Below are 56,642 nucleotides of genomic sequence, written 5' to 3' on the forward strand. Positions count from 1 at the left end.
TCAGCACCGGCATCCGGTAGAACGGGTCGTCCGCGTTGGCCTTGGACGGGAACTGCCCGGCCAGCAACGGCCCGACCGGCAGCACGCGATGAGCCGGTACGGCGATGTCCCGGGCGACGACACTGTTGCTGCCGCTCCCCGCCAGCCCCGTCACATGCCAGTCGTCGAGGACCTCCAGCTCGGCCATGGGAACGGCGGCCCACAGGATCTCGGGAGGCCCGTCGCCGGACTCGACCCGTGCGGTGAGCAGATGCCAGTCGGCGTCCTGACAGCCGGTCGCGAAGGGCGAGGTGCCGTTGACGACGTACCCGTCCTCGGTGGGGACGGCCGTGGCGTCCGGGATGAGAGTGCCGCTGACCCGTACGTCCGGGCCGGTGAAGATCTCGTCCTGCGCCTCGTCGGGGAACAGCGCCGCGATGTACGCGCACCCCGCCTGGATCAACGCCATGAACCCGGCGGAACCGCACGCGGCGGAGACCTCGGCCAGCGCGTCGACCTGGGTGCGCAGGCTGCTCTGACAACCGCCGTACCGCCGGGGCACGTTCATCCGGAAGACCCCGGCCTCGGTGAGCGCGGCGACGACTTCGGGCGTGACGCGCCGTTCCTGCTCGGTGCGGACGGCGTGTTCGCGGATGAGGGGACGTAACGCCCGTACGCGGTCGACGAGTTCGGCGTCGGCACCGGGCGGCGCGGGTAACGGAGTCATGCACGCACCGTCACCCGGACGACCGGACGTGTCAACAACGCCCGCAACGCCGGGAATTGAACGGCTATCCGTCGGCCGTCGTGGTGCCGTCCCCCAGTTCGTCGGCCAGACAGGCGAGGTACAGGGCCATGGTCGTGCGGTGCTCACGGAGCGGACGGCCGGTGATCTGCTCGATCTTGTTCATGCGGTAGACGACGGTGTTGCGGTGGATGTGCAGGGCAGCGGACGTGCGGACGAGATTGAATCCGCTCTCGCACCAGGCGGTGATCGTGTCGCGCAGTACCGGCCAGTCCGGCTGGGCCCGCAGTCTTGCCGCGGCCCGTTCGATCAGACGGTTGCGTGTGGGCTGGCTCACCGTCGCCAGGACCTGGTGGACGCGTAGATCGGCGATCAGGTGGACCGATGTGTCGACCGCGACGCGGCCGCCGAGGCGGAGCGCGTCGCGGGCGTCCTGGTACGAGTCGTGCAGCCCGGCCACGGAGACGGCCGGTTCGCCGATCCCCGCGCGGGCGTCGAGGCCGTCCTGCGCGGCGATGATGTCGGTGATTCTCCGGCAGTCGTCGATCAGGGAAGCGACCTCGGTCCGGGCCGGGAGCCGGCGCAGTACGCCGATCCAGCCGGGAGCCGTGGAGGCGACGATGTCCTGGGGATCGGCGAAGACCTCCCGAACCGTGCGGAGCAGTTCCGAGCGGACCAGCGCCATGTCCCGGGTCGGGGCGCCCTGACGTCGGGCAGCCGTGGCGGGCACGCTCACCTCGAACGCCACCGCGACCCGCTCGAGCCGTAGGTCGTAGCCGAGCTCGGCGGCCCGGAACACGAGGAAGTCGCCTTCGACGACGTGAGGGTCGTAGGAGGCGATGTCGGCGAGCAGCGTCTCCGTTGCCCGTTCCGCGAGCAGGCGGGAGCGCAGCATCACGGATTCCCTGAGCAGGATCTCCGTCTGGCGCTTCACCAGCAGCCCGAAGCGGCGTACTTGAGCAGGGGTTCCGGTGATGCCGACCGTTCCCACCGCCTGCCCGTCCGAGACCAGCGGCAGGGTCACACCCGGGCGCACCCCACGCAGCTGCTGGGCCTGCAACGCGTTGTGCGTGGCGGCCTCCTGAGTGCGGATCACATCGACCGACGCCTCATGGAAGGACCCGACCCGGCTGGTGTCGCCGCTGCCGATGACCATGCCGTCCGCATCGGTGATCAGCACATTGAAGCCGATGACGGCGGAGGTGTCCCCGGCGATCTCCTGTGCGAGTGACGGGCTCAGCACCAGGCTTCCTCCCGTCGCGGGAATGGACCGGGAATGGACCGGGAACGGGTCGCGGGTCGGCCGGCGGCTGGACGCACCGTACAGCATGCCGAGGAATATCCGCCGCAAGTTCGTACGAAGTGACCGGTGACGTGGTGAGGTCCTGTCCATAGCGTATGGGCCCAATCACCTCCCCGCCGGAGGCACAGCGCGGTGAAACGGCGGGCTCCTTCAGCTCCCTCAGCACTGATTCGGAAGGCCCACGCCCATGATCCGTACACGATCGCTCGCCGGCGGTTTGTCGGTAATGCTCCTGATGCTGACGGTCACCGCCTGTGGCTCGGGCGAGGATGACGCCCCCAAGAACGTGTCCGCCGAGACCGCCGCCCTGGGCACGCTCACGCCCGGCGTCATCAAGGTCGCCGTACAGCCGTACGCTCCGTACACCAGTGTCGAGGGCGACAAGATCGTCGGCCTGGACGGCGACATCCTCACCTACGTGTCCGAGAAACTGGGCCTGGAGATAGAGCCCCAGGTGACGGACTTCGCCGGCATGCTCGCGGGCGTGCAGTCCCGCCGCGTGGACATCACCATCGGCGGTGTCGCCTGGTCCGCCGACCGGCAGAAGCAGGGGCTGTTCACCGATCCGCCGTACTACTCGCCCCCGGCCATGGCCGTCCGCAGCGGGAAGACCTACAAGACCGTCGACGACCTGAAGGGCCTGGAACTCGGCACGGTCGAGGGCTATGTGTGGGTCAAGTCCATCCAGGCCGTCCCCGACGCCAAGCTGCACGCCTACCCCGACGCCAACGGAGTCTTCGACGACCTCGGCGCGGGCCGCGTCGACGTCGGGTTCCTCGACCCGCTGATCATCATCGCGGCACAGAAGGAACGGCCCGACCTGAAGATCGACACCCAGTACCTGACACCCCCGACCGCGGCCGAGGTCGAGGCCAAGCCCGACTACCAGTACTTCCAGCCCTACCAGACCGGCTTCTACCTGCCCCAGAAGGCCACCAAGCTGGAGAAGGCGATCTCCGCCGAGATCGACGCCATGTACCAGAACGGCGAGATGGAGAAGCTCGTCAAGAAGTACGGCGGCGATCCCGAGCAGTTCCTGAAGCCCGCCGCCGATGTCGCCACCGCGCGCCGCGGAGTGGACCGGCCCCAGGACTGGACCCCGCCGTCCATCGGTGAGTGAGGGGCTGACATGTCCGATCTCTTTCAAGTCCCCTGGTCCGACTACCGGCCCGACCTGCTGGACGCGCTGTGGCGCACCCTCTCCTACACGGTGGTGAGCTTCGTCGGCGCCGTGCTCCTGGGCCTCGCCGTGGCGCTGCTCAGGCTGAGCAGGGCATGGCCGCTGCGCGCGGTCGCCGCCGTCTACACCGAGCTGTTCAAGAACATCCCCCTGCTCGCCATCATCTTCCTGGCCTACTTCGGCCTGGCCTCGGCGGGGATCCGGCTGGACGTCTTCACCGCCGGATGCCTGAGCCTGGTCGTCTTCTACGCCGCCTACCTGTCCGAGATCTTCCGCTCCGCGATCAGCGGCGTGCACAACGGGCAGACTGAGGCAGGGCAGGCACTGGGACTCGGCAGGGCGGGAATCTTCAGTCACATCGTCCTGCCGCAGGCCGTACGCCAGGCGCTGCCCGGGACCAACACGATGCTCGTCGACCTGCTGAAGTCCACTTCGCTGCTGGTCACCGTCTCCGCCGCCGAGCTGATGTCCGAAGGGCGGCTCATCACCTCGGCCACGTTCCGGGCCCTGGAGGTGTATCTCGTCATCTCCGCCATCTACTTCGCCCTGTGCTACCCGCTCTCCCAACTGCTGCTTCTGCTGGAGCGGAAGGTACGGGCAGGCGTCCCCCTGTCCCCGTGGCGACGACGGCGCCTGCGGGCGGCGCGCGCCCTGCTCGCCCAGGATCTGAGCGCCGACGTGAAGGCAGGTGCCGTATGACCGAGCCAGTCACCGCCGCGCAGACCACATCGGCGGCGCCGCCCGAGGCCGTCGTGCGGATCGGCGGGCTGAGCAAGTCCTTCGACGGCAGGCTGGTGCTCGACGACGTCCACCTGACCATCGACCGGGGCCGCATCGTCAGCGTCATCGGACAGAGCGGCGGCGGGAAGACGACCTTGATGCGCTGCGTCAACCTGCTGGAACGGCCCGACCGGGGCACGGTCGAGGTCGCCGGAGAGGTGGTGCACCAGGACGGCCGCACGGTCTGTCGCGACCTGGCCCGGCTGCGCCGCACCGTGGGCATGGTCTTCCAGCGGTTCAACCTGTTCCCGCACCTCACCGCCGTGGAGAACGTCGTCCTGGCCCAGCGCAAGGCGGGCACCCCGGAGTCGGAGGCGCTGGAGCGTGCCGTCGCGCTGCTGCGCCGGGTCGGCGTCGCCCACCGTGCCCTCGCCCTGCCCGACCAGCTCTCCGGCGGCGAGCAGCAACGCGTCGCCATCGCGCGGGCGCTCGCCCTCAAGCCCGAGTTGCTGCTCTTCGACGAGCCCACGTCCTCCCTCGACCCCGAGGCCACCCGGGAGGTGCTGAGCGTCATGCGCGAACTCGCCGCGGACGGAATGACGATGATGCTGGTCACCCACGAACTCCCCTTCGCCCGCGAGGTGGCCGACCATGTCGTCTTCGTCGACGGCGGCCGGATCGTGGAGGAGGGCAGGCCCGAGGACGTTCTCGGAGCACCCGCCGAGGCCCGCACCCGGGAGTTCCTCGCCTCGTACGGATCCGCGTCATGACCGGCGTGCCCGGCAGGCCGGGACCGGTCGGCGACCACCCTGTCGTGGTCGTGGGAGGCGGTGTCGTGGGGCTGTGCACCGCCTACTACCTGGCCGCGGCCGGGCTGCCGGTGGCGGTCGTCGAGCGGCGCGGCCTGGGCTCCGGGGCGTCCCGGGGCAACGCGGGCTGGGTCTGCCTGAGCCACTCGACGCCCGTCCCGGCCCCGGGTGTGGTGCGCTACGCCCTGCGCTCGCTGGGGCGGCCGGACTCACCGCTGTATCTACGGCCGCTCCCGGATCCGGCGTTCCTGCGGTGGCTGTGGCGGTTCTGGCGCAGCAGTACCCCGGCCGCGTTCCGGCGCGGTTACGCCGCGATCGCCGAGCTGAACGACGGCACGTTCGACCTCTTCGACGGCCTGCGCGAGGCGGGGGTGGACACGACGCTGACCCGGCCCGGGATGGTGCACGCGTTCCTGTCGCCGGTGGAGGCTCGTCATCACCTCGCGATCCAGCGGGAGATGGCGGACGGCCGCTATCCGATGCCCGACAACGTCACCACGGGTGCCGAAGCGCATCTGCTGGACGCCGCGCTGTCGCCCCAGGTGCGCGCGGCCTACCTCGTGGAGGGGGAGGGCGTGGTCGATCCGGAGGCCTTCGCCCGCGGGCTCGGTGCGGCGCTGGCCGCCGCGGGGGTGAAGGTCCATGAGAACGCGGAGGTCACGGGATTCCGGTCCGAAGGGGGGCGGGTCACCGCGTTGAGCACCGACCAGGGCGAGATTCCCTGCTCGGCCGTCGTCGTCGCCGCCGGTATGCGCTCCCCCCGTCTGCTGCGTGCTCTGGGACACCGACTGCCTCTCCAGGCGGGCAAGGGCTACAGCTTCTCGGTGGAGCTGGACCCGGCGCCCCGGCACACCTTGTACTTCGGCGAGCGTCGGGCCGTCGCCTCACCGATCGGCGGCACCACGCGGATCGGCGGCACGATGGAGCTGAGCGGCAACAACAGCCGTCTCGACTGGCGCCGTGTCGTCGCCGTGGCGCTGGCGAGCCGGCACTATCTGGGCCGCTGGTTCGACGACCCGGACGACTTGGTGAGCGTGATCCGCGACCCCTGGGTCGGTGGGCGGCCTTTCCTGCCCGACGGACTGCCGGTGATCGACCGCGTCCCGGGCCACGCCAACGCCTTCGCGGCCACCGGCCACGGCATGCTCGGCGTCACCCTGGGCCCCGCCACGGGGCACCGGCTCGCCGAGTACATCCGCACCGGCCGACGCCCCGAGGCCCTCGCACCGTTCTGCTTCGACCGGCTCCGCCGCTGAACCGGACGCTCAGGTGTAGCGGCGCAGGACGAGGCGGCGTCGGCCGTCCTTGTCGAGTACGTCGGTGTCCACCTCGTAGCCGTGGTCCTCCGCGTAGCGCAGGGCGGCGGCGTGGCCGTAGGCGCGGGCGACCTTGGTCAGCCAGGGCTGGTCGTAGCGGGACCGGTCGAACTCGCTGATGACGGCTTCGAAGGTGCCGTCGTCGCCGCGGCGGAAGCCGATGTCGTTGCTGTAGCGGCCGATGTGGGCGCGGCGGATGATCACTTCGGCGCGGTCACGGCGGGCATCGCCCCGGTAGCCGTAGAGGCGCTGGGGCGTGTCGTGGGTCTCGACGGTGGCGAAGCCGACCGCGGCGAGGGCCTGGACGAGCAGGTCGGGGTCGCGCAGGGCGGTGCGGACGCGGGTGAAGTGCGACATGACGAATCCTCGGGGTTGGAGACGGGGGGCGGAGACGGGAGGGGCGGCGCCGCCGGGCTCACGCCAGGCGGACGACCGGCTGTCTGTCCAGGACCAGGGTCTGGCGGCGCAGGTCGTAGGCGGAGACGGTGAGGCGCTTGTGGGCGTCGATGCGGAACTCGAGGCGGAAGCGGTCCTCTCCGGCCGTGGCCGGCGGGTCGGCTTCCAGGAAGGTGGGGCTGTCCTCGTTGAGCCAGAGCATGGACCGCTGCTGGCGCTGCTGCGGGGTGACGGTGACGGTGCGGGCGCCGCCGCCGGCGTCGAAGGAGATCTCCAGCTCGGCACTGGCGTCGCGGTAGGTGGCGTGGGCGAGTTCGTAGACGGCCAGGCCGAGTCTGCGCTGCCGGTCGTGCACCGCCCTGACGGTGAGCGTCTTGACCGGTTCCTCGGTGGGATAGGCGGTGCCGGCTTCCACCAGGGTCTCGAACTCGTAGGAGCCTGTGTCGTGGTCGACATGCCGGATGGCGTAGTCGTGCTGGATGTGGTCGAACAGCTCGCTGCCGCCCGCGATGCCGGCCGCCCCGGCGGCAACCGCCTCCAAGGGCCGGTCCAGGCGCACCACTTCGGGGTCGAAGTGCAGGTGGACGACGTCCTGCACGGCGGGGATGAGGCAGCTGCCGCCGACAAGAAAGACGCCCCGGATGTCGTCGGTGCCGAAGCCGCGGGTGGCGGCCAGATCGAGGCAGGAGCGCAGGGCCTGGTTGATCCGGCGCAGCACGCCCTTGTCGCGCAGGAGGGCGTCGAACTCGCCGCGGGTGACCGTGACCTGGTGCACACGGTCGGTGCGGGCGTCGGCGGCGCGGATGACGGCCTGCTCGGCGGTGGCCAGTTCCCGTTTGGCCCGCTCGGCGGAGGTCAGGAGGCGGCGGAAGACCTGGTTGCGGCCGATCTGGTCACCGTGCGGCAGGGCGAGCTGGCTGAGGGCGTGTTCGGCGAGGAACGCGTCGATGGTGTTGCCGCCCAGGTCCAGGCCCCGCTTCGCGATCGTGCGCACCCCCGCGCCGGAGCCCGCCTCGTCGGGTTCCTGCACCCGGACGACGGAGACGTCGAGGGTGCCGGCCCCGAAGTCGATCACGGCGAACGCGTCGCCGGGGTTGAGCCGGGCGCTGTAGCCGACGGCGGCCGCCGTGGCCTCGTCGACGATGCGGAGGCGGGCGGTGGGTAGGCCCTCGCGGACCTCGCGCACCAGCCAGTCGCGGTAGCCGTCGAAGGACTCCACCGGCGCGGTGGCGACGATCTCCAGGTCGTCGTCCTCGATGGTGAGCAGGGCCAGCGCCATGATGTCGCTGAGGAACTGGGTGGCCGCCTCCCGGCCGGTGACCTTGCGGTCGCCGATCGGTCGGGCCGCGTCGTAGGCGTGTCCGGAGACGTTGCTCTTGGTGGACGCGAAGACGGTGAAGCCCGGGTCGTCGTCCATCTCGGGGGTGACCTGGATGCCGAGGCGGCGGGTGGTTCCGTCGTGGGCGTAGGCGATCAGGGAGGGCACCACCCGCTGGGTGGGCCCGGGACCGGCCTCGCGCAGCATGTCGACGCCGGGCAGCGGGATGGGGACGCCGCGGCCCGCCTCGGGATCCCAGCCCGCGACGACGGTGTTGGCGGTGCCGAAGTCGATGCCGATACGGGTGGTCATGCGTCTCCCTTACGTTCGTGAAGCTCGCCCAGTCCGATCTCGTGGTCGCCCGGCCTCACCGACCCTGCCGCCTCGCCGAGCCCGACGTCGTGCCGGAAGCGGTGTTCTAGGCACATCCGCAGCAGCCCCAGGGCTTGCCGGGACGATTCGTCCAGGACCGGGTGCTCCATCACCGCGACCACTTCCGTCAGCTCTCCGGGGCCCATCACGCCCATGGGCTTGGCGATCAATGGACGAAGGGCGAGGGCGGTCAGGACGTAGATGTCGACGGCGCCCTCTTCCAGGCCCCCGACCGCCAGCAGGTCTCCCCGCGGTGACACCCGTGCGCAACGCGCTCTGGGACGGGACTGGTAGTCGGAGAGCAGGGGGATCTGCTCGGACACGGAGTCTTCGGGCGGGGGCGCGTCACGCGTGGGAGGCACGTCGAGGAGCTGGAGACAGGTTTCCGTGACGGCGAGGAACCGGTCCAGCGCGGGTGACCAGGCGAGGTGGATCGGGGATGTCCCGTACGTCCAGGGACGGGTCGTGACCGGCGTCTGTGAGGTCGTGAGAGGTTCGTGCCACACATGCAGCCCGCCGGAGTCGGTGCCGCAGACGAGAGCGGAAGGCGAGAGGGCGGCCGAGTTCGCGCTGTATCTGAGGTTTTCGGGGCCAATGAGCTTGTTCACCGCAGAGTCGGCGAGGTCGGCGACCACGATGTTGCTGGGGTCGTCGACCAGGGCGATCAGCCGCCCCTCCGCATCCACTACGGTCGTCCTCGGCGTGATACGTCCCTGCCAGCGCAGCACGCCGCTGTCGGTGAGGTTCCCGCCGGAGCGGCCGGTGAACACCGTCCACGCAGCCGGCATGTGGGGGCTTCTTGCGATCACGATGAAGGCACGGTCGCCGGCGACCCGCTCCACGTCGCGTACATCGCCGGGCTGGTTGTAGAGCGCCGGCGTGCCGTTCTCGTCGGCGTAGTGGATCTGCTTGCCCGCTACGACGATCATGGCGTCGGAGCCCAGATGTGCGATCCGCTGCGCCGGATGCGGGAGGTGGTCGTCCAGCCACACCAGCGTCAGATCGGCGAGATCCACGATCCCGGCACAATGCCTCGGCCCTCGCCCCGCGAAGGCGAGTTGCATGCCGTCCGGGGCGAAGTCGAGAGCGTGGACCGCGATCGGCTGCTCGCCGGTGTCGGTCGGCCAGATGCGGGTGCGGGGGAGGGATCTGATCGGACCTACGCCGGCCAGGCCTTCCACGAACCGGGCCACGGCGATCGAGTCCGCGGCACGCAGCGCTTCGAAGACACGGCGGTCGTCCTCGTCCTTCGGACGCCAGTCACCGAACTCGTCGGCCGTCTGCACCGCTTCGGGCAGCGACATCAGCAACGTGAGGGACCACAAGCGGTCCCAGTCACGTCGCTCCGTCAACTGCTCTGCCACATACGCACGTTCGTGCTCGGAGAGGTACGCGAAGTCCGCCTGCTGGGAACTCTGTCCCGCCAGCACGCGCACCACGTCCAGGATGCCCAGTCCGCTCATCTCGACCCGCAGAACCGAGCGCTCCTCGTCGGAGGCGCCCCGGTAGCCGAGCGTCAGCAGAGAGCCGTCGGGATCAAGCGCCCGATACTGCTCCAACTGCCTGGTGCGTACGAAGAAGATGGCGCGCTGGACCTGATCGGCGGGCGCGAGATGGTGCTCTGCGCAGAAGGCCGCCGCACTGGGGGAGTCCAGCGCCGCCTCGCAGAACAGGTCGATGGTCTCGGGGGCGCTCTGCGCGAGCAGCCAGGCCCGGGCAGTTTCGCCGATGGGGTGGTCGAAGCGGAGGGTGGCATCGATGAGCGTGCGCTCGTCCAGGGGCATGTCGTCGTCGCCGAGCGCCAGGCGGCTGAGGAAGCGCACGTGGAGCTCGGAGGTCGTCGGGGCGGGGCCCCAGCGCTTCAGCAGTGACCACAGCTCGGCATCGTCCTGATCGAGCCAGTCTTGCCAGGCGGCGTCAACGAGCATGGCGGGTACGGGTGTTGGGTTCTCGGGGAGTCCCGCCACGAGAGGGGAGGCCCATCGCCCCGGGGACGCGCCGGACACGGACGGCGTCAGCCACGACCGGAACACCGCCTCCTGGCCGTGGGTCTCCAACGCGCGGGCGACGGCGCGCAGGGCCCGGGGCACGCCGGAATCCGTGGCGCGCCACACCACACCAAGAGCCCAGCGGCCCAGCCCGGAGTCCGGGGCCCGCAGGCGCAGCATCAGCACGGCGATCCGTATCCGCATCGGCCTCACTCCGTCCCTTCGACGCGCGGCGAGTTCGGTCAGCCGGGCGGCGTGGGGAGCGGTGAGCGTCTTCGGCATGCCGCTCACCCGCCCAGCTCGATGTCGTAGGCGCCGGCGACCGCCGCCCCGTGCGTGTCCCCGAGCCGCACGTCGTGGCGGAACCGGTGCTCCAGGCAGGTCCGCAGCAGTGTGAGCGTCGTCCGGGACTCCTCGTCGAGCACTGGGTTCTCCAGCACCGTGACCACCGCCGTCAGCTCCCTGGGCCGCATCAGTCCCATCGGCTTGCCGATGAACGGGCGGACGGTGAGAAGGGACAGCGCGTAGAGATCGATGTGACCCGGCAGGACGCCGCCCATGGCGAGGACATCGCCCCCCGGCGACAGCCGCATGAACGGCCGGGCCCCGGGCACGGCACTGCCGAGCGGGATCGGCTTGGACACATGTGTGCCGGGGACCGTCCCGTCGTCGGATGCCAGAGTGCCGAGGACCTTGAGGCGCGGCAGGTGCACCGCGATGTCCTGCCCCCGCTGGCTGAGCGCCAGAAGCCGCTGCAGCGCGGGCGACCAGGACAGGCCGATCAGCCTTCTGTCCTCCTGTTGCTGCCACAGGCGCTTCGACACCGGGGCCTTGGCGAGGAGCGGTCCGCGCCGCCACACCTGCACGCGGCCCTGGTCATTCCCTCGGACAAGAAGGGACGGCGACATGGCAGTGTGCGGCATGCTGTCCCCGGCCGCGGCTGTGCTACCGCGGAGGGTCGCTACCGCCGTGGGGTCGGCGAGATCGGCGACCAGGGCGGTTCGCTGGTCGAGCACGGCGACGGTCCGGCCCTCGGGATCCAGGGTGGCCGTGAGCCCCGGGTGGTGGTTCCGGCCGCTGAGCATGCCGGTGTCGACGAGTGGGCCGCCGGCTTCCCCGGTGAACAGCGTCCATTCCCCGTCCTCGGTACTGTCCTGTGCGGACAGCACGATGAAGCGCCGGTCACCGGCGGTACGCCGCAGCTGACGGACGTGGGCGACACGGGTGGTCCCGAAGCGGAGCGTCTGTCGGCCCTGGCTGTCGCAGTAATGGAGCCGGGCACGGGCGGGCCGCTGCCTGCCCCGGTAGCGTCCGGAGTCCGCGACGACGACGGCGTCGGGCCCCAACTGCACGATCCGCGAAGGGGAGCCCGTGAAGTGATACAGCCGGAACAGGGTGGTGCTGTCGAGATCGACGATCCCGGCGCACTTGCCTTGACTGGCGAAAGCGAGCCCGCGGCCGTCCGGCGCGAAGTCGAGATCGACGACGTCGGTGGCCCGCTCGTCCAGGTCGCGGAGTGCGATCCGGGTGTGCGGGGTGCCCCAGACCGGCGACCCGGTGGACAGGGCCTTCACCTGCTTGGCCACCGGTCCCGCTGCGAGCAGCGTCTCGAACATGCGACGGTCGTCCTCGCCGGACGGCCGCCAATCGCCGAACGCGTGGACCACTCGGACGGCGTCGGCGAGCGGGAGCAGCACAGTGAGCGGCCACAGTCGGTCCCAGTCGCGCTGCCGGGTGAGCTGCCCTGTCAGATAGGCGCGTTCCTTGTGGCTGAGGGAAGCGACGTCCCCGTCCCGACGGCGTTGTCCGGCCAGCACGCGGAGTACGTCGATGCCGCCGAGCCGCGTCATGGCCTCCCGCAGCGCCGAGCGCTCCTCGGTCGGCGCGTTCCGGTAATGGGCGGCCAGAAGCGCTCCGTCGGGGTCCAGTGCCCGGTACTGCTCGTGCTGCCCGGTGCGCAGGAAGAACGCGGCGCGTTCCGCGGCGTCGGCGGGGGCGAGGTGGTGGGCCATGCAGAACTCGACCGCGTGCGGCGTATCCGCCTGCACGGCTGTCGCGCAGAACAGAGCGACCGCCCGCGAATCGCCGCAGGTCAGCAGTTTCGCGCGGGCCCGTTCGCCGATGGGGTGGTCGAAGCGGGCGGCGGCATGGGCGAGGGACGGGGCGTCGACGGTCTCATCGCCGCTGCTCTCTCCGCCGTCGCCGAGCGCCAGACGGCTGAGGAAACGCAGCCCCGGGCCGGACGTCGCGGTCGACATCGTCGCCGCGCGATTCCACCTTCTCAGCAAGGACCACAACTCGGGCTTGTCCTCGTCGAGCCACTCGCGCCAGCCCGCGTCCACGAGCACGTCGTGCACGGCCGTCGAACTGCTCGCCAGTTCCGCCACGAGCGGGGACGTCCACCATCGCGGGGAGGCTCCGGACACCGAGGGCCCCAACCAGGTCTCCCACACGGTGTCGGGGCCGAGGGACTTGATCGCGCCCACGGCGGCCCGCAGAGCCACGGGCTCACCGGAGTCGGCAGCGCGGAGCACGGTCTCCAGCGCCCTGCGGCGCCAACGGGAGTTCTTCCCGACAGGCAGCCACAGCTTCACGACCGCGATCCGTATCCGCATGGGCCTCACTCCGTTCCGTCCCGGCCGAGGGCGATGTCGGTCGGGCCGCCCCTGGGGACGGCGGTGGTGCTTCCCAGTGCGATGTCGCCGCCGAAGCGCTCGCTCAAAGCGGCCGCGAGCAGATCGAGCGCTTCCCGTACCGCGAGGTCGCCGATCTTCGGGCGGAGTTCCAGTACGCGCCGCAGGTCCGCCGGAGTGCTGTGCAGCAGCGGCCGTTCCAACAGGGCGCGCGCGTCGGGCAGGTGAGGGCTGTGTATCTCCAGGCGCTGGGGGCCCGGGGCCACTGCCTCGGTGAAGTACATGTCTCCCCCGGGTGACCTGCCCAGGAGACTCACGAGCCGCGACGAGACCTCGGAGCCGCGCTGGATCCACGGCGCGAGGGGGTCGACCCAAATTGCCTCGGCGTCGTTGTAGATGCGTATGACGAAAGAATCGTCGAGTCGCTTTCCCTGCCATTCCTCATACGGCCAGCGGTCCGGAATCGCTCCCGTGTGCTTGGCGGTACGGCGCGGGGCGCCTTTCGACGGGAACTTCCATATCTCGGTGAGCGCTTGGGGCGGGTAGGTCCCGTTTATGTGCAGCGCGAGCGAATTCGGTGAGAGAAAGGACAGCGCGGGGCTGAACCCGCTCGTGCTCCCGGCGTTCCTCCTTGTCTCACAGCGCACGGTTCCGTCCTCGTTCACCACAGAGATCCGCTGGTTGCGGTACACCGCGACAAGCCGGTCTTCGGGAAACGTCGTGAGAGTGCAGGAGGCGTCACTGACGACGGCTGAGTGGTTCTTGAACCGGGGAATCTCCAGACGTCTCAAGGTGTGTGCGCCCGGGTCCACGAAGGCAAGCCCCGTGGGACACACGAGCACTGCTCCACCGCTCGCCCTCCGCATGTCGGACAGCGCGGAGGGCGAGCCGAGGGCCCTGAGATCGGGGACGACCCGGACGATCTGGTGGCGGTGGTCGTCATCCTCCAGCCTGATGACGATCTCGTCGCCGAGGTGCAGTATCGAGTTTCCGCTGTCCACATCCCTCAGCGGGTCTCCGCGGAAACGATGGGTCGTCTCACCCGTGCCGATCCGCAGTGTCTCCACATGGATCTCGTTGTGCTGCCCCCGCTTCCAGATCCCATATCTCAGGGCCACTTCGGACAGGTCCGGAGAGAGCGAAGCCCCCAGATAGCTTCCACGATGGCCTCCACCGGTGACGTGCGTGATGAGACGGGTGGCCGGCAACCGTTCGACGGTGGCCAGGAGTTCCCGGGCGGACCGCTCGGCGAGCATCGACAACAGTGCGGCGTCGTTTTCCGGATACTCCTCTGCGGGCAGCAGCTGAGCCGCGGCCACCGCCTTGGGCACGGGCAGGTCGCGGATGAGGCGACGCAGTTCGTCCCACCGCCGGTGCTCGGCCAACTGATGCCCCAGATAGTCCAGTTCGCCCTCCGACATCTCGGCGATCCGGTCGCGCTGATCCCCGCTGACCACCACCCGGATCACATCGGCGTCGCCCTCGGCGGCCATGACCGTACGCAGCCGCTCACGGACCTCGGGAGCCGCCGCGCGATAGGCCAGCGCCAGGTACGACCCGTCGGGATCGAGGGCCTGGCGCTGGGCGCCCTGCCCGATCAGCGTCAGATACGCGGCACGGTCGGCGGGCTCCGCGGGGGCCGCCGCGAGCAGGTCCAGGACATCCGGGCCGGGCAGTTTCCCGGCTATGGCACGTACGCCGTCCTGCGCGGCCGGGTCGCCCGAGGCGCACCGGAGCACCAGCCGCCGCCACGCCCACCGCGCCCGCAGCCCCCGGGATCCGTTCGCGCGCCGGCCGTCGGCCCGCCGTACGAGCTGCCGCGCGGCCTCATCGGTGAGCCGTCCCACGCCGCCTACACCTCCAGCACCGGCACCTGGTGCTCCGCCGCCCGGTCCGCCTCGGCGAAGGAGGCCGACTGGGCGCGGCCTTCGCGCAGCCAGGCGCGCAGGTCCTCGATGACCTCGCGCTGGGACTTGCTCAGCGGGACGGTGCGGTCGGCGGCGCGGGCGATGTCCTCGGTGGTGATGTCACGCTCCTCGGCGAACGCCGCGTACATCGCGTCCACGACGACCTGTTCCAGCTCGGCGCCGACGAACCCGTCGCACGCCAGGGCCAGTTGGTACACGTCGAACATCTCCGGCTTACGGCCGCGTTTGCGCAGGTGGACCGTGATGATCTCGCGGCGTTCCTCCTCGGTGGGCAGGTCGAGGAAGAACACCTCGTCGAACCGGCCGCGCCGCAGGGTCTCCGGCGGCAGGGCGCTGACGTCGTTGGCGGTGGCGACCACGAACACCGGTGCCGTCTTCTCCTGCATCCAGGTCAGGACCGTGCCGAAGACCCGCTGCGAGGTGCCGCCGTCATGGCCCCCGGACGACAGCGCCTTCTCCACCTCGTCGATCCACAGCACGCACGGCGACACGGTCTCCGCCAGCCGCAGTGCCCTGCGGACCCGCTCCTCCGACTCGCCCACCAGCGAACCGAACAGCGCCCCGACGTCGAGGCGCAGCAGCGGCAGCCGCCACAGTCCGCCGATCATCTTCGCGGTGAGGCTCTTGCCGGTGCCGGGGATGCCGATGAGCGCGATGCCCTTGGGCGCGGGAAGACGGAACTCGCGGGCGGCGTCGCCGAAGGCGCGCTCGCGCAGCCGTAGCCACTCCTTGAGCACGTCCAGGCCGCCGAGGTCGTCGGGGCTCTCCTCGGCGCTGTAGAACTCCAGGGCCTCGTTCTCCCGGATGACGGCCTTCTTCTCGGCCAGCACCGCCTCGATGTCGCGGTCGTCCAGCACCTCGTCGCGCACGATGGCCTTGGCGAAGGCCCGTCGCGCCTGGGCGGCGGTCAGGCCCAGCGCGGCCTGCGCCAGGCGGCTGCGGCCCGCCGGGGTGAGCGTGGACTTCACCCCCTTGGTGCTGTCGATGAGCTGGTCGAGCTCGCGACGCAGCGCGTCGGCCTCGGGCAGCGGCATCTCCACCACCACCGCGTCGTCGCCCAGTTCCACGGGGATGTCGCGCACCGGCGTGGTCACGATCAGCGAGGAGCCGGTGAACACGAGCTTGTGGGCGAGGTTGCGCAGGCGCCGGCGTACCGCGGGGTCGCGTTCCCAGAAGGCGTGGAAGTCCTTGAGGACGTACAGGTCGCGGCGGCGGGGCTCCTTCTGTGCCAGCTCCTTGATCTTGGTCAGTGCGTCCGGCGGGGTGGCCGCCTTGGGCAGCTGCCGGCCCGACGCCGACTCCAGACCGTCGGCGATGTCCCAGGTGACGAGGTCGGAGGACGGATCCCGGTCCCGCCGTACCTGGTCCAGCACGTCCAGCGCCCGCTGCTCCTCGACCGTGACGAGCACGATCAGCGCCACCCGGGCGCGCAGATACAGCCGGATCTCGTCTTGGATGCCCACGGTGCCCACTCAGAACTCCCCTCCCGCGGCGACCGGCGCGACCATGCCGGTGAACGTCACCGTCCCGTCATCCCCGACGGTGATCTCCAACTCCGGTACGGCGGCCAGGTCGTCCGCCGTGTAGCGCCCGGTGCGCATCCAGTACTCCTTGTTCGACGAGCCGCGCAGCCCCCGGGCCAGCCGCAGCCGCGCGTTGTACCGTCCGGCGATCACCAGGTCGGCGTCGGCGACGGCTGCCGAGCGGGCCGGGTCCGCCTCGATCTCGGCGCGGGTGAACCCGGTCAGCACGATCACCGACAGGCCGCTGCGGGCGCGCAGTTCGGCGCAGAACGCGGCCACCGCGGCGGGCTGCTCCAGCGGCTCACCGCCGGTGAGGGTGACGCCCTCGATGTGCGGTGCGCCGGCGAGCGCCTCCTCGGCGACTTCGCCGGCCGTCCGTACAAGGCCGGCGCCCACCCCGCTGTGCGTCTCGGGGTTGAAGCAGCCCGCGCAGCCCAGGGCGCACCCCTGGCTCCAGACGACGTACCGAACTCCCGGTCCGTTGGCGGCACTTCGGGGCACCACGGCATGCAGCCGCCACGGTGTGCCGAGGCCGCTCACCCCTGCCACAGGCGGTCCTGCTCCTCGGTCGCGTCCTGCTGGTAGGCCTCCTCGGTGAGCACCTGGTGCTCCACCGCGCCGCCGAGCAACTGAACCAACTCGTCGGTGTCCTGCAGACACCGCGTGCCGGAGACCCCTTGGACGTGCACCTCCACGGTCCCGTCCGCCGCGATGACGACCTCGACACTCTCCTCCGCCATCAACTCACCCCTTCTCCCAGGGAAAAGACCCCGCCACTGTGCCGGGAGGAGTTCGGGACGGGTCCCGGCGCTCGGAAAACCTGTGGAGCAGCGCGGCTGTGCGCCCTTACCGTGCTGCCGAACCAAGTCGCCCAGGCAAGGACGTGCCGTTGTACACCCTGTGAGACCTCCCGAGAGCTGATCTGTCGCGCGTCGCGCATGTGCGCCGCGCTCCTTTTTGCTGCGGACTTCTCACTGAAACCGGTGTACTTCTGTGCTCAAGAGCTGGGTGGTCATGCCCACCTGCCTGCCGACCGTTCTCCGCCGTTGCCACGCATGCGCGTCCGAGCGCTTCCGGGCAGACGGGAAGTTCCGGGTCAACGCACACCACAAACTCCTGGACGCCTGGCTCCTCGTGCTCTGTACCGCTTGCGGGGACACGGCCAAGCTCACGGTCCTGGAGCGGGTCAACGTTCGCTCCGTACGACCTGAACTGCTGGACCGGATGCACGACAACGACCCTGTCCTGGCAGCCGAGTTGCTCCAGGATCCGGTCCTGCGGCGCCGCGATCGCATCGCCCTCGACTGGGCGGGCGCCTGGCGCCTCGACACCGGCGGACCGGATCACCTGGACGGCGAGGTGAGCGAGGTGATCGATGTGTCGGTCCGCTTCGCGGCGCGGATTCCTGTCCGGCCGGTGCGACTGATCGCTGAAGGGTGCGGTCTTTCACGGGCCGAGGTCGAGAGACTGATCAGGGACGGGAAGCTCGTCTCGGCGGTCCGGCTGAGCGGCAGGCTCTCCGACGATTTCACCTTCACGCTCAAGCGCTGAGTGGAGGGCGTCGAGGATGAGGGTGAGGCCGAAGGCGAACTCGTCGGCGTAGTCGTAGCCGGGTTTGAGGACGTGCTCGGTGGCCAGTTCGGTGAGATGGGGGTGGGTGTCGGCCGGCAGGTCGTGCAGCATGGCGCCCGCGGCCTCGTCCAGCCTCGCCTCACCGTTGAACGGCAGGCTCAGTTCCTGGAGCACGAAGCCGTACAGGTAGCTGTCGATCAGTGAGAAGGCGTGCGCGGTCATCGGCACGGAGAAGCCGCCCGCGCGCAACGCGCCGAGGACGGCGTCATGGTGGCGCAGGGTCGCGGGGCCCGGCTGGGAGCGGGAGTCCATCAGGCCGACGGCCCAGGGATGGCGCTTGAGGGCGGCGCGGGCCGAGTCCGCCCGGTGGCGCATGGCGGTTCTCCAGTCCGTGTCGCGCGGCGGCAGGTCGATCTCGCCGAACACCGCATCCACCATGCCGTCGAGGATGTCCTCCCGGCCGGCCACATGGTGATAGAGCGACATCGCCTCCACGCCCAGCGACGCGGCGATGGCCCGCATGGTGAGTGCGGCGACCGACCCCTTCTCGTCCGCCACCGCCATCGCCGTACGGATCACGCGCTCGCGACTGAGCGGGGTGCGCGCCGAGGCCCTGCGCCGAGCCTTCTTGCCGCTCTCATGCATGCGGTCTCCCTTTCCCTCTCCTTGACCGCCTTACAGTATAAGGCTAGCGTGCCTTACAATATAAGGTCAGCATGCCGGTGAAGGGGCTGCGCCATGGGGGATCGCATGAAGAAGGTCTGCGTCGTCGGAGCTTCCGGGAAGCTCGGGCAGTACATGGTCCGCCACGCACTGGAGCGCGGCTACGAAGTGGTCGGCGTGTGCCGGGAACGCAGTGTGCCGAAACTGGCCGCGTTCGAGGGCAGGATGACCGTGGTTCCCGGGGACACGAACGACCCCGAGGTGATCCGGCGGGCGGTCGCCGGATGCGACGGGGTGTTGACGGTGCTGGTGCCCTGGGGCGTACGGCAGTACTCGTCGGGGACGGCGCAGGCGGTGCTCGACCACGCCCGGCCGGGTGCGCGCCTGGTCTTCTCCTGCGGCTGGCACATCACGCGTGACGGCAAGGACCAGTACTCGCGGCTGTTCGTCCTGGGCCTCCGGGTCGTCGCCGCACTGGCCAAGCTGGTCCGCGCCGTCGAGCTCGACGACCAAGTGGAGGCGTGCCGACGGGTGTTCGCCAGCGACACCCGGTGGACTGTGGTGCGGGGCAGCAGCCTGGAGGAGGGCGAGAGCCAGGGCCTGCCGGTGTGGAGCCGGCATGTGGGCGACCCGGTCCTGGCCAGCGATCTGACTCGCCGGATCGACTTCGCGCTGTTCATGGTCGAAGCGCTCACCGACGACACGCTCGTCCAGGAGGCCCCGGCCATCGTCGGCTGCCGCACCCCCAGCGCCCTCGCGCACGCCGGGGGCGGCAGGCGCCACGCCTAGCCAGGCGAATTGGTCAGCGTGCGGCGAGCAGTTCGAGCGTGTCGATGACCCGGTTCGAGAAGCCCCACTCGTTGTCGTACCAGGCGACCACCTTGATGTGGCGGCCGTCGACGCGGGTGAGGGCCGAGTCGAAGATGGCCGAGGCGGGGTTGCCCGTGATGTCGGACGAGACGAGCGGGTCGTCGGAGTACTCGAGGATGCCTGCGAGCGGCCCCTCCGCCGCCGCGCGGTACGCCGCCAGTACGTCGTCGCGTGTCACGTCCCGCGCCACAGTCGTGTTGAGTTCGACGAGCGAGCCCACGGGGACCGGCACGCGGATCGAGTCCCCCGACAGCTTTCCGTCCAGGTTCGGCAGCACCAGGCCGATCGCCTTGGCGGCGCCCGTCGTCGTCGGCACGATGTTGACGGCGGCGGCGCGAGCGCGGCGCGCGTCGCGGTGCGGACCGTCCTGGAGGTTCTGCTCCTGCGTGTAGGCGTGCACCGTGGTCATGAAACCGTGCTCGATACCGGCGAGTTGGTCGAGGACCGCGGCCAGCGGCGCGAGCGCGTTGGTCGTGCACGAGGCGTTTGAGACGATCGTGTGCAGGGCCGGGTCGTAGGCGTCGGTGTTGACCCCGTACGCCAGCGTGACGTCGGCGCCGTCCGACGGCGCGCTGACCAGGACCTTCTTCGCGCCGGCGGCGAGGTGGGCGCCGGCGGCCTTCGCCGAGGTGAAGCGGCCTGTGGCCTCCAGTACGAGGTCGACGCCGAGTTCGGCCCAGGGCAACTGCGCCGGGTCCCGCTCGGCGAGCACCGTGATGCGGCGGCCGTCGACGACAAGGGCGTCGCCGTCCACGGTCACCGGGCGGCCGAGCCGGCCGGCCGTCGAGTCGTAGGCGAGCAGCCGGGCCAGGGCGGCCGGCTCGGTGAGGTCGTTGACGGCGACGATCTCGAGGTCGTTGTCGCGTTCCAGCAGGGCCCGCAGCACATTGCGTCCGATGCGGCCGAATCCGTTGATGGCGATGCGCGTCATGAATGGTGTCCCTTCCCTTCGTCACCAGCGTCGCGTGCGGGACCCGTCCGTGGCCGTGGCGTGATTGCCAAGGTTCGCAAGGATCGCGCCAAGCGCCTGAGTGTCGTACGACGGCTATTCGCCCTGCGTGAACGTGCGCCGGTACTCGCTGGGCGTGGTCCCGAGAATGCGCTGGAAGTGCATCCGCAGATTCGCGCCCGTGCCCAATCCCACATCGCCCGCGATCTGCTCGACGCTCCGCTCCGAACGCTCCAGCAGCTCACGGGCCAGGTCGATCCGGGCGCGCATGACCCACTGCATCGGCGTGTACCCGGTGTCCTCCACGAAGCGCCGTGAGAACGTGCGCGGCGAGACCGCCGCATGCTGGGCGAGGACTTCGAGGCTGAGGGGCTCGTCGAGCCGGTGCAGCGCCCACTCCCGGGTGGCCGCGAACCGCTCGCCGAGCGGCTCGGGCACACTGCGCGGCACATACTGCGCCTGGCCGCCGCTGCGATAGGGGGCCGCGACCAGGCGCCGGGCCGCGTGGTTCGACGCGGCCACCCCGAGGTCGCCGCGCAGGATGTGCAGGCACAGGTCGATGCCCGAGGCCGCGCCGGCCGACGTCAGCACGCTGCCCTCGTCGACGAACAGGACGTTCTCGTCGACCTGGACGAGCGGATGCCTCTCCTTGAGTGCCCGCGTGTAGTGCCAGTGCGTCGTGGCCCGCCTGCCGTCGAGCAGGCCCGTCGCGGCGAGCGCGAAGGCGCCCGTCGAGATGGCCGCCAGCCGCGTGCCTCCGTCATGGGCGGCGAGCAGCGCGTCGACGACGGCCCGCGGCGGGTCGTCGCGGTCCGGGAACCGGTAGCCGGGGACGAAGGCGATGTCGGCCCACGCCAGCGTGTCGAGGCCATGGGCGACGTGGTACGACAGTCCGTCGCCGCCCGTCACGAGACCGGGCGCCGCGCCGCACACCCGCACCTCGTACGGCATGCTCGCCCGGGTCGTGAACACCTGCGCGGGAATGCCGACATCGAGCGGCTTCGCACCCTCGAGCACGAGAACGGCGACACGATGCGGGCGGGAGGACGGCACGGTCACAGAGTACGAAGTCGCACGCGCTTCACAGAACGCCCACACACCCTTGCCGAACCTTTAGGTTTCAAGCGTTACGCTCGGACCCGCTCCCCCCACCAGGCACAGGAGACTCGTTGTGCATGACGGCGACGTAGTGGTGATCGGCGGCGGTTACGCCGGCGTCCGGCTGGCGAAACGGCTGGACGCGACGGCACGGGTCACGCTGGTGGACCGCAAGGAGATCTTCTTCCACCGCATCGCCTCCCTGCGCGCCGGTGTGCGCCCGGAGTGGTCGGTGACGCCCTTCATTCCGTACGACCGACTGCTGCGCCACGGACATGTCGTCGTCGGCAAGGCGGTCCGCGTCGAGACCGGCGAGCGGCACGTGGTGCTGGCCACGGGCGAACGGCTGCCGTACGACGTGCTGGTGATCGCGACCGGCGCCGACTACCCGGAACCCGCCCGCTTCGTCGGCACCACGGCCGAGGAGGCGGTCAAGTCGTTCGCCGAGCACCAGCGGAACATCGCCGCCGCCCGGCACATCCTCGTCGTCGGCGGCGGGCCGTCCGGCGTCGAGCTCGGCGCCGAGATCCGGCTGGCCCGGCCGGACGCCCGGGTCACGCTCGCCCATGCCGGGCCGGCGCTGCTCGACGCCACCGGCAGCGCGCGCGCCGGGCGCAAGGCCCGTGCCTGGCTGGAGTCCCATGACGTCGAGGTGCGGCTCGACTCCTTCATGGCGCCCGGCAACGACTTCGGCACCTACCGCGACGCCCACGGCCACATCGTCGAGGCCGACCTCTCCTTCTGGGCGACGGGCACCACCCCCAACACGCTCTGGCTGCGCCTGGCCGGGCACGGCGACTGGCTGAACCCGGCCGGGCACGTCAAGGTCGACCGCATGCTCCGGGTCGAGGGGAAGCCGGACGTGTTCGCGGTCGGCGACGTCAACGACGCCACCGAGCTCAAGATCACCCCCGCCGCGCTCGCCCAGGCGGACCTCGCCGCCCACAACATCCGTACCTACCTCAACAGTTCGGGCCGGCACCGCAAGGAGCCCCGCCTCTACCGGCAGAGCCACCGCATCCCGATCATCGTGCCCTTCGGCCCGGCCGACGGATTGACCGTGCTGCCCGTGCCGGGCGGCGACACCGCGGTCCTCGGCAGCCGTACGTCCGTCCTGGCCAAGGCGAAGACGCTGATGACGCCGTACATGAGGCGCCAGCTCGGGTACACCGCGACCTGAGTGACCGCCTCACGCCACCTCGACGCTGTCCAGTTCGGCATAGAGGAGCCCCTTGCCGAGGCGTACGGTGTTCCACCCCTCCTTCAACCCGACGCTCACGCTCGCGGTCTGCCAGCTGTCCCATCCGGTGTGGGGATAGCGGACCTCTCCGGCCGCGCTCCCGTTGACGGTGAGCGTGTGGCTGGACTGGGCCGGCGAACCGCCGCCGTCCAGCGAGCCGTTGCCGTAGCGGACGGTCAGGGTGTGGGATCCCGTCGTCGGGGTGAAGACGGAGAACTCCACATAGCTGTCGGGGTGGTCGATGTGCCCGACCGCTCTGCCGTCCAGCGCACCGGCCGCGTCCCGGACCACGGCGTTGTGCACCACCGCGGTCTCCGCCTGGTAGATCACCTTGCTGCCGTCGACCACGGGATAGCCGTTCGCCCAGCCGAGGTCGGCCACGTACAGCGCACGGTGGGAGCGGTCGGCGCTCCAGCCGTGGAAGACCATACGGTCGCGGCCGTCGGGGCCGGTCACGACGTCCTGTCCGCCGGGGCCGCGCACGGCGCCGGAGAAGGAGTCGGTCGTCATCAGGGGCGCCGCGGCCTTGGTGTAGGGGCCGGTGAGGCTGTCGGCCACGGCATAGCTCGTCTTGTAGCGGTCGTCGCCGTAGAAGTCCGCCGAGTAGAACAGCACGTAGTGCCCGGCGCGCTTGACGAGTGTCGGCGCCTCGATGACGATCCCCTCCCAGGGGCGGTCCTGGCGGATCAGGCCGACGGGTGAGCCGATGGTGCGTGTGCCGTCCCAGCTCACCTCCTGGAGGTACAGCCAGGTGTCCCGCCCGCAGCAGTTGCCGTCGTTCTTCCACAGCAGATAGCGGCGGCCGTTCTCGGTGTACGACGCCGCGTCGATCGCGCCGCCCAGGTCGGCCGGACACACCAGCGGTGCGTTGCCCACGGGCCGGAAGGCGCCGTCCGGTGACGCGGCCCGGGCGACGCCGATGCACTGCTTGTCGCTCGCCCGGTCCCGGGCGGTGTAGTGCATGGTGAAGTCGGTGCCGTTGTCGAAGACTTCGGGCGCCCAGACCAGCGACCTGTCGGGCTTGGCCCAGCTGCCGACGGCGGGCAGCGCGTCGGCGCCGGCCACGGTCCAGTTCACCAGGTCGGTGGAGGTGGCGTGCCGGATGTACTTCCCGTCCCCGTTGGTGGCGAAGGCGTGGTAGGTGCCGCCCACCCGTACCACGTCCGGATCGGGGAAGTCCCGGTCGAGGACCGGACCGCCGACGGCGGCCGAGGACGGGGCTGTGCCCAGGTACAGGAAGGCCAGGGTGAGCGTCGCGACGACCGAGAGCAGCCGGCGCGACAGGATACGGAACCGGGTGCGCGGCATGGCGTTCCTTTCGTAGGGGTATCCCGGACGGGCCGGTCAGTCCGTGTACACCTCGGCCCGGTCCACGCTCACGAACGACGCCCGGGACTGGGCGTTGTGCTCCCCGGTCACCCGCACCCGCAGCGTGTGGCGGCCATGGGGGAGCCGAGGGCTGAGGTACTGGAGCGTCTCGCCGGTGCGGATCGCGCCATGGAAGTCGACGCGCTGCTCCGGTCCGCCGTCGACGCTGATCGCCGCGATGCCGTTGCCGGTGTCACGGACGGACAGCAGGGCGATCCGGGTGCCGGTGAAGGAGAACGTGGCGGTGTTTCCGGCGCGGTCGCTCCAGTGGTCGTCGCTCCAGAAGCACTGGCTGGCGCAGCCGGTTCCGGAGTTCCAGGTGCCCGTGTAGGCCACGGCTCCGTCACCGCTCGAGCGACCGTCGTCGTTGATCCAGTGGTTGCCGGACCCTGGATCCCCGGCAGGCAGGTTCTGGGTCGCGCCCAGGGCGAGCGGCCGGCCGAGATTCGGGCTGCCGTCGGCGTTCCAGGAGATCTTCTGGGCGCGGGTGGTGCGGTCGGTGTAGGTCAGCGCCGAGGTCGTCTTGGCGTGGTAGACCATCCAGTCCTCGGTGCCGTCGGGGGAGCGGAAGAAGGCGTGATGGCCGGGCCCGTACACCCCGCGGTCGTCGGCGCGGGAGAAGACCGGTCCGGAATGCTGAGTCCAGTTGGCGGGCACGAGCGGATCGGCGCCGTCGGGCAGCGACATCATCCAGACCTGGTAGTCCGGCTTGCCCGTGTCGCAGGTCGAATACGTCATCCAGGTACGGCCGTTGCGATACAGGAACTCCGGGCCCTCCCGGACCTCGGGGCAGCCACCGGCGGCGTCGATGGCGACCGCGTCGCCCGAGACGGTGTACGGGTTCGACATCGGGGCGATGTTGATGCCGTTGTGCTGGTACTGGTTGATCCCGGAGTAGGCGAGATAGAGACGCCCGTCGAGCTGCAGGATGCCGGGGTCGATCGCGAAGTCCGAGGCGTGGTTCGGCGGCGTCAGACGGGACCTGAAGTGGTACGGGCCCGCCGGGTCGGCGCCGTCGGACTCCAGTACGTACAGCCGGTGGTGGTCGTCGATGCCGTCGTCGGCCGTGTAGTAGAGGTACCAGCGGTCGCCGAAGCGGTAGAACTCCGGTGCCCAGATATTGCGGTTGCGTGAGGGGTCCGTGTCCGTCCACACCGTCACGGGTTCACTCGCGAGCAGCGTGCTCAGCGAGGGCGAGCGCCACATGCGGATGCTGTCGCCCTGCGTGGCGGTCAGGTAGTACGCCCCTGCCGCGTACGTGACGAACGGATCCGGGCCGGTGTTGAGCGGATTGCGGAACGTGGTTCCCGAGGCGGCGGGCTCCGGAGGTGCGGCGGTGGCGGGCGGGGCGGAGACGAAGCCGAGCAGGAGCGCCAGGACTGCGGCGGCGAGTGCCGCGCGGCGGGCTGTACGGGGTCCTGCGCGCATGGAAACGGCTCCTTACATCGTTGTAAGTCCCGTTTCGGACGGTAGAGGCGGGAAGGCGGGGTGTCAACGGGCCGGAGGGCGGCGGGAGTTGCCGTCGCTCCGGTTCTCGTAGGCCGCCGGTCGGGACTGGGCGTCCCGGAGGAGCGTGGTGTCGACCTTCTCGGAGCGGTCGAAGCGGTAGACGCCGTTGTGCTCCTGAAAGACGTCCGTGAGCTGGGTGTAGCAGTAGCCGAACATGTCCGGGTCGTCGAGCAGGACGCCGGTCAGGCCGGTGAAACGCTCGACGAACTCGCGGGCGGTGCGTGGGCGTTCGCCGTAGCCCCAGGACGTCTCGTGCTCGTTCCCGGCCGCCTCGGCCGCGGCCTGAGGGTCCCACCAGATGCCGCCGAACTCACTGCAGAAGTACGGCTGCCCGCGGTACGGCACCGACCACGGCCTGCCGTCCGGCGCCGCGTTGACGTACGGCCGGCCCTCCGACAGGCCCGCCATCGTCTTGGCGAAAGTGGCCGGGTCCTGCTCGTAGCAGTGGGAGTCGTAGACGTCGGTCTCCGGCACCCGGTGCGCGTAGCCGGACGCGTCGATGACGGGGCGGGTGGGGTCGGCCTGCTTGGTGGCCAGGAACATCGCGCGGGTCACGTCGTCGAGTCGGGTGATGCGGTCGTGCAGCGGCTGGTAGGTCTCGTTCAGGGGGCACCAGCCCACGATCGAGGGGTGCGAGTAGTCCCGCTCCAGGGCCTCCAGCCACTGGCTGACATAGCTCGCGTCGGGGCGCTGGTTGTCGTCGCGTACGCCCGTCTCGCAGCCCCAGTCGCCGAACTCGCCCCAGACCAGGTAGCCCAGCCGGTCGGCGTGGAAGAGATAGCGCTCCTCGAAGACCTTCTGGTGCAGACGGGCGCCGTTGAACCCGGCCGCGAGGCCCAGTTCGATGTCGCGGACCAGGTCGCCGTCGCTCGGGGCGGTCATCAGCCCGTCGGGGTAGTACCCCTGGTCGAGGACCAGGCGCTGGAAGACGGGTTCGCCGTTGAGCAGCAGTCGTTTTCCGTGGACGGCGACCGAGCGCAGGCCGGCGTAGGATCCCGCCGCGTCCACGATCTGCCCGTCGGCGTCGAGGAGTTCGAGGCGCAGGTCGTACAGATGGGGATCCCGCGGCGACCACACGCGCCGCCGGTCGGCGGGTAGGGGGAGGACCAGGCGGGGCGCGAGGTCGAGGTCGGCGCGGGTCTCGGCCGTGGTGACGACGCCCCGGTGGTCCCCGAGCGTGACGCGCACCCGGTGGCCGGGGGCGTTGGCGGTCAGCGGCAGCTCCAGGAAGAAGGAACCGGAGGCCAGGTCGGGGGTGATGCGGGGCCGCTTCAGGGCGGCGTCGCGGGGGACCGGCTCCAGCCACACGGTCTGCCAGATGCCTGTCGTGCGGGTGTAGTGGCAGTGCGAGTTGGCGTACCAGGTGGACTGCTTGCCCCGGGCCTGCACACCGTGCCGGCTGTCCCGGGCCCGCACGACGATCGTCAACTCCTCGCCGGGCACGGCGACTTCGCCGAGGTCGGCGGTGAACGGGGTGAAACCGCCGCGGTGCCGGGCGACTTCGGTGCCGTCGACCCAGACGGTGGCGTCGTGATCCACCGCTCCGAAGTGCAGCAGCACCCGAGAATCCGCCCAGGAGGACGGGACGGTCACCGTGCGCCGGTACCAGACCGCCTCCATGAAGTCGGTCTCCCCGATCCCGGACAGCTCCGACTCGGGGCAGAACGGGACGAGGATGCGGTCGGCGAGTTCGCGGGCCGGCAGGCCGCGTTCGAGACCGGTGTCCGACCGGTCGATCTCGAACTGCCACTCGCCGTTCAGATTGAGCCAGGCCTCGCGCACGAACTGCGGCCGCGGGTAGTCGGGGCGGGGCAGGCCCGAGAACTGGGGGACGCGCATGGTGCTCCTTGCCTCGAGTGTCGAGGCACATGGCACCATGCCCTTTACATCGATGTAAATGCGTGGGAGGACGTTGGTCCGGCCCGAAATCGATTCGTGATGGTCGGTACGATCACGGCCTGCGGAAGGATGAACAGCGTGGCGGCCAGACCGAGGATCAAGGACGTGGCGGAGTACGCGGGCGTCTCACCCAAGACCGTCTCCAACGTGATCAACAACTTCGAGCATGTCTCGGAGCGGACCCGTGCCGCCGTCCAGGAGGCGATCGAGGCGCTGGGCTACCGGGTGAACATCGCCGGACGCCAGCTGCGCCAGGGCCGCACCGGCATGATCACCCTGGCCGTCCCCGAACTCGACGTCGCGTACTTCTCCGAGCTGGCGAAGTACGTCATGGCCGAGGCCGACCGCAGGGGCCGCACGGTGCTGCTGCACCAGACCGGGGCCGTGCGCGAGCGTGAACTGGCGGCGCTGCACGGCTTCGACGCCCAGTTCTCCGACGGTGTCATCCTCAGTCCACTCTCCCTCCTGCCCCGCGACCTCGCCACCCGCGACCGGCGCCTGCCCGTCGTCCTGCTCGGCGAACGGCCCGCCGAGGGCGGCACCGACCACGTGGGCATCGACAACGTACGGGCCGCCCGCGAGGCCACCGCGTATCTGCTGTCGCGCGGTCGCCGCCGCATCGCCGTCGTCGGCGGCGCCGTGCGGGGCCGCCAGGGCACGGACCGGCTGCGCACGGACGGGTACCGAGAGGCTCTTGAGGCGGCCGGGTCGCCCTTCGACGCCGACCTGGTGCTGCCGGTGGAGGCATACCACTGGCAGGACGGCGCGCGCGCCGCGACCGCGCTCATGCGGCGGCCGTCACCCCCGGACGCGCTGCTGTGTCTGAACGACCACATGGCCCTGGGCGCGCTGCGTGCCCTGCACGAGCTCGGCCGCACCGTGCCTGGAGACCTCGACGTGGTCGGCTTCGACGACATCGAGGCATCCCGGTTCAGCGTGCCCAGTCTGACGACCGTCGCCCCGGACAAGCAGGAGATCGCGCGCGCCGCGGTGGCCCTGCTGCTGGAGCGCATCGACGAGCCGGATCCGGGTCCGCTGCGGGACCATGTCGCGGGCCACCGGATCATCGTGCGCGAGAGCACCGGCGGCTGAGCCGGCCGGGGCTGCGGGGCGCCGTGGCCATCGGCTGTCCGCTCGGCGACACCTGGATGGTCCGGGACGTGCGGTGTCCGGGACGGGCGGGGGAGACCGGCCGCGACGTCACGCCTCCGCGGTGTCCCAACGGACGTGTACTGCCGAGGGCTTACGGAAGAGCAGGCCGCTGGGTGCGGTGGACGCGGCGGCGTCGAGGCGCAGTCCGGGCAGACGGTCGAGGAGCGTGAGGAGGCAGACGCGGGTCTCCAGCCGGGCGAGATGGGCGCCCAGGCAGAAGTGCGGGCCGTGGGCGAAGGCCAGCTGGAGACGGGAGTTGGGGCGTCGCAGGTCGAAACGGTCGGGGTCCGGGAAGACCTCGGGGTCACGGTTGGCGCCGGCCAGCGAGACGACCACGAGATCCCCGCGGCGCACCTCGGCCCCGCCGATCGTCACGTCGGCGGTGGCGTAGCGGTCGACGACCGCCGCGGCGGGCTCCAGGCGCAGCGACTCCTCGATCGCCGCGTCGACCAGGCCCGGATCGTCCCGCAGCAGCGCGAGTTGAGCGGGCTCGGACAGCAGGTGCAGTACCGCGTTGGCGATCATGCCCTCGGTGGTCTCGATGCCGCCGAACATCAGCACGGCGGCGTTGGCGACCACCTCCGGCAGCTTGAGCCGTTCGGCCGCCGCGACCAGCAGCGACGTATCGACCCCCGCGGTGACCGTCGCCTCGACGCTGTCCCTCAACTCGTCGAAGGCCGCCGCTCCGGCAGGATCCGAGGGCCGTCCCGCGGAGATGTCGGAGACCGCACCCACGATGGCGTCGTACCAGGACAGCACCGCCTTGGCATCGGCGTCGACCAGCCCCAGGGACTCGGCGACGACGGCGACGGCCAGCGGCCCGGCCACCTCCCGCCGCAGCTCGGCGCGGCCCCGCGGCCGGACCGTCGCCACGAGCCGGGCCGCTTCGTCCGCCACGAACCCGGCGAACCGGTCCCGCACATCGCGCGTGCGGAACGGATCGGTGAAGGGAGCGCGGTGCCGCGCGTGCTCGGCGCCTTCCAGGGAGAGCATGCTGGGACCGACCACCTGGGCGGTGGAGAAGCGGGGGTCGTCCACGGTGAAGGTGTCCGCGTCCCGCATCACCCGCAATGCGAGATCCCGCCGGGTCACCAGCCAGCCGCCCAGCGCGGGGAGCCAGGAGACCGGCTCGTGGGCACGCAGCAGGGCCAGCCTGGGGTGGGGGTCCGCCTCCAGCTCGGCGAGCGTGGTCGCGGAGCCGAGTGGAAAGCGATCTGCTGTCACCATGGGAGCTGCCCTGTTCCTGTCCCCGTACGTGGAGTTCCGGCTCCAGCATCGTCTCAGGAGGCCGCCATGCCCGAGCCGTCCGTCCTCGCTTCGCTGGTGTCCGGGCTGCGGAGCGGCTCGATCGAGGTCGTCGACCTGACGTCGCCGCTGTCGTCGTCGACCCCGGTGATCCAGCTGCCGCCCGAGTTCGGCCAGACCGCCGTGTTCGCCCTGGAGGAGATCAGCCGGTACGACGACCGGGGACCGGCCTGGTACTGGAACAACTTCCGCAGCGGCGAGCACACCGGCACCCACTTCGACGCACCGAACCACTGGGTCACCGGCAAGGACCTCGCCGACGTGGCCTCGGTGCCGGCGCGTCGGCTGATCGCACCGGCGGCCGTGCTGGACTTCACCGCCGAAGCGGACGCCGACCCGGACTTCCTCGTCGAAGTGGACCATGTGAAGGCCTGGGAAGCTGAGAACGGCCCGCTGCCCGACGGCGGTTGGCTGCTGCTGCGCACCGGCTGGGACGCCCGCTCGGACACCCAGGAGGCCTTCCTCAACGCGGACGAGAACGGGCCGCACACCCCGGGCCTGTCGCCGGAATGCGCCCGCTGGGTGGCCGAGGAGTCCGCGGTGATCGGCCTCGGCGTCGAGACGGTGGGGACCGACGCCGGAGGCGCCCACTCGTTCGACCCGATGTTCCCGTGCCACTCCTATCTCATGGGCAGCGACAAGTACGGGCTCACCCAGTTGCGGAACCTGGCCGCCCTGCCGCCGACCGGCGCCGTCGTCATCGCCGGACCCCTGCCCATCGTCACCGGCTCCGGAGCTCCCGCGCGGGTGCTCGCGCTGGTGGAGCGCTCATGAAGGTCGCGGAGGCGGTCGGCCGGGCGCTGGTGGCGGCCGGGGTCGAGCAGGTCTTCGGGGTGGTCGGATCGGGCAACTTCCACCCGACCAACGCCATGGTCGCGGCGGGCGCGCGGTTCGTCGCCGCCCGCCACGAGGGCGGCGCGGCGACCATGGCCGACGCGTACGCGCGGATCAGCGGCACGGTCCCGGCGCTGAGCGTGCACCAGGGGCCCGGCCTGACGAACGCCGTCACCGGGATCGCCGAGGCGGCCAAGAGCCGTACGCCCCTCGTCGTGCTCGCGGCGGAGGTGACCGAGCCGAAGTCGAACTTCTACGTCGACCAGGAGGCACTGGCACACGCGGTCGGCGCGGTCACGGAGCGGATCACGTCCGCCGCGGAGGCGGTCGAGCAGACCTGCGCCGCCGTACGGCGCGCCCTGCACGAGCGCCGCACCGTCCTGCTCAACCTCCCCCTGCCGGTGCAGTCCCTGGACGTGCCGGACGGCGCCCTGGCGCAGGCCGCCGCGCCACCGGAACGAGCGCCGGTCGAACCGTCGGCGGCCGAAATGGCCGCGCTGGCACGGCTGTTGGAGCAGGCCCGGCACCCGGTGTTCGTCGCCGGGCGGGGAGCACGCGGGCCCGGCGGCCGGGACGCCCTCGAAGCGCTCGCCGAGCACCACGGCGCGCTGCTCGCGACGTCGGCCGTCGCCCGCGGCCTGTTCCACGGCAACCCCTGGTCGCTCGACGTGTCCGGCGGCTTCGCGTCCCCCGTGGCCGCCGAACTGATCCAGGGCGCGGACCTGATCGTCGGCTGGGGCTGCGCGCTGAACATGTGGACCATGCGGCACGGCCGGCTGATCGGCCCGGAGGCGAAGGTCGTCCAGGTCGACGACGACACGTCAGCGCTCGGCGCGCACCGGACGCTCGACCTCGGCGTCACCGGCGACGTGACACGGACGGCACGGCTCCTGCTCGACGCGGGCGGCGGTCCACGGCAGGGCTACCGCACCCCCGAGGTCGGCGCGGACATCGCCGCACGCGTGCGCTGGCGGGACGTGCCGTACGACGACACGAGCGGCCGTGAGCGGATCGACCCGCGGACGCTGAGCATCGCGCTCGACGACATCCTCCCCGGCGAGCGGGTCGTCGGCGTGGACTCCGGCAACTTCATGGGCTACCCCAGCATGTACCTGTCGGTGCCCGACCAGCACGGCTTCTGCTTCACCCAGGCCTTCCAGTCGATCGGCCTGGGGCTGGCGACCACGATCGGCGCGGCGCTGGCCCGGCCGGACCGGCTTCCCGTGGCCGCGCTCGGGGACGGCGGCGCGCTGATGGGCGCCGCAGACCTCGACACGGTCCGCCGGCTCGGGCTGCCGATGGTGGTCGTCGTCTACAACGACGACGCCTATGGAGCGGAGGTGCACCACTTCGGGCCCGGCGGACACCCGCTCGACCTGGTCGAGTTCCCGCCGACGGACATCGCCGCCGTGGCGCGGGGGTACGGCTTCGACGCGGTCACCGTGCGCTCGCGGGCGGACCTGAAGGCCGTAGCGGACTGGGTGGCCGGGCCGCGCTCCGCACCTCTGCTCATCGACGCCAAGGTCGTGCGAGATCACGGCTCTTGGTGGCTGGAGGAGGCGTTCCGGGGGCACTGAAGCAGAAGGCCGCGCGGCAGCCCGTAGGCTCCCGCGCGGCCGGAACGGCCCGTCAGGACGACTGGGCGGTCTGATACAGGTTCTGCGCGTCCGCGCCGAAGACCGGCCCGTACATCGCGTTCGGCAGGAAGTTGTACTTGAAGCTGTTCACCGAGGACTGCAGACCGGTTCCGGTCGCCTCGTCGAACTGGGTGAACCAGGGGCCTCCGCTGGAGCCGCCGGTCATGTCGCAGGTCATGCCGTGGTCGCTGGACAGCAGGAAGTCCCGGTAGGTGGTGCCGCTGCAGTAGATGAATTTCTCGCCGTCGTAGGGGGCGGCGGCGGGGAAGCCGAAGGCGTACATCGCCTTGTTGTAGCCGGTGTTGAAGGCCAGGCCCTGGCCGCCGACGACGTCGGTGAGGTTCTTGCCGTCGAGCGGGGCGACCACGGCCGCGCCGACGTCGTAGTTGATGTCCTCACTGGCCGTCCACTGCGGCGTGGACAGCGTCTTGGACGCCGACCACCTGCCGTACGGCGCCTGTCCGTCGTGGTACCCGGGCACGAACACCCAGTTGGTGTGCCAGGAACCCTCCAGCTTCACACAGTGGCCGGCGGTCATCACCGTGCTCTTGTTGGCGCTGGTGACCGCGTTGCCGGAGCAGGACGCGGTGCGGCCCTGGTAGGTGAAGAAGACCCGGCCCGCGGTCTTCACCACGGCCCCGCCGCCGGTCCAGGGGCCACCGCCGTTGGGGATGGCCAGGGCTCCGACGGGGGAGGCCGGGGCGCTCGGCGCGACGACGGACTTCTTGCCCTGGCGCGGGGTCGAGGCTGTCACGTCGGAGCGGTCGACGGACAGGACGTCGAGCGGGACGGCCTGCCGCATCCGCTCCGGGGTCCAGAAGTCACGGGCGCGTTCCTGCGCCGCGAGGGGCACCGCTCCCGGTTCCGGAGTGGCGGCACCGGCCGGGGCGGCGGTGACACCCGTGGCCAGGAGGGCGGCGACGCCGGCCAGCGCGCCGAGGACGCTGCGGCGGACGCGGGCGCCGCCGGATGTGCGGAATCTGCCTATCACGCGGTCTCCTTCTGCGGTGGGGGGACGACCGGGCGGCGGGGACCATCCGCCCGGGTGGGCAGGGGTGTTACTGCGTGCGCAGTTCAAAGCAGCGTGCCACCAAGAAGCGGCGTCTGGGCAGGTGCACGCCATAACCATGGCCGAAAATCCACAAAGTCCGCATGGGTCAGGCCTTGGCGCCGCTCCGGACCACGAGCTTCCTGAGCAGCGGCCACACCAGCAGCAGCACGACCACCGCGTAAACGGTCACCGCGAACGGCGTGTTGACCAGCCCCGACACACTGCCGTCGCTGATCTGCAGGGCACGCCGCAGCTGTTGCTCGGCGTTCGGGCCGAGGATCATGCCGATGACGGCCGGCAGGATCGGCAGGCCATAGCGCCGCATACCGAACCCGATCAGCCCGATGACCAGCAGGGTGACCAGGTCGATGACCTCGCCGCCGACCGCGTACGCGCCGACCATCGCGAAGAACAGGATCCCCGCGTACAGATACGGCCGCGGAATGCGCAGCAGCTTCGCCCACAGCGGTGCCAGCGGCAGGTTGAGCGCGAGCAGCAGCACCATGCCGACGAAGAGCGAGGCGATCAGGCCCCACACCAGCTCCGGTTCGCGCTCGAACAGCAGCGGTCCGGGCTGGATGCCGTACTGCTGGAACGCGGCCAGCATCACCGCGGCGACCGCCGTCGTCGGCAGGCCCAGCGTCAGCATCGACACCAGCGTGCCCGCCGCCGAGGCCGACGCCGCCGACTCCGGTCCCGCGACACCCTCGATGGCGCCCTTGCCCCACTCGTCCTTGTGCTTCGACAGACGCTTCTCGGTCACGTACGACAGGAAGGTGGGGATCTCCGCGCCGCCCGCCGGAATCGCGCCGAACGGGAAGCCGATGAACGGGCCGCGCAGCCACGACTTCCACGTCCGCCGCACATCCCCGCGGCCCAGCCACGGGCGGCCCACCGGGATCGGCTCGCCCGGATTGCGCCGCAGATGCGCCGCGACCCACAGCGCCTCGCCGATCGCGAAGAGCCCCACCGCCACGATCACCACGTCGATGCCGTCGGCGAGTTGGAGCGAACCGAAGGTGAGACGCTGCTGCCCGGTCATCTGGTCCAGGCCCACCAGACCGAGCGTCAGGCCGATCAGCAGGGAGGCGAGCCCCCGGATCCGGGACGAGCCGAGGACCGACGTCACGGCGATGAACGCCAGCACCATGATGGCGAAGTAGTCCGGAGCGCCGATGTCCACGGCCAGATCGGCGACCGTCGGCGCCAAAGCCACCAGCAGGATCGTGCCGATCAGGCCGCCCGCGAAGTGCCCGATGGCGGCAGCCGCGAGAGCCTGCGAGCCACGCCCCGACTTGGCCATGGGGTTGCCCTCCATGGCCGCGACCACGGCGGCGCTCTCGCCGGGCGTGTTGAGCAGGATCGAGGTGGTGGAGCCACCGAACATCGCGCCGTAGTAGATCCCCGCGAACATGATGAACGCGGCGATCGGGTCGAGTCCGTACGTCACCGGCAGCAGCAGCGCGACCGCCATCGCGGGCCCGATGCCGGGCAGCACCCCGATCGCGGTGCCGAGCAGCACACCGAGGGCCGCCCACAGCAGATTGATCGGAGTGAGGGCCGTACCGAAGCCGTCCAGAAGGGAGTTGAGGGCGTTCATGTCACAGCGCTCCCATCAGGGGGCCACCGGGCAGCGGCACTCCGAGCAGGTAGTTGAAGACGGCGTAGGTGACGAGGGAGAGCACGGCCGCGATGAGCGGGTCGCGGTCGATGCGCCGGCTGCCGAGGGTGAAGGCGGCGCCCCAGAACAGCAGCGCGCCCGCGGCGGGGAATCCCAGCGGCTCGATGAGGACGGCGGCACCGAGGAACACCCCGGCGAGCAGCAACACCGTGCGCCCGTCGGCGGGTTCGGACAGGTCGATGTCCTCGCCGGTCTCCGCCTGGCCACGGCCGCCGCGCAGCACGTCCACGGCGAGGAGCGCGGCGATGACGAGAAGCCCGATGCCGACGACGATCGGCACGGTCTTCGGGCCGACGGGACCGCGCTGGGCGATGTCGACGTCCATCGTCAGCGCGTCGGTCAGCACCAGCACGCCGAGCGCCAACAGCAGGACGCAGACGCCGAGTTCGGAGTGCTCGCGCAGCCACGAGCGCCGCTCGGCCGGCTCGGCGGGGGGAGTGTCCGTCTGCGTCATTACAGTCCCAGCTCCTTCAGCACCGACACCACGCGCTTGTCCTGGGCGTCCAGGAAGTCGCCGAACTCCTCGCCGGTCAGGAAGGCGTCCTCCCAGCCGTTCTGCTCCAGGGACTTCTGCCACTCGGGGGAGTCGTGGAGCTCCTCGAGGAGCCGGGTGAGCTTCTCGCGTTCGGCGGCGGACAGGCCGGGCGGGGCGACGATGCCGCGCCAGTTGGTGAAGTTCACGTCGTAGCCGGACTCCTTGAGCGTGGGCGCGTCCTTGAGTTCGTCGACGCGCTCCGGGCCGGTGACCGCGAGCACCCGCAGCTCGCCCGCCTTGATCTGGTCGAGGTACTCGCCGACGCCGGACACCCCGAAGCCGACCTTGTTGCCGAGGATCGAGGCGAGCAGCTCACCGCCGCCGTCGAAGGGGATGTAGTTGACCTCCTTCGGCGCGATGCCCGCGGCCCGCGCCATCAGCATCGGCGCGAGATGGTCGGGCCCGCCGGGCGAGGAGCCGCCGCCGACCGGAATCTTGCCCGGGTCGGCCTTCCACGCCTTGATGAGATCGTCGATCGTCTTGTACGGGGAGTCCTTGGCGACCACGACCACGTCCTGCTCCTCGGTGAGCCGGGCGATCGGGGTGGTGTCGGCGAGGGTCTTGGGCGCGTGGTTGGAGCGGGCCGCGCCCACCACCCCGAGCCCCATGGACATCGCCAGCTTGCCGTTGCCGTGCTCGCCCACCAGCCGGGTCAGGCCGACGGTGCCGCCGGCGCCGGGCAGGTTGAACACCTCGATGGAGTGTGTGAGGTCGGCGTCCTCGGCGTTCTTCGCGGCGGTCCGGGCGGTGATGTCGTAGCCGCCGCCGGGGGTGTTGGGGACCATGAAGCGCAGGCCCGGGATCTGCGTGCCGGTGTCGGAGTCGCTGCCGGTGGTCAGCAGCGGCGGTGCCACCAGGACCAGCACGGCGGCCCCGAGCAGGGCGAGCGGGGTGCGCAGACGCACGAGTGCCACCACCTGTCGGTCGATGCGGGTTTGTGGAGCGTGATGTGGGCCACATGGTGCACGGGCGGCGACGGCCTGTCTCGCTTCCGGAACCAACGGAGGTTTTGGTCTTTGTGTCAGCGGGAGGGCGGCGACGCATGTCTTCCCCCGCTCCCTGGCCAAGGCCATCATGGGGCCGTCCCGGCACCCGAACCACCAGGTCAGAGATTGAGCAGGTCGTGGTCACCACCTTCCGTCGCCAGACCCTCGCGGGCGAGATGCTGGTGCTCCAACTCGCCATCGTCGTGGTCGTGTTGGTGGCAGTCGCCGCCGTCTCCCTTGCCCAGTCCGAGGCGACCTTCAACCGCGTCGAGGGCCGCCGCGTCGCCGCGCTGGCCGAGCAGCTGGCCGCAACGCCCCTGGTGCGCAGCGAGCTCGCCCAGCCGGTCGGCTGCGGTTCTACAGCGCCCCAAAGGGGCGCGGGGAACTGCGCGACCAGCCACGACGGTGCCGCAGACGACCCACGACCCATCGCGGCACCCCCAGCGAAGCGCCTCGCCCCGCTGGTGAACTCCATGCAGACCCAGTCCGGGGTCACCTCGGTGACTGTGGCCGACGCCGGGGGCCGGATCGTCAGTTCCACCAACGCCACGGTGATCGGCGACCGGCTGCCCCTCGGCGAGGGCGCCGCGGCGGGGCGCGGCTGGTCGGGGCCGCTGACACTGGACGGCAGCCACGAGCTGGTGGCCCAGGTGCCCGTCCTCGGGGCGACGCGGCAGAACCTCGGCCGGCACCTCGGCACGGTGATGATCGGCGAGGCCGACCCGACGGTGTGGCAGCGCCTCAGCGGCGCGTCCTCCTACCTCCTCGCCTACCTGGGCATCGCCAGCGGCCTCGGCGTGGCCGGCTCCTGGCTGCTCGCCCGGCGCGTGAAGCGGCAGACGCTCGGCCTGGAGCCCCGCGAGATCACCGGGCTGGCCGAACACCGCGAGGCCATGCTGTACGGCATCGCCGAGGGCGTGATCGCCCTGGACCCGGCGGCCCGGCTGACCCTCGTCAACGAGATGGGCCGGACCCTGCTCGACCTGCCCGAGGAGTGCGTGGGCCGGAGCCTTGACCAGCTCGGCATCGAGGGGCGGCTGCGGGACGTCCTCGCCGGGGCCACGCCCGACGAGCGGGACCAGGTCGTCGTACGCCACGGCCGGGTCCTGGTGATGAACCGGATGACCGTGACCAAGGACGGCCGACTGCTCGGCTCCGTCACCACCCTGCGGGACCGCACCGAACTCGCCCGTCTGGAGCGGGAGATCGGCTCCTTCCGCAGTTCGTCGGAGCTGCTGCGCGCGCAGGCCCACGAGTTCGCCAACCAGCTGCACACCATCTCCGGGCTCATCCAGATCGGCGAACAGGACGAGGTCGTCCGCTACATCCGCGCCCTGAGCCGGCACCGGCAGTCGCTGGACATCACCCTCAGCCGCCGCGTCCGCGACACCGCCGTCGCCGCCCTGCTGACCGCGAAGGCATCCCTCGCCGCCGAACGGAAGGTCACGCTGCGGATCTCGGACGACACCGCGCTCGACCGGCTCACCCCGGAGGACGCCGCCGACGTGGCGACCGTGGTCGGCAACCTCGTCGACAACGCCGTGGACGCCGCGGCGCACGACGGCGGACGCTGGGTCGAGGTCGGGCTGCGGCAGGACGCCTCCAGTGTGGAGATCGTCGTACGGGATTCAGGTCCCGGCGTGGCACCCGAACTCGCCCAGGAAGTGTTCCAGCACGGCTTCACCACCAAGGCCGCCCAGGAGGGCGAGCGCGGCATAGGCCTGGCGCTGACCCGGCTGGTCTGCGAACGTCACGGCGGTGAGATCTCGGTGACCAACACCCCCGACGGGGCCATGTTCACCGCGCGCATGACCGTCAGCCACCTCACCGACGCGGTGGCGGAAGGAGCGACATGACCGACGACCCGAACCGGATAGGCGTCCTCATCGTCGACGACGACTTCATGGTGGCCAGAGTCCATCGCACCTTCGTCGAACGCGTCCCGCCCTTCACCGTCGTCGGCGTCGCCACCACCGGCGAGGAGGCCATCGCCGCCGTCGACGCACTCCGCCCGGACGTCGTCCTGCTCGACCTCTACCTGCCCGACGTCTTCGGCCTCGACGTCATCCCCCGGCTGCGTACCGCCGGCCACGACTGCGACATCATCGTGATCACCGCCGCGCGGGAGGGCGACACGGTACGCAGGGCCGTGCGCCGCGGTGTCGTCGACTACCTGCTGAAACCGTTCGAGTTCCAGGACCTGCGCTCCCGCCTTGAGCGCTACGCCGCCCAGCGCGGCCGGCTGCTCACCACGGTCGTCCGCAGCCAGGCCGACGTGGACCGGGTCATGGCCGGAGGAACGGCACCGGTGCCGGCGGTCAGCCCGCTGCCCAAGGGCATGAGCGTGGAGACCGCCGACCTCATCGAGCGCACCCTCCGCGACTGCGCCGGCACCCTGTCGGCCTCCGAGTGCGCGACGCTGACCGGTGTCTCCCGGGTGAGCGCCCGACGCTACCTGGAGTACTTCCACACCACCGGCCATGCGGAGGTCTCCCTGCGTTACGGCGCGGCAGGGCGCCCCGAACGCCGCTACCGGTTCCGCGGGCAGCCCGCCGTCATGCGGTGAGCTCCTTGCGGATGCGGTCCAGCATGAACGCCGAGGAGTCGCGGGCCCGTTCCTCCCAGGCGAAGACGCACGACGTGGCGACGCCGTCGAAGTCCAGCTCCCGCAGGGTGCCGAAGAAGGCGTCCCAGTCGACCTCGCCCTGGCCGATGTCGAGGTGCTGGTGGATACGGGCCGGGGTGCCGGGCGGGTTGAGGATGTAGCGCAGGCCCGAGGAACCCTTGTGGTTGAAGGAGTCCGCGATGTGCACGTGCTGGAGCTTGTCGCCCGCGTAGCGCATCATCGCCGCGATATCGGCCTTCGGGTCCGCTCCCGAGAGGTGGAAGGTGTGCGGGGCGCAGTACAGGTAGTTCACCCAGGGCTTGTTGATCGCGCGGACGAGATCGACGGCCGGGGTGTTCTCCTCACAGAAGTCGTCCGGGTGCGCCTCCAGGTTCAGAGCGATGCCTTCCCGCTCGAACACCGGCAGCAGCTCCTCCAGCGAGCGCCAGAACGCGGCCTCGCTCTCGGCGGCGCGCTCCGGTCGGCCGTTGAACTCGCTGTTCATCAGCGGGCATTCGAGGTCGGCGGTGATCTCGATCATCCGCTTCCAGTAGCGGACGGCGGCCTGCCGCTCGGTCTCGTCGGGCGAGGACCACTTGTACAGCGGCAGCACGGAGGACAGCTGGACACCGTGTGCGCGCAGGGAGTTCTTCAGCTCCGCGATCCGCTCGTCGTCCGCCCGTGGGTGCAGGAAGAACGGCATGAAGTCGTCGCGCGGCGACAACTCGATGTACTCGTAGCCGAGTTCGGCGACGGTGCGCACCATCTCGTCGATCGGCAGCGCGCGGAGCATGTACGGGTCGAGGGCGATCTTCATGCGGCGCCTCCGTAGAGGGTCGGGCGGGGCTTGAGGTCCGTGGCGACGACGCGGCCCGACTCCAGGGCCTCGACGGTCGCGCTGGTGATGACGGTGGCGGCGTAGCCGTCCCACGCGGACGGGCCGGTGGGCTCGGAACCGGACGCGACCGCGGCGATCCACTCACGGAACTCGGTGTCGAAGGCGTCGGCGAACCGGCCCACCCAGTCCGTGAGGACCTCCGTGCTGTGCTGTCCCGCGCCGCGCACACCGACCGCGGCCGGGTCGGGCAGCCGGACGAGCCCTTCCTCGCCGACCGCCTCGCACTGGATGTCGTATCCGTACTGGCAGTTGACGAAGACCTCCAGGTCGATACGGACGCCCTTGGCGGTCTCGAAGAGCATGATCTGCGGGTCCCTCAGGTGCGCGAACCGTTTGCTCGTGGCGCGCGGGGTGACCACCTGCGTGGAGACGATCTCGTCGTCGAGCAGCCAGCGCAGCACGTCCACCTCGTGCACCGCCGTGTCCAGGGCGGCCATGGAGGAGACGTACGACTCCGGGACGGTCGGGTTGCGGTGGGCGCAGTGCACGATCAGCGGCTCACCGATCCGGCCGGCGTCGATGACCTGCTTCATCTGCCGGTATCCGGCGTCGTAGCGGCGCATGAAGCCGACCTGGACCAGGCGGCGGCCATGTGCCGTCTCCGCCTCGATGATCTTCAGACAGTCCTCGGCGGTCGTCGCGAGGGGCTTCTCGCAGAACACCGGCTTCCCCGCGGCTATCGCGTTCAGCACATGCTCGGCGTGGCTCGGCCCCCAGGACGTCACGAGAACGGCGTCCACGTCGGCGTCGGCGACTACGGAAGCCCCGTCGGGCAGCACACGAGCACCGACCGGCGCCGCTGCCTCCGCGGCGCGGGCGGCGTCGATATCGGTGACCGCGGTGACACGGGCGCCGGCGACGGTGTCGGTGAGCCGCCGGATGTGCTCCTTGCCGATCCAGCCGGCGCCGACGACTCCTACACGTACATTCATGGACGTTTCCTAACTAAGCGGTCTCGGCAAGTCGGGTGCGGAACGCGCCCCGCAGGGGCGCGGGGCTGTGTCAATTCGCGTGGGCGCGACCAGCCCCCACCGGCCCGCGGCGAAAAAACCGCATATCCAGCGGAGCGCCTACGCGTAGCGCGCCCGGAGTTCGGCTTCGAGGGTTTCCAGTGAGCGGCCCTTGGTCTCGGGGACGTAGAGCTTCACGAAGATGAGCGAGAAGATTCCCGCCACCACGAAGAGGAAGAAGGTGTTGGAGATCCCGATCCCGGAGACCAGGGACGGGAAGACCAGACCGATCGCGAAGTTGGTCAGCCACAGCACCACGGCCGCGACGCCCATCCCGAAGCCACGCATCCGCATCGGGAAGATCTCCGACAGCATCAGCCAGGTCACCGGCGAGATCGCGCCCTGCTGGAAGGCGAGGAAGGTGACCGTCATGGCGAGCACGGCATACGCCCGTCCGTCACCGGAGGGCAGCACCAGGGAGAACACGCCGATCAGCAACAGGGCCGCGGTGGTGCCGATCTGACCGGTCATCAGCATCGGGCGGCGGTTCACCCGGCTCAGCAGCCAGATGCCGACGAAGGTGGCCAGCACCGAGATCACGCCGTTGGCGATGTTCGCGGTCAGCGCGCTGTCGGCGGCGAAGCCGGCGTCGGTGAGGATCTGAGTGCCGTAGTACATGATCGTGTTGACGCCGGTGATCTGCTGCACGATCGCGATGCCGAAGCCGACGAACATCAGCTTGCGGATCCACGGGGTGGCCTTCATGTCCTGCCAGCCGCCGAGCTTCTCCTGCTCCTCCTTGACCGCGAGCGCGGACACCTCGGCCAGTTCGGCCTCCGCCCGCTGCTGCGACCGCACCTGCTTGAGTACTTCGAGGGCCTCGCCGAAGCGCGTCTTGGAGGCGAGCCACCGCGGGCTCTCCGGCATGACCAGCATGCCGAACCACAGCACCACGGCCGGGATCGTGGCGATCACCAGCATCCAGCGCCAGACACCGCCGGACTCGCCGCCCACCCGGGCGATGATCGCGTTCGAGGTGAACGCCAGCAACTGGCCGCTGACGATCATGAGTTCGTTCCGCGTCACCAGCGCGCCGCGCCGCTCGGCGGGGGAGATCTCCGCGAGATACACGGGCACGGTCACCGAGGCGCCGCCGACCGCGAGACCCAGCACGAACCGGGCCACGACCATGACCGCGGTGGTGGGCGCGAGCGTGCAGCCGAGCGCACCGACGAAGAACAGCACCGCGAGAACGAGGATCGTACGGCGCCGTCCCCGCGCGTCCGACAGCCGTCCGCCGGCCACCGCGCCCAGGGCCGCGCCCAGCAGCAGCGAACTGGTGACCATGCCCTCGGTGACCGCGGTCAGACCCAGGTCGTCCGTCATGTACGGCAGCGCGCCGTTGATGACGCCGGTGTCGTAACCGAAGAGCAGTCCGCCGAAGGTGGCGATGATCGTGATGAGCCGCAGCCTGCGGGAGACGGCCGGCGGAGGGTCGTCCGCCGGCGTGACGGCTGCTGTGATCGCGTCGTTCCTGACGTCCATGGCAGCCCCCCCTTACCGGTCGACGGTCGGACGTCGCGTACCGGACAGGCCGCACCCGGACAGATGCTCACGCGTGCGCACCGCGATGGGCAGCGGCACCTCGGGAGCGCACGGGTACAGGTCCTGCTCGACGATCACGAACAACTCCGCGTCGAGCTGCGCCAGTTCGGCCACGACATCGGCGGGCTTGGGCACACCGGCGGGCGGCGACACGCACACCCCGCGCTTGACGGCCTCACCGAAGGAGAGGTTCTCGGCGGCGACCTGGGCGAGGATCTCCGGGTCCATCTGCTTGATGTGCACGTAGCCGACGCGCTCGCCGAACCGGCGGATCAGGTCGAGGTTGTCGCCGCCGCCGTAGGCGACGTGCCCGGTGTCCAGGCACAGATTGGTGTAGCGGGAGTCCGACTCGTTCAGCAGCCGTTCGATCTCCGGCTGCGTCTGGATGTGGCTGTCGGCGTGCGGATGGACGACGAGCCGTACGTCGTACTCGTCGAGCAGCAGCTTCCCGAGCCGGTCGGCGGCCTTGCCGAACCCGGCCCACTGTTGGGCGGTCAGCTCGGGCGGCTCCGTGAACGCGCCGGTCTTCTCGTCCCGGTACATCGGCGGGATGAGGACCAGGTGGTGGGCGCCCGCGGCGGCGGTCAGCGTCGCGACCTGGCGGACGTGCGCGAGCATCTCGTCCCAGACCTCGGGCCGGTGCAGCGCGCCGAAGGCGGTGCCGCCGGAGACCTGTAGTCCGCGGGCGTCGAGTTCGTCCTTCAGCCGCTGGGGATCGGTGGGGAGGTAGCCGTACGGGCCGAGTTCGAGCCACTGGTAGCCGGCCGCGGCCAGCTCGTCGAGGAAGCGGGTGTACGACACCTGGTGCTCGTCCTCGGGGAACCAGACGCCCCAGGAGTCGGGGGCGGAGCCCAGGCAGAGGTTGCCTGCGGTGGTGCGGAGCGGCGATGGCGCCGTTGCCATGGCGGTGCCTTTCGATGGGGGCATCGAGATGTTCTGTCGCGCGCTACTAGCGCGCTCTAGTGCGAGTACGATGACCCCTGTCCAAATGTCATGTCAATAGTTTGTTGCCGGGGGATTTCGCGGCAGACCGTAAGGTGGCCGCGTCGAAGGGTGGGTGCACAGGTGGATGCAGCGGGCAAGCAGCGGCCTACGATGGCGGACGTCGCCAAGAAGGCGGGTGTCTCCCGGGCGCTGGTCTCCATCGTGTTCCGCAACCAGCCGGGGGCGAGCGAGGAGACGCGGCAGCGGGTGCTGCGGGTCGCCGACGAGATCGGCTACCGGCCCGACTCCGCGGCCCGGCTGCTGGCGCGCGGACGCAGCCGCACGCTCGGCGTGATGTTCACCGTGCACCAGACCTTCCACACGGACCTCATCGAGGGCATCTACCCGGAGGCCGAACGGCTCGGCTACGACGTGCTGCTCTCCGCGGCCTCCGAGGGCCGTAGCGAGGCGAAGGCGATCGAGGCGCTGCTCGCCCACCGCTGCGAGGCACTGATCGTGCTCGGCTCCGACGCCGAGGCCGCCTACCTCAACGAACTCGGACAGCGCGCGGTGACCGTCTCGGTCAGCCGGCGCGTCCCCCATGCCCGCGTGGACTTCGTGCACTCGGCCGAGGGCAAGGGCGTACAGCAGGCCATGGAGCACCTCTTCGAACTGGGGCACCGCCGCATCGTGCACATCGACGGCGGCCGCGGTCCCGGCTCGGCCGAGCGGCGGCGGGCCTACCGGGCGGCGATGCGGCGCCACGGGCTGGAGTCCGAGGCGAGGGTGATCCCCGGGCACCACACGGAACAGTCGGGCATCGAGGCGGGCCGGCTGCTGCTGGCGGAACGGGACCGCGGCCTTCCGCTGCCGACGGCGGTCCTCGCGGGCAACGACCGTTGCGCGCTCGGGCTGTTGATGCCGCTGACCCGGGCCGGCGTCGAGGTCCCGCGCGATCTGTCCGTCGTCGGGTACGACGACAGCCACCTCTCCCATCTGATGCCGGTCGGCCTGACCACCGTCCGCCAGGACGCGATGCTCATGGCGGAGCACGCGGTGCGGTTCGCGGTGGAGCGGCTGGAGAAGCCCGGACTCGAGCCGCGGGAAGCGGTGTTGGACTGCAAGCTGGTGGTACGGGGGACCAGCGGGCCGGTACCGGAGGAGCGGGGCTGAGCCACCGCATCCGGCCGGCATCGCCACCGCGATGCCGGCCGGTCACCTGCTTCAGTTGCTTCAGTGCGAGCCGCCCTGCCCCCACCAGGCGGCCGAGGCATCCCGCAGGGTGTTGGTGCCGCAGTGCACCTCACCCATGCCGAGGTGGTACGTGTACCAGTCGTCGAGGTACGACACCTTCATGCCCACGCGCCGATAGGCCGCGGTGACCGCCTCCGTGAAGATGTCCTTGCCGCCGATCACCGGCCCCCACTGCTTGGGCGCCAGATAACGGTCGCGGGCGAGCAGCACGCCATTGACCGCGCCGGGGACATAGGCGCTCGTCATGACGGTCTCCGCAGCCGCCGCGGCGTTCGGCTCCTCGGCGAGCCACTTCTGCTGACCGTGCTTCCTGGCCGCGTCGGCGAGAGCACTGTCGCCGCCCACACGGGTCAGGCGGGGCATGGGAGTGTCGCCTCCGTCGCCTCCGTTGGCCGACACCGCCACGTCGCGCGTGTACAGGGCGGGGACGCGGACGATCTCGGCGTCGGTGACTCCGGTCTCGCGCTTGAGGATCTCCAGGTTGGCCGCTATGCGCTGTGCCGCCATCGTGTTGTCGGCCACCAAATGGCGGGAGGTCAGGGCCTGCTCGATGGTCTCCCTCGGCGCGGGCCCGTACTCGGAAGGCGGGACCGAGAACATCTTCGTCCGGCCGTGCCCGGCCTGCCGGGCGTCGCGCAGCAGCTTGAGCCCGGCCTCGGGGTCCGCCACGCCGATCCGCCAGCCGCGCGGAGTGTCGGCGGGCAGGAACTGCACGAACTCGTCGACATGGCCGACGCCCAGCCAGGAGGTGTCGAGCAGCAGCGGGTCCTGGAGACCCTGGGACTTCAGCATGGTGCGCATCGCCTGGGACGGCCGGATCCCGCTGTCCTTGCGCTCGCCCATGATGATCCGCCCGGCCGGGAACGAGCGCCCATCGTGTGCGTACGGCGGGATGGTCTCCAGGTTGCCCATCGAATTGAGCGACCAGTCGCGCTGTGGGGACCGCTCGGTGACCTGGACGACGCCGATGTCCCGGCCGCGGATCTTCTCGAACAGTTCCCGGCCCGACTCACGGTCCGGCTGTGCCGAGCGCAGCATCACGCGCATGACCTGGCGCTGCCCGTCGGGTCCGGTCATCGCGACGTACGCGGGCTCCACGAAGTCCTGCGCCCAGATGTCGCCGTACTTGTCGAAGGTGACCAGGGGCTTGGTGACACCGGCGCGCCGAGCCTGCTTCGCCAGACCCACGACGAACCGCGTGAACAGCCGTTCCCCCTCCAGCTTGGTGACCATCAACTGCTGGGTCTGCTGCACATGGTGGTGGGTGAGCAGGGGAGCCACGCGCAGGGTGACCTCGTCGGAGGTGGTGGCGCCCGCGGAGGTCACGGTCAGGCGGATGACCGTACGGCCGTCCCACTGCGCGCTGTCGCGGATGATGTCGGTGGCCTCGACGCCGAATTCCACGCCGGAGCGCAGCTCGGCAGCGGTCAGCCGGGTGTCGGGCGTGACCAGGACCCAGTTCCCGGACCGCTTGAGGAAGACGTGGGTGTGCTGGGCACCCGTGGTGACCTTGACGCCGCCCGTGGCGTCACCCGCCAGCCCCGGCAAGGGCGTTGAGTGGACCCGGGCCAGATCGGCGGCGTCCGCCGCGCCGTTGACCTTGGTGTCGGAGGCGTCCTTGCAGGCGGCCAGCTTGGCGTCGGGCAACCGGCTGCCGCCGGGGCCGGTGACCGGGCAGCGCTTGGTGTCGTCGTCGAGGTTGGGCAGGGTGACGGCACCCCGGCCGACGGTCCAACTGTCCTCGCCGGCCGTGTCGGTGTCGCCGGTGAGATCGACCCGGCCGTCACGGTCGACGTCCGCGCGGAGATCGGCCGTCGCGGCCGGCTCCGCGGCGACGGCGGGGGAGAGCTGCGTGGCCAGCACGGACCCCGTGGCCGCGAGGGCGAGGAACACGGATCCCGCGGGGTGGGTGCGTAGACGCGTACGTGCGCGCACGGCGAATCCCTTCTCGGTGGGGGGTGTTTCGCCGTGCAAGAGGGGAAATGAGGGCTGTGCGTTGGCTGTGCGGCGAAGAGTTCACCGCACGCTGGGGCCGCACCAGGCGGCCCCAGCGGCGCCCCGAAGGGGCGCGGGGCTGTGTCGATATGCGGCTCCGCCGCGTGGGCGCGACCAGCCACAACGGACCCGCAGTCGAACGCGGCACCTCCCGCGGAGCGCTCAGCAGATGTTCTGGCTGCTGTTGACCAACGTGTTGTTGCGGAACGTGGTGTTCGTGCCACAAGGGCTTTCCCTGATCGCCGAGTTGGTCACCCGGAGATTCTGGATGGTGATGTCGGAGTTGTTGGGGAACTCCGAGCGGGCCGCGAGCCGGATCTCGCCGCCGCCGGTGACGCTGCCGCTCTGCGCGGCGATGTTCACGTTGGTGCAGTTCTCGACCAGGATCGAGTTGTTGCCGGTGTTGGAGATGTTCACCCGGTCGATGACCGCGCCGCCGCTCTCGGAGACGCAGAACACGCCGCGCCCACCGCCGCGCGCGATCACCTCGCCCACGCGGATGTTGGTGGGGTACGAACTGCCCACCCGGCCATTGCGGTTGGCCATGCGGAACGCCGCGTAGCCGGTGCCGGTGCCCGCGCCGTCCGCGTCGACCTTGGTGACGGTGGCGTTGATGGTCTGGTTGAGCAGCAGCCCGGACTCGCCCACGTTGCGCGCGGTGACCGTGCCGACGGTGAGGCCGTCGACGCCGTACGTCTCCACGGCGTGGCTGCTCGCGCCGGAGACGTACACGTTGTCGATCCTCACGTTCCGCGTCCACTGGCTGGTGTCGCCGCGGTTGTCGATGCGGACGCCGAGACCGCGCGACAGGCGCATGTCGAGCTGGCCGAGCATGACGTTCTGGACGTTGCGCATGAAGACGCCGTACAGCGGGCTGCCCGTGAGGGTGAGGTGCTGGACCTCGATGTCGCGGGCGCCGCGGGCGTACACCGCGGCCTGGTCGCCGGAGCCCGATCCGGTGACGTTGATCGTGCCGCAGACGTCGAGCACGGTGTAGCTCGGCAGGGAGACCCGGGATCCGGCGCTGATGGAGCCCGAGCCGCGGACGACGACCCGTTCCTTCGAAGTGCGGCCGGCCGTCAGGCTGCCCACCGCGGCCTGCATGGCGGCGCGCATGTCGCCGCCGGTGTACACGACACTGCTGCCGCGCCGGGCGGTCCAGGTGCTGCCGCTGAGTACCGCCTCCGCCTGGTACGAGCCCTCACCGCACGCCGCCGCCACCTGCGGCGGAGTGGCCGCGTGCGCGGGTTCGGTGAGCAGGGCCGCTCCGGTGAGCAGGGCGGTGGCGCATGCGGCGGCGGCAACGGCGCGTCCTCTGGGGGCCGTTGCGGGAGTGTCGGCGAGGTGTTGTGCGGCTCTGCGTCCCATCTCGTCTTCTCCAAGTGATCCGGTTGTGGGGTGTGCGGGGGGTTGGATCCCTCGCCGGTGCCGTCGTCGAATCCGGTTCGACTGAATCGATTCACGATCGGGGTGTGCGTGACCTGGAGAGTCGTGGCTCCGTCGTGGCTCCCAGGGGTCCCGCGGCGAGCGGCGAGGCCGTAGCAAGCGTTTTCTACGAGCGGTCGGTGAGTGTGCCCCCGCCGGTTGCGGTCGTCAAGGGGCGAGGACGGGTTTGCCGCCGCGCGTACGGGCTACGCGGGCGGCGTGCCCTGCTCCGTGGATCCGGGAGGTCCGATGACCTGGCAGATACGTGATGTGATGTCGCCCGGCGCGGCAGCCGTCGAGCCGATGACGACCGTCGCGCGGGCGGCCCGGCTGATGCGCGAGCAGAACGTCGGCGATGTGCTGGTGGCGTACGACTGTGATCTGTTCGGTGTGCTCACCGACCGCGACATCGTGGTCCGGACCCTCGCCGAGGGCCGCGACCCCGACACCACCACCGTCGGATCGGTGTGCACGCGCCCGCCCGTGGTGACCCTGACCCCCGACGACACCACCGACCGGGCGGCCGAGCTGATGCGCCGCCACGCCGTCCGCAGGCTGCCGGTCGTCGAACGGGGTGGCTGCCCGGTCGGCGTCGTCAGCCTCGGCGACCTGGCCACGGTCGACGACCCGGGTTCCGCGCTGGCCGACATCAGCAGGGCGCATCCCACCCGCTGACGCAAGTAGGGAGCGTGCCATGACTCAGCACGTACGCGACATCATGACCAGCACCCCCGTGACGGTCGAACCGCTCACGTCCGTGACCGCGGTGGCCCGGCTCATGCGGGACCAGGACATCGGGGACGTCCTGGTCACCGAGGAAGGACGGCTGCGCGGCATCGTCAGCGACCGTGACCTCGTGGTGCGTGCCCTCGCCGAGGGGGAGGACCCGGAGCACACGACCGTGGCCCAGGTGTGCAGCGCAGATGTGTTCAGCGTCGGCCCCGACGACGACGTCGACCGGGTGGCCGAGCTGATGCGCGAGCACGCCGTACGCCGGATCCCGGTCGTGGCGGACGAACACCCCGTGGGCATCGTCACCCTCGGCGACCTGGCCGTCGAACGGGCCCCGGAAACGCCGCTCGGGAACATCAGCGCGTCGAAGCCCAACCGGTAGCGGGGCGCCCGCGGACGCGTGACGTCATTCCTCCGCGTCGCGGACCAGGAGTGCGATCTGCACCCGGTTCTCGACGGCCAGCTTGGCGAACAGGCTGCCCGTGTGTGCCTTGACGGTCGCGATGCTGATGTGCAGCCGCTGGGCGATCTCCGGGTTGCCCAGTCCGTCCGCGATGGCCCGAGCGGTTTCGCGTTCTCGCTCGGTCAGTGTGGACAGCTGTTTCCGTGCGGCTTCGCGGGTTGAGCTGCGAGCGTGCGGGGACTGCGGGCCGGTGGCCGCGGCGATCACCCGTGCCGTGGCCGCCGGAGACAGCACGGGGTTGCCGTCCGCGACGGTCCGCACCGCGTCGAGAATCTGCGGCGGTGGGGTGTCCTTGAGGACGAACCCGAGTGCTCCGGCGCGCAGTGCGCCGAGCACCAGATCGTCGGAGTCGAAGGTGGTCAGCATGAGCACCCGGGGCGGCACCGGCCGGGTGAGGAGTTCCCGGGTCGTGCTGAGACCGTCCCGGCCGGGCATGCGCACGTCCATCAGGACGACGTCGGGCCGCTGCTCGGCCACCACGGTGATCGCGGCGTCCCCGTCGGCCGCCTCCGCGACGACGGTCAGGTCCGGTTCGCCGTCGATGACGAGCCGCAGTGCCATGCGCACCAGTTGTTCGTCGTCGACGATGACGACACGCACCGGCTCCCGCTCGCTGTCCACTCAGGTTCTCTTTTCGTGGGTGGGGTCCGGCCAGGGTAGTTGTGCGCTGAGGAGGTATCCGTCGTCGGGTGTGGGGTGATGGTCGAGTTTTCCGCCGGCGAGGTCGACTCGTTCGGTGAGACCGAGCAGGCCGAAGCCCGATGACGGTGATCGTGCGGGTTTGGTGGTGGCCGCGGAATTGCGGACGCTGACGTCGAGTTGGTCGCCCGCTGCCCCGTCGAGGGTGATGTGTATGCGTGCGCCCGGGGCGTGTTTGGCGGCGTTGGTCAGTCCTTCCTGGACCACCCGGTAGCAGGTTCGCCCGACGACGTCGGACGGTGTCGCCGTCACGGTGGTGGTGAGCGTGACGTCCAATCCGGAGGCGCGGGCGTCGGCCACCAGGTCGGGGATGAGGTCGAGGGAGGGCTGGGGTGGTTCCGGGCGGTCCGGGTCGGCCCGGAGCACACCGAGGACATCCCGAAGTTCTTCCAGGGCCTGGTGGGAGCCCTCGGCGATGGAGCGGACCAGCACACGGTTTTCCTCTGCCGCGAGGTCGCCGCGGTGGCCCAGCACTCCGGCCTGCATGGCGACCAGGGAGATCCGGTGCGCGAGCACGTCGTGCATCTCGCGGGCGATCCGGTTCCGTTCCAGAGCCCGTGCCTGCGCCGCTCGTGCGGTCTGTTCCCGTTCCGCGCTCTCCGCCCGCTCCCGCAAGGACCGCACTTCGACACGCCGCGCGCCGACGGCCATGCCGACGGCCACCGCGATGCCCGCGGTCAGCGCCGGAAACGCGAGCTGGTACCACAACGAGCCGGGCGGTCTCTCGACCGGATAGAGCCCGATGGCGAACTGTGACGCGATCACGCTGGCCAGCCCGACGACCCCGATCTCCACAGGACGGCGACGGGTGGCGATCGAGCCCAGCGCCAGAAACCCGGCGCCGGTGGCGAGTGCGGACGCGGGCGAGGCGATCGCGACCGTCATGGCGACGGCGAGCGGGAACCGCCGTCGCCACACAAGCGCCGTCAGGCAGCCGAGAGCCACCAGCGGGTCACCGGTGAGGAACCAGGAGCCCGTTCCGTCCGACTGCCAGTGCAGCACCGCGCCGGTGGAGAGCCAGGCCAGTACGCCCACTCCCACGGCTGCCGCCAGCCGCCAGGTCTGCTGCCACCACCCGAGCCGTGGCGCGACGTCTGTATTCACCTGGCCATTGTCGCGAAACCGTACGGCCGGTGAGTCAGACCGGGGGTTGAGGTGCCTTCGCCCAAAGTCGAACTACCGCCTCGACTTTGGGCGAAGGCGAATCGAGCCGCCGGGCCGATGTGCCGGCGGCGCCGCACGAACAGACTCGTCGCGGCGGTCAGGACGGTGATCATCCTCGCCCCGTGCGCCCCACACACCCCTCAGGAGGACACCAGATGCGCAGAACCCTGTCCCTTGCCCTCGCCGCCACAGCGGTGGCGGCGGCGACCGCGATGCCGGGAAGTTCGGTGGTGGCGGCGACGCCGGACACCGTGCGGTGGGAACCGTGCTCGGAGAAGGCCGCCTCGGAGAAAGCCGCCTTGCCCCCTCTGGAGTGCTCGACGCTCGAAGTCCCGCTGGACTACCGGGATCCGGACGGCCGGCAGATAGAGATCGCGATCTCCCGGCTGGCGAGCAAGGACCCCTCGAAGCGCCGCGGTGTGCTGCTGACCAATCCGGGCGGCCCCGGCGTCACGGGACTCGGCTACCCGGCCGTTCTCGCCGGCTCCGGGCTGCCGCAGAAGGTGCTGGACTCCTACGATCTGATCGGCTTCGACCCGCGCGGCGTCGGCCGCAGCACGCGGGTGACCTGCGATCTGACCCAGGAGCAGCAGAACCGCGGCAACCTTCCGCCGTACGCGCACACCGCGGCCGATGTCGCACGGGAGGCGGGGAACGCGCGCACTGTGGCCGAGCAGTGCGCCACCTCACGAACGGCGTGGATGCTGCCGCACACCACCACCGCGAACACCGCGCGCGACATGGACCGGATCCGGGCGGCGCTGGGCGAGCCGAAGCTCTCCTACCTCGGTGCCTCCTACGGCAGCTACCTCGGTGCGGTGTACACGACGCTGTTCCCGAAGCGCAGCGACCGGATCGTGCTCGACAGCAACCTCGGCCCCGGCGGTTACGACGTCACGGCCATGCGGTTGTTCGCCCGTGGACTGGAGGACCGGTTCCCGGACTTCGCGGAGTTCGCCGCCGCGCACCCCGAGTACGGTCTGGGCACCACACCGGAGCAGGTGAGGGCGAAGTACTTCGATCTCGCGGAGCGGTTGGAGACGAAACCCATCCAGGGCATCGACGCGACGTTGTTCCGCGGGCTCACGTTCGACCGCCTCTACGTCGATGCGAACATGCCCGAGCTGGCCGAGTTCTGGCAGGCGCTCGACACCGACCGGCCGGTGCCGCCCAGCCCGCCGTTGGCGGACTTTGAGAACATGATGGCCGGCCGTTTTTACGTGATATGCGGTGACAATCGCTGGCCGGAGACGGTTCGGGAGTATCAGCGCAATGTCGCGGTCGACCGGCTGAAATACCCGATGCTGGGCGGGTCCTCGGCCGGCATCGGACCGTGCGCCTTCTGGCCGGATGAGCGGGCCGAGCCGCCGGTCCGCATCGGTGACCGGGGCCCGTCGAACGTGCTCATGGCGCAGAACGAGCGCGACCCGGGGACACCGCTGGCCGGCGCCGAGAAGCTGCGGCAGGCGTTCGGGAAGCGGGCCACGATGGTGACGGCCGACCAGGGCGGGCACGGTGTCTACCCGTACGGCCCCAACACGTGCGCGAACGACGCGGTGACGGCGTTCCTGACCACCGGGCAGCGCCCGTCGCAGGACCTCGCCTGCGCAGCGGAACCCAGCAAGTAACAGGAGTAGAGGCATGCTCAAGGAGTGGCGGCATCGCCGGGCTGTGCAGCGGGTCAAGCCCGGGGACGGGCGGGCGTTGAAGCGTTTCCGCTGGTGGCAGATGCTCACCCGCGCGCTGTTCCATCTGCGGCTGATGAACGCCGACGGCCGGCAGACGCTCTACGCCGTCGACGTCAGGCATCAGAATCATTCGGACGGCTACGTCAAGGCCCACCTGTACCTCGACGGCAGGCATCACGCCGAGTCCAGAGTCCCTGCCGTCTTCCCCGTCCAGGGCGGCACTGTCGAAGTAAGGACGAGCGCCTTCGGGCTCAAGCGCTGCCACTACGTCACCGCCGAGGGGGCAGAGCACCAACTCGTCCCGGACCCCGCCTCCGCCGAGGGGCGCCGGGCACACCTCGACCGCGTACACCCCGCACTGAGCCGATGGATCGGTTTCCTCTCGTCGATCGTGCTCGTCATCGGCCTGGTTCTCCTGATCCTTCAGCTCGCCGAACAGGTCACCCGGGCGCCGGAGGGCGTCGCCCAGTACGTCGGGACGTTCACCTCGCCCATTGATCTGCCGGCATGGGGCAACGTCGTGGTCGGGCTCGTTACTGTGGCGGCCAGCACGGAGCGGGCACTGCGGCTGCGCTACAACTGGCTGCTCGATGGCGGGGCGGGCTGATATGCGGCTCCACCGTGTGGGCGCGACCAGCCACGACGAGCCCGCAGACGATCGACGCCCATCGCGGCCTCGCGGCAAAGCCGCATATCGACACAGCCCGCGGAGCGCTCAGCGGCGGTACAGCCCGATGAGCGCGCCGTCGGCGAGTTCCCGTTTCTCGACGGCCTGCCGGACGTCGTCGGCGCGTGGGGCGTCCGGGAGGACGCAGGGCTCGGCGAGGGCGTAGAGGTGGAAGACGTAGTGGTGCGGCTCGTCCCCGGGCGGCGGGTGGGGTCCGCCCCAGCCGGGACGGCCGTAGCCGTTGACGAGTTCGGTGCCGCCGGGCGGGCTCTGCCCCTCGCTCATGCCGTCGCTGTGCGGGTCGATGCCTACGACGATCCAGTGGACGAAGTTCCCCGACGGGGCGTCGGGGTCCTCGCACATCAGGACCAGCTCGGCCGCGTCGTTCGGTACGCCGGACCAGGTCAGGGGAGGAGAGACGTTCTCCCCCTCCAGCGCGTGCCGGCGGGGGACGGGGGCGTGGTCGGTGAATGCGCTGCTCTTGAGTTCGATGCCGGTCATGCGCCCCGGAGTACCCAGCAGGCGACGGGACCTATCAGGGCGACGTGTGGATCTCCGCGTGACGGATACCCGGGCCGGGTCAGGAGTGCTACGGACCGAGGAAGGCCGGCTCCGATGATCTCGCAGACCGTTCTGGTGCCCGCCGACGGCGTCGAGCTCGCAGGCGACTTCGACGTCCCGGCGCCCGCCCACGGCGTCGTCCTGTTCGCGCACGGCAGCGGCAGCTCCCGGCACAGCCCGCGCAACCGGCAGGTCGCCGCCGAACTCCGCACCGCCGCCCTGGGCACGCTGCTGATGGACCTGCTGACCGAGGCGGAGGACCGGCAGGACGCGCTGACCGCCGAGCACCGCTTCGACATCCCGCTGCTCGGGCGCCGTCTGGTCGCCGCGATCGACTGGCTCGACGCGGAACCCGAGGTCCAGTCACTGCCCGTCGTCCTGTTCGGGGCCAGCACCGGTGCGGCCGCCGCCCTGATGGCCGCGGCGGACCGGCCGGACCGGGTCCTGACCGTGGTCTCGCGCGGCGGACGGCCCGACCTGGCGGGCGACGCGCTGGACCTCGTACGCGCGCCCGTGCTGCTCATCGTCGGCGGGCACGACACGCAGGTGGTGCGGCTCAACGAGGACGCCGCCCGGCGACTGCGAGCCCCCTGCACGCTGCGTGTCGTGCCGGGAGCCACCCATCTGTTCGAGGAGCCGGGCGCGCTGGAGCAGGTCGCCGGCCTGGCCCGGGAGTGGTGCGTGGAACGGCTGGGCGCCCAGCGGCGGTGACGCCGTGTGGGCCACCGGAGGGCCGGGTACCCGGCAGCCGCGCACGGAGGCAACCGGAAGGAGCAGCCATGCAGTTCCGTGACCGCAAGCAGGCCGGGCGGGAACTGGCCGCGCGGCTGCGCACCCTGCAGGAGAAAGGGGCTCTCCCGCACGCTGTCGTCCTCGCGCTGCCCCGCGGTGGTGCCACGGTCGCCCGCGAGGTCGCGCACGCGCTGGACGCCCCGCTGGACGTCCTCGTGGTCCGCAAGATCGGGGCGCCGTTCCAGGAGGAGCTGGGCGTCGGCGCGATCGCCGGCGACGACCCGCCGCTCTTCGACGAACGGGCCCTGGACCGGCTGGGCCTGAGTGAGGCCGCCCTCGCCGACACCGTCGACCGGGAGCGGGAGGAGGTACGGCGTCGCGAACGGCGCTACCGGCGCGGCCGTCCCCCGGTGGACCTGCGGGGCCGCACCGTGATCGTCGTCGACGACGGCCTGGCCACCGGCGCGACCGCGCGCGCCGCACTGCGCCGGGTCCGCCGTGAGACGCCCGAGCAGGTCGTCCTGGCCGTGCCGGTCTGCTCACCGGAGGCGGCCGAGCTGCTGCGCGACGAGGCCGACGAGGTGATCTGCCTGCACAAGCCGGAGCAGTTCATGGCCGTCGGCCTCTGGTACGAGAACTTCGACCAGCTCACCGACGACGAGGTCCTCGACGCGCTGCACGGCTCCCACACCCTGCCCGGCTGAGGAAGGAGAGGCGAGTGACCGAAGCGACCGGCACCGTCCTGGTCGGCGTCGACGACACACCGCAGGCCTGGCTCGCCGCGGACTGGGCGGCCCGGGAGGCGACGCTGCGCGGAGCGGCACTCCAGGTCGTGCACGCGGTGACAGACGCCGACGCGCGGGTCCGCGGCGCCGCCGCCGATCTGCTGGAGGACGCCCGCACCCGGATCACGACGGCCCACCCCGTGCTGCGCATCGACACCGTCCTCGGGCAGGGGGAACCCGCCGAGGCGGTCCTGACCGCGGCCGAGGACACCGACGCCGGCCTGATCGTGCTCGGCACCCGCGGGCGGGGCGGCTTCGCCGGGCTGCTCCTGGGCTCCGTGAGCCTGAAGGTGGCCGCCCACGCCGGCCGACCGGTCGTCGTCGCCCGCGGTCACACCGAGAAGGCCGGGCACGACGGTATCGTGGCCGGCGTCCGCGACGAGCGGGACGAGGACGCCGTGCGGTTCGCCCTCGCCGAAGCCGATCTGCGCGGGGCTCCGGTGCGTCTGGTGCACGCCTGGTCGCCGCTCGCGAGGGCGGGCCTCATGGTCCCCCAGGTCAGCACCCTGGACGACGAGCAGCACGCCCACGCCCAGATCCTGAAGCACGCCGCACACCCCGCCGCCGCGTATCCGCGGCTGCACGTGGAGCAGGAGCTGATCGCCGGTCCGCCCGCCGGTGTCCTGGTGGAGGCCTCGGCCAAGGCCGGTCTGCTGGTGCTCCCGCGCCACCCGGCCGAGGGCCGGTTCGGGCTGCGGCTGGGCTCGGTCGTCCATGCCGTACTGCACCACGCGGACTGTCCGGTGGCCGTCGTACCCACGTCGTAGACCCTCGCGTCACGGAGGCGGAGCGATGGACCTGGTCGAAGAACGCCCCTGCCGATTCCGCATCGAGCCGCACGGCGGGATGCGCGTGCCCGGCGTCGTGTTCGCCTCCCGTGACCTGCTGCGCGACGCCGAGCAGTCGCTGGAGCAGGTCGCCAACGTGGCCACGCTG

At 70.9% G+C, this 56,642-nt stretch carries 51 protein-coding genes (2 of these 51 only partly in view); 21 read left to right on the plus strand and 30 right to left on the minus strand.

Annotation, left to right across the window (positions count from 1 at the left end):
• Together KCH48_RS07035 and KCH48_RS07040 are read right to left on the minus strand one after the other, a co-directional pair.
• Nucleotides 1-706: the 5' portion of a flavin-dependent monooxygenase gene (locus KCH48_RS07035; protein WP_210571257.1), read on the minus strand. Its footprint begins 482 nt before the window's first position; the window shows 706 of its 1,188 coding nt (coding positions 1-706); its start codon is at nt 704-706; the stop codon falls past the left edge of the window.
• Nucleotides 707-770: 64 nt separating this feature from the next.
• The gene (locus KCH48_RS07040) at nt 771-1,967 is read right to left on the minus strand and encodes a sugar diacid recognition domain-containing protein (protein WP_210571258.1); all 1,197 of its coding nucleotides are present in this window, start codon (nt 1,965-1,967) and stop codon (nt 771-773) included.
• 247 nt (nt 1,968-2,214) lie between these two features.
• On the opposite strand from KCH48_RS07040, the gene KCH48_RS07045 reads away from it, so the two are divergent.
• From KCH48_RS07045 to KCH48_RS07060, 4 genes are read left to right on the plus strand one after another with little or no spacing between them, the layout of a single operon-like run.
• Nucleotides 2,215-3,147, plus strand: coding sequence for an ABC transporter substrate-binding protein (locus KCH48_RS07045; protein WP_210571259.1), 933 nt, complete (start codon nt 2,215-2,217; stop codon nt 3,145-3,147).
• Between the two features lie 9 nt (nt 3,148-3,156).
• Complete coding sequence (locus tag KCH48_RS07050; protein ID WP_210571260.1) at nt 3,157-3,906, plus strand: amino acid ABC transporter permease; 750 nt, start codon at nt 3,157-3,159, stop codon at nt 3,904-3,906.
• The gene (locus KCH48_RS07055) at nt 3,903-4,697 is read left to right on the plus strand and encodes an amino acid ABC transporter ATP-binding protein (protein ID WP_210571261.1); all 795 of its coding nucleotides are present in this window, start codon (nt 3,903-3,905) and stop codon (nt 4,695-4,697) included. Before KCH48_RS07050 ends, KCH48_RS07055 begins: the two co-directional genes overlap by 4 nt.
• The gene (locus KCH48_RS07060) at nt 4,694-5,992 is read left to right on the plus strand and encodes an FAD-binding oxidoreductase (RefSeq protein ID WP_210571262.1); all 1,299 of its coding nucleotides are present in this window, start codon (nt 4,694-4,696) and stop codon (nt 5,990-5,992) included. Before KCH48_RS07055 ends, KCH48_RS07060 begins: the two co-directional genes overlap by 4 nt.
• Nucleotides 5,993-6,001: 9 nt before the next feature.
• Here KCH48_RS07060 and KCH48_RS07065 read toward each other — a convergent pair whose 3' ends face one another.
• The 8 genes from KCH48_RS07065 to KCH48_RS07100 are packed head-to-tail and all read right to left on the minus strand — an operon-like array spanning nt 6,002 to nt 16,950.
• On the minus strand, nt 6,002-6,409 hold the full coding sequence (locus tag KCH48_RS07065; RefSeq protein WP_210571263.1) for a DUF1257 domain-containing protein: 408 nt from the start codon (nt 6,407-6,409) through the stop codon (nt 6,002-6,004).
• Nucleotides 6,410-6,467: 58 nt separating this feature from the next.
• Nucleotides 6,468-8,078: an Hsp70 family protein gene (locus KCH48_RS07070; RefSeq protein ID WP_210571264.1), complete on the minus strand. Its 1,611-nt coding sequence runs from the start codon at nt 8,076-8,078 to the stop codon at nt 6,468-6,470.
• Nucleotides 8,075-10,408 carry a hypothetical protein gene (locus KCH48_RS07075; RefSeq protein WP_210571265.1) on the minus strand — a complete coding sequence of 778 codons (2,334 nt, stop codon included), beginning with the start codon at nt 10,406-10,408 and terminating at the stop codon, nt 8,075-8,077. Before KCH48_RS07075 ends, KCH48_RS07070 begins: the two co-directional genes overlap by 4 nt.
• A 5-nt stretch (nt 10,409-10,413) precedes the next feature.
• The gene (locus tag KCH48_RS07080) at nt 10,414-12,741 is read right to left on the minus strand and encodes a hypothetical protein (RefSeq protein WP_210571266.1); all 2,328 of its coding nucleotides are present in this window, start codon (nt 12,739-12,741) and stop codon (nt 10,414-10,416) included.
• Between the two features lie 5 nt (nt 12,742-12,746).
• Nucleotides 12,747-14,606 carry a hypothetical protein gene (locus KCH48_RS07085; protein WP_210571267.1) on the minus strand — a complete coding sequence of 620 codons (1,860 nt, stop codon included), beginning with the start codon at nt 14,604-14,606 and terminating at the stop codon, nt 12,747-12,749.
• A 5-nt stretch (nt 14,607-14,611) separates the two neighbouring features.
• On the minus strand, nt 14,612-16,150 hold the full coding sequence (locus KCH48_RS42865) for an AAA family ATPase (protein WP_210571268.1): 1,539 nt from the start codon (nt 16,148-16,150) through the stop codon (nt 14,612-14,614).
• A 9-nt stretch (nt 16,151-16,159) separates the two neighbouring features.
• Entirely contained in the window at nt 16,160-16,759 is a 600-nt protein-coding gene (locus KCH48_RS07095) for a 4Fe-4S cluster-binding domain-containing protein (RefSeq protein ID WP_210571269.1), read from the minus strand.
• Complete coding sequence (locus tag KCH48_RS07100; protein WP_210571270.1) at nt 16,747-16,950, minus strand: DUF2997 domain-containing protein; 204 nt, start codon at nt 16,948-16,950, stop codon at nt 16,747-16,749. Before KCH48_RS07100 ends, KCH48_RS07095 begins: the two co-directional genes overlap by 13 nt.
• Before the next feature lie 253 nt (nt 16,951-17,203).
• Here KCH48_RS07100 and KCH48_RS07105 point away from each other — a divergent pair, with 253 nt between their 5' ends.
• Complete coding sequence (locus KCH48_RS07105) at nt 17,204-17,761, plus strand: DUF1062 domain-containing protein (RefSeq protein ID WP_210571271.1); 558 nt, start codon at nt 17,204-17,206, stop codon at nt 17,759-17,761.
• Here KCH48_RS07105 and KCH48_RS07110 read toward each other — a convergent pair.
• Nucleotides 17,657-18,427 (minus strand): TetR/AcrR family transcriptional regulator, encoded by a 771-nt coding sequence (locus KCH48_RS07110; protein WP_374104659.1) that lies wholly within the window; start codon nt 18,425-18,427, stop codon nt 17,657-17,659. The genes KCH48_RS07105 and KCH48_RS07110 overlap by 105 nt on opposite strands.
• Nucleotides 18,428-18,520: 93 nt before the next feature.
• Between KCH48_RS07110 and KCH48_RS07115 the strand changes: the two genes are divergently transcribed.
• On the plus strand, nt 18,521-19,234 hold the full coding sequence (locus KCH48_RS07115; RefSeq protein ID WP_210571272.1) for an NAD(P)-dependent oxidoreductase: 714 nt from the start codon (nt 18,521-18,523) through the stop codon (nt 19,232-19,234).
• 13 nt (nt 19,235-19,247) lie between these two features.
• Here KCH48_RS07115 and gap read toward each other — a convergent pair whose 3' ends face one another.
• Nucleotides 19,248-20,246, minus strand: coding sequence for a type I glyceraldehyde-3-phosphate dehydrogenase (gap, locus tag KCH48_RS07120; RefSeq protein WP_210571273.1), 999 nt, complete (start codon nt 20,244-20,246; stop codon nt 19,248-19,250).
• A gap of 114 nt (nt 20,247-20,360) precedes the next feature.
• The gene (locus KCH48_RS07125) at nt 20,361-21,317 is read right to left on the minus strand and encodes a GlxA family transcriptional regulator (RefSeq protein WP_210571274.1); all 957 of its coding nucleotides are present in this window, start codon (nt 21,315-21,317) and stop codon (nt 20,361-20,363) included.
• Nucleotides 21,318-21,435: 118 nt separating this feature from the next.
• On the opposite strand from KCH48_RS07125, the gene KCH48_RS07130 reads away from it, so the two are divergent.
• Complete coding sequence (locus tag KCH48_RS07130; RefSeq protein WP_210571275.1) at nt 21,436-22,542, plus strand: NAD(P)/FAD-dependent oxidoreductase; 1,107 nt, start codon at nt 21,436-21,438, stop codon at nt 22,540-22,542.
• Nucleotides 22,543-22,551: 9 nt separating this feature from the next.
• Here the strand turns inward: KCH48_RS07130 and KCH48_RS07135 are convergent, their stop codons facing one another.
• From KCH48_RS07135 to KCH48_RS07145, 3 genes are all read right to left on the minus strand, one after another.
• Entirely contained in the window at nt 22,552-23,910 is a 1,359-nt protein-coding gene (locus KCH48_RS07135) for a family 43 glycosylhydrolase (protein ID WP_210571276.1), read from the minus strand.
• Nucleotides 23,911-23,946: 36 nt separating this feature from the next.
• Nucleotides 23,947-25,398: a glycoside hydrolase family 43 protein gene (locus tag KCH48_RS07140; protein ID WP_210571277.1), complete on the minus strand. Its 1,452-nt coding sequence runs from the start codon at nt 25,396-25,398 to the stop codon at nt 23,947-23,949.
• Between the two features lie 63 nt (nt 25,399-25,461).
• Nucleotides 25,462-27,318, minus strand: a complete 1,857-nt coding sequence (locus tag KCH48_RS07145; RefSeq protein ID WP_210571278.1) for a glycoside hydrolase family 2 protein — start codon at nt 27,316-27,318, stop codon at nt 25,462-25,464.
• Between the two features lie 129 nt (nt 27,319-27,447).
• Between KCH48_RS07145 and KCH48_RS07150 the strand changes: the two genes are divergently transcribed.
• Complete coding sequence (locus KCH48_RS07150; RefSeq protein WP_210571499.1) at nt 27,448-28,470, plus strand: LacI family DNA-binding transcriptional regulator; 1,023 nt, start codon at nt 27,448-27,450, stop codon at nt 28,468-28,470.
• A 108-nt stretch (nt 28,471-28,578) separates the two neighbouring features.
• On the opposite strand, the gene KCH48_RS07155 is transcribed toward KCH48_RS07150, so the two are convergent.
• The gene (locus tag KCH48_RS07155; RefSeq protein ID WP_210571279.1) at nt 28,579-29,757 is read right to left on the minus strand and encodes a cytochrome P450; all 1,179 of its coding nucleotides are present in this window, start codon (nt 29,755-29,757) and stop codon (nt 28,579-28,581) included.
• 66 nt (nt 29,758-29,823) lie between these two features.
• On the opposite strand from KCH48_RS07155, the gene KCH48_RS07160 reads away from it, so the two are divergent.
• Together KCH48_RS07160 and KCH48_RS07165 are read left to right on the plus strand one after the other, a co-directional pair.
• Nucleotides 29,824-30,609, plus strand: a complete 786-nt coding sequence (locus KCH48_RS07160; RefSeq protein ID WP_210571280.1) for a cyclase family protein — start codon at nt 29,824-29,826, stop codon at nt 30,607-30,609.
• On the plus strand, nt 30,606-32,246 hold the full coding sequence (locus tag KCH48_RS07165; RefSeq protein WP_210571281.1) for a thiamine pyrophosphate-binding protein: 1,641 nt from the start codon (nt 30,606-30,608) through the stop codon (nt 32,244-32,246). The genes KCH48_RS07160 and KCH48_RS07165 overlap by 4 nt, the downstream gene beginning before the upstream one ends.
• 52 nt (nt 32,247-32,298) lie before the next feature.
• On the opposite strand, the gene KCH48_RS07170 is transcribed toward KCH48_RS07165, so the two are convergent.
• The 4 genes from KCH48_RS07170 to KCH48_RS07185 form a co-directional block, all read right to left on the minus strand.
• Entirely contained in the window at nt 32,299-33,297 is a 999-nt protein-coding gene (locus KCH48_RS07170; RefSeq protein ID WP_210571282.1) for a serine protease, read from the minus strand.
• A 166-nt stretch (nt 33,298-33,463) separates the two neighbouring features.
• Nucleotides 33,464-34,957, minus strand: a complete 1,494-nt coding sequence (locus KCH48_RS07175; protein WP_210571283.1) for a tripartite tricarboxylate transporter permease — start codon at nt 34,955-34,957, stop codon at nt 33,464-33,466.
• Nucleotide 34,958: 1 nt separating this feature from the next.
• Nucleotides 34,959-35,492, minus strand: a complete 534-nt coding sequence (locus tag KCH48_RS07180) for a tripartite tricarboxylate transporter TctB family protein (protein ID WP_210571284.1) — start codon at nt 35,490-35,492, stop codon at nt 34,959-34,961.
• Nucleotides 35,492-36,478 carry a tripartite tricarboxylate transporter substrate binding protein gene (locus tag KCH48_RS07185; protein WP_210571500.1) on the minus strand — a complete coding sequence of 329 codons (987 nt, stop codon included), beginning with the start codon at nt 36,476-36,478 and terminating at the stop codon, nt 35,492-35,494. Before KCH48_RS07185 ends, KCH48_RS07180 begins: the two co-directional genes overlap by 1 nt.
• Before the next feature lie 218 nt (nt 36,479-36,696).
• Here KCH48_RS07185 and KCH48_RS07190 point away from each other — a divergent pair, with 218 nt between their 5' ends.
• Nucleotides 36,697-38,415: an ATP-binding protein gene (locus tag KCH48_RS07190; protein WP_210571285.1), complete on the plus strand. Its 1,719-nt coding sequence runs from the start codon at nt 36,697-36,699 to the stop codon at nt 38,413-38,415.
• Nucleotides 38,412-39,125 (plus strand): response regulator, encoded by a 714-nt coding sequence (locus KCH48_RS07195; protein WP_210571286.1) that lies wholly within the window; start codon nt 38,412-38,414, stop codon nt 39,123-39,125. Before KCH48_RS07190 ends, KCH48_RS07195 begins: the two co-directional genes overlap by 4 nt.
• Here KCH48_RS07195 and KCH48_RS07200 read toward each other — a convergent pair.
• The 4 genes from KCH48_RS07200 to KCH48_RS07215 all read right to left on the minus strand — a co-directional run bounded on the left by KCH48_RS07200 (nt 39,115) and on the right by KCH48_RS07215 (nt 43,520).
• Nucleotides 39,115-39,981, minus strand: coding sequence for a sugar phosphate isomerase/epimerase family protein (locus tag KCH48_RS07200; protein ID WP_210571287.1), 867 nt, complete (start codon nt 39,979-39,981; stop codon nt 39,115-39,117). The genes KCH48_RS07195 and KCH48_RS07200 overlap by 11 nt on opposite strands.
• On the minus strand, nt 39,978-40,994 hold the full coding sequence (locus tag KCH48_RS07205; RefSeq protein ID WP_210571288.1) for a Gfo/Idh/MocA family protein: 1,017 nt from the start codon (nt 40,992-40,994) through the stop codon (nt 39,978-39,980). The genes KCH48_RS07200 and KCH48_RS07205 overlap by 4 nt, the downstream gene beginning before the upstream one ends.
• Before the next feature lie 138 nt (nt 40,995-41,132).
• The gene (locus KCH48_RS07210; protein ID WP_210571289.1) at nt 41,133-42,557 is read right to left on the minus strand and encodes a sugar porter family MFS transporter; all 1,425 of its coding nucleotides are present in this window, start codon (nt 42,555-42,557) and stop codon (nt 41,133-41,135) included.
• 12 nt (nt 42,558-42,569) lie between these two features.
• Complete coding sequence (locus KCH48_RS07215; RefSeq protein ID WP_210571290.1) at nt 42,570-43,520, minus strand: TIM barrel protein; 951 nt, start codon at nt 43,518-43,520, stop codon at nt 42,570-42,572.
• A 192-nt stretch (nt 43,521-43,712) separates the two neighbouring features.
• Between KCH48_RS07215 and KCH48_RS07220 the strand changes: the two genes are divergently transcribed.
• Nucleotides 43,713-44,714 (plus strand): LacI family DNA-binding transcriptional regulator, encoded by a 1,002-nt coding sequence (locus KCH48_RS07220; RefSeq protein ID WP_210571291.1) that lies wholly within the window; start codon nt 43,713-43,715, stop codon nt 44,712-44,714.
• A 60-nt stretch (nt 44,715-44,774) separates the two neighbouring features.
• On the opposite strand, the gene KCH48_RS07225 is transcribed toward KCH48_RS07220, so the two are convergent.
• Both KCH48_RS07225 and KCH48_RS07230 read right to left on the minus strand, forming a co-directional pair.
• Nucleotides 44,775-46,730 carry a protein-arginine deiminase domain-containing protein gene (locus KCH48_RS07225; RefSeq protein ID WP_307840828.1) on the minus strand — a complete coding sequence of 652 codons (1,956 nt, stop codon included), beginning with the start codon at nt 46,728-46,730 and terminating at the stop codon, nt 44,775-44,777.
• Between the two features lie 222 nt (nt 46,731-46,952).
• Nucleotides 46,953-48,158: a hypothetical protein gene (locus tag KCH48_RS07230; protein WP_246884920.1), complete on the minus strand. Its 1,206-nt coding sequence runs from the start codon at nt 48,156-48,158 to the stop codon at nt 46,953-46,955.
• A 306-nt stretch (nt 48,159-48,464) separates the two neighbouring features.
• On the opposite strand from KCH48_RS07230, the gene KCH48_RS07235 reads away from it, so the two are divergent.
• Together KCH48_RS07235 and KCH48_RS07240 are read left to right on the plus strand one after the other, a co-directional pair.
• A complete protein-coding gene (locus tag KCH48_RS07235) occupies nt 48,465-48,890 on the plus strand; it encodes a CBS domain-containing protein (RefSeq protein ID WP_210571292.1) in 426 nt (141 codons plus the stop codon).
• Between the two features lie 19 nt (nt 48,891-48,909).
• A complete protein-coding gene (locus tag KCH48_RS07240) occupies nt 48,910-49,329 on the plus strand; it encodes a CBS domain-containing protein (RefSeq protein WP_210571293.1) in 420 nt (139 codons plus the stop codon).
• Nucleotides 49,330-49,353: 24 nt separating this feature from the next.
• Here KCH48_RS07240 and KCH48_RS07245 read toward each other — a convergent pair whose 3' ends face one another.
• On the minus strand, nt 49,354-50,031 hold the full coding sequence (locus KCH48_RS07245; RefSeq protein WP_210571294.1) for a response regulator transcription factor: 678 nt from the start codon (nt 50,029-50,031) through the stop codon (nt 49,354-49,356).
• Entirely contained in the window at nt 50,032-51,213 is a 1,182-nt protein-coding gene (locus KCH48_RS07250; RefSeq protein ID WP_210571295.1) for a sensor histidine kinase, read from the minus strand.
• Between the two features lie 215 nt (nt 51,214-51,428).
• On the opposite strand from KCH48_RS07250, the gene KCH48_RS07255 reads away from it, so the two are divergent.
• Nucleotides 51,429-52,901: an alpha/beta hydrolase gene (locus KCH48_RS07255; protein ID WP_210571296.1), complete on the plus strand. Its 1,473-nt coding sequence runs from the start codon at nt 51,429-51,431 to the stop codon at nt 52,899-52,901.
• 13 nt (nt 52,902-52,914) lie between these two features.
• Nucleotides 52,915-53,568, plus strand: coding sequence for a hypothetical protein (locus KCH48_RS07260; protein ID WP_210571297.1), 654 nt, complete (start codon nt 52,915-52,917; stop codon nt 53,566-53,568).
• Between the two features lie 108 nt (nt 53,569-53,676).
• Here the strand turns inward: KCH48_RS07260 and KCH48_RS07265 are convergent, their stop codons facing one another.
• On the minus strand, nt 53,677-54,129 hold the full coding sequence (locus KCH48_RS07265; protein WP_210571298.1) for a YbhB/YbcL family Raf kinase inhibitor-like protein: 453 nt from the start codon (nt 54,127-54,129) through the stop codon (nt 53,677-53,679).
• Between the two features lie 114 nt (nt 54,130-54,243).
• Between KCH48_RS07265 and KCH48_RS07270 the strand changes: the two genes are divergently transcribed.
• The 4 genes from KCH48_RS07270 to KCH48_RS07285 form a co-directional block, all read left to right on the plus strand.
• Nucleotides 54,244-54,900 (plus strand): dienelactone hydrolase family protein, encoded by a 657-nt coding sequence (locus KCH48_RS07270; protein WP_210571299.1) that lies wholly within the window; start codon nt 54,244-54,246, stop codon nt 54,898-54,900.
• A 68-nt stretch (nt 54,901-54,968) separates the two neighbouring features.
• Entirely contained in the window at nt 54,969-55,625 is a 657-nt protein-coding gene (locus KCH48_RS07275; protein ID WP_210571300.1) for a phosphoribosyltransferase, read from the plus strand.
• Between the two features lie 14 nt (nt 55,626-55,639).
• Complete coding sequence (locus tag KCH48_RS07280) at nt 55,640-56,473, plus strand: universal stress protein (protein ID WP_210571301.1); 834 nt, start codon at nt 55,640-55,642, stop codon at nt 56,471-56,473.
• 25 nt (nt 56,474-56,498) lie between these two features.
• A protein-coding gene (locus KCH48_RS07285; RefSeq protein ID WP_210571302.1) for an RtcB family protein crosses the window boundary here: on the plus strand, nt 56,499-56,642 show its 5' portion. It continues 1,269 nt past the right edge of the window; only the first 144 of its 1,413 coding nucleotides appear in the window; its start codon is at nt 56,499-56,501; its stop codon lies off the right edge, out of view.

It is taken from the genome of Streptomyces sp. GESEQ-4, from assembly GCF_017948455.1.
Classification (GTDB): Bacteria; Actinomycetota; Actinomycetes; order Streptomycetales; family Streptomycetaceae; genus Streptomyces.

What these genes read in the sequence shown, in the direction of transcription:
- KCH48_RS07145 (WP_210571278.1), bottom strand. Translation starts at nt 27,318, where the DNA reads ATGCGCGTCCCCCAGTTCTCGGGCCTGCCCCGCCCCGACTACCCGCGG.
- KCH48_RS07255 (WP_210571296.1), top strand. Translation starts at nt 51,429, where the DNA reads ATGCGCAGAACCCTGTCCCTTGCCCTCGCCGCCACAGCGGTGGCGGCG.
- KCH48_RS07230 (WP_246884920.1), bottom strand. Translation starts at nt 48,158, where the DNA reads ATGGGACGCAGAGCCGCACAACACCTCGCCGACACTCCCGCAACGGCC.
- KCH48_RS07140 (WP_210571277.1), bottom strand. Translation starts at nt 25,398, where the DNA reads ATGCGCGCAGGACCCCGTACAGCCCGCCGCGCGGCACTCGCCGCCGCA.
- KCH48_RS07235 (WP_210571292.1), top strand. Translation starts at nt 48,465, where the DNA reads ATGACCTGGCAGATACGTGATGTGATGTCGCCCGGCGCGGCAGCCGTC.
- KCH48_RS07110 (WP_374104659.1), bottom strand. Translation starts at nt 18,427, where the DNA reads ATGCATGAGAGCGGCAAGAAGGCTCGGCGCAGGGCCTCGGCGCGCACC.
- KCH48_RS07060 (WP_210571262.1), top strand. Translation starts at nt 4,694, where the DNA reads ATGACCGGCGTGCCCGGCAGGCCGGGACCGGTCGGCGACCACCCTGTC.
- KCH48_RS07065 (WP_210571263.1), bottom strand. Translation starts at nt 6,409, where the DNA reads ATGTCGCACTTCACCCGCGTCCGCACCGCCCTGCGCGACCCCGACCTG.
- KCH48_RS07045 (WP_210571259.1), top strand. Translation starts at nt 2,215, where the DNA reads ATGATCCGTACACGATCGCTCGCCGGCGGTTTGTCGGTAATGCTCCTG.
- KCH48_RS07100 (WP_210571270.1), bottom strand. Translation starts at nt 16,950, where the DNA reads ATGGCGGAGGAGAGTGTCGAGGTCGTCATCGCGGCGGACGGGACCGTG.
- KCH48_RS07070 (WP_210571264.1), bottom strand. Translation starts at nt 8,078, where the DNA reads ATGACCACCCGTATCGGCATCGACTTCGGCACCGCCAACACCGTCGTC.
- gap (WP_210571273.1), bottom strand. Translation starts at nt 20,246, where the DNA reads ATGACGCGCATCGCCATCAACGGATTCGGCCGCATCGGACGCAATGTG.
- KCH48_RS07075 (WP_210571265.1), bottom strand. Translation starts at nt 10,408, where the DNA reads ATGCCGAAGACGCTCACCGCTCCCCACGCCGCCCGGCTGACCGAACTC.
- KCH48_RS07175 (WP_210571283.1), bottom strand. Translation starts at nt 34,957, where the DNA reads ATGAACGCCCTCAACTCCCTTCTGGACGGCTTCGGTACGGCCCTCACT.
- KCH48_RS07195 (WP_210571286.1), top strand. Translation starts at nt 38,412, where the DNA reads ATGACCGACGACCCGAACCGGATAGGCGTCCTCATCGTCGACGACGAC.
- KCH48_RS07260 (WP_210571297.1), top strand. Translation starts at nt 52,915, where the DNA reads ATGCTCAAGGAGTGGCGGCATCGCCGGGCTGTGCAGCGGGTCAAGCCC.
- KCH48_RS07210 (WP_210571289.1), bottom strand. Translation starts at nt 42,557, where the DNA reads ATGGACGTCAGGAACGACGCGATCACAGCAGCCGTCACGCCGGCGGAC.
- KCH48_RS07160 (WP_210571280.1), top strand. Translation starts at nt 29,824, where the DNA reads ATGCCCGAGCCGTCCGTCCTCGCTTCGCTGGTGTCCGGGCTGCGGAGC.
- KCH48_RS07270 (WP_210571299.1), top strand. Translation starts at nt 54,244, where the DNA reads ATGATCTCGCAGACCGTTCTGGTGCCCGCCGACGGCGTCGAGCTCGCA.
- KCH48_RS07215 (WP_210571290.1), bottom strand. Translation starts at nt 43,520, where the DNA reads ATGGCAACGGCGCCATCGCCGCTCCGCACCACCGCAGGCAACCTCTGC.
- KCH48_RS07115 (WP_210571272.1), top strand. Translation starts at nt 18,521, where the DNA reads ATGGGGGATCGCATGAAGAAGGTCTGCGTCGTCGGAGCTTCCGGGAAG.
- KCH48_RS07240 (WP_210571293.1), top strand. Translation starts at nt 48,910, where the DNA reads ATGACTCAGCACGTACGCGACATCATGACCAGCACCCCCGTGACGGTC.
- KCH48_RS07150 (WP_210571499.1), top strand. Translation starts at nt 27,448, where the DNA reads ATGAACAGCGTGGCGGCCAGACCGAGGATCAAGGACGTGGCGGAGTAC.
- KCH48_RS07220 (WP_210571291.1), top strand. Translation starts at nt 43,713, where the DNA reads ATGGCGGACGTCGCCAAGAAGGCGGGTGTCTCCCGGGCGCTGGTCTCC.
- KCH48_RS07155 (WP_210571279.1), bottom strand. Translation starts at nt 29,757, where the DNA reads ATGGTGACAGCAGATCGCTTTCCACTCGGCTCCGCGACCACGCTCGCC.
- KCH48_RS07080 (WP_210571266.1), bottom strand. Translation starts at nt 12,741, where the DNA reads ATGCGGATACGGATCGCGGTCGTGAAGCTGTGGCTGCCTGTCGGGAAG.
- KCH48_RS07275 (WP_210571300.1), top strand. Translation starts at nt 54,969, where the DNA reads ATGCAGTTCCGTGACCGCAAGCAGGCCGGGCGGGAACTGGCCGCGCGG.
- KCH48_RS07265 (WP_210571298.1), bottom strand. Translation starts at nt 54,129, where the DNA reads ATGACCGGCATCGAACTCAAGAGCAGCGCATTCACCGACCACGCCCCC.
- KCH48_RS07205 (WP_210571288.1), bottom strand. Translation starts at nt 40,994, where the DNA reads ATGAATGTACGTGTAGGAGTCGTCGGCGCCGGCTGGATCGGCAAGGAG.
- KCH48_RS07165 (WP_210571281.1), top strand. Translation starts at nt 30,606, where the DNA reads ATGAAGGTCGCGGAGGCGGTCGGCCGGGCGCTGGTGGCGGCCGGGGTC.
- KCH48_RS07055 (WP_210571261.1), top strand. Translation starts at nt 3,903, where the DNA reads ATGACCGAGCCAGTCACCGCCGCGCAGACCACATCGGCGGCGCCGCCC.
- KCH48_RS07135 (WP_210571276.1), bottom strand. Translation starts at nt 23,910, where the DNA reads ATGCCGCGCACCCGGTTCCGTATCCTGTCGCGCCGGCTGCTCTCGGTC.
- KCH48_RS07200 (WP_210571287.1), bottom strand. Translation starts at nt 39,981, where the DNA reads ATGAAGATCGCCCTCGACCCGTACATGCTCCGCGCGCTGCCGATCGAC.
- KCH48_RS07050 (WP_210571260.1), top strand. Translation starts at nt 3,157, where the DNA reads ATGTCCGATCTCTTTCAAGTCCCCTGGTCCGACTACCGGCCCGACCTG.
- KCH48_RS07180 (WP_210571284.1), bottom strand. Translation starts at nt 35,492, where the DNA reads ATGACGCAGACGGACACTCCCCCCGCCGAGCCGGCCGAGCGGCGCTCG.